Genomic DNA, 57,671 nt, shown 5'->3' with positions numbered 1-57,671 from the left:
GAGACCGGCCATCTGGCCCAGGGGCAGCCAGGCGTTGTCGGCACCGTGGCCGAAGGGCAGGCCCATGACGGCCGGTTTGCCCCACTTGCGGGCATAAGCCTGGAGGACTTCTTTCACCGTCCATTCATAACGGGCGCCTTCGTCAGGGCCGCAGTGGTGGAATTCGCCGAAGGCGATGGCCCGGACGCGGTCGATGAGGCCCGATTCCTCGAACTGGCAGAGCATGCGGTCCAGGGCATAGGCCTCTTCCCCGACTTCTTCCAGGCAGAGGATGGCGCCGTCTGGCGGATCGATGGCATAAGGCGTGCCCATGAGGACCGACAGGAGCATCATATTGCCCCCGGCCAGCGGGCCCGTGACGGCACCGGGGACGAGGGTTTCCGGCTGGCAGCCCGGCGGCAGCGGCAGTTCCCGCGCTTCATAGGGATGCTGCAGGCCGTAGGCGAACTGCTCTTTCGTATATTCCGAGGCATTGCGGCCCAGGGACATGACCATAGTCCCGTGGATGGGACAGAAGCCGCAGCGCTGGAGGAAGGCCGTATGCAGGGCCGTAATATCGCTGAAGCCGACGAACAATTTGGGATGGGCCGCAATGAGCTCATAGTCCAAGAGCGGCAGGATGCGCGTCGCCCCATAGCCGCCACGCAGGCAGACGATGGCCTTGACGGCGTCGTCGGCAAAGGCTTCGTTGATATCCCTTGCCCGCAGCCGGTCGGGGCCGGCCAGATAGCCATCAAAGGCAGATACGGATTTCCCGATTTTCACTTCATAGCCGAGGGACCGCAAGAAGGTGAGGCCCTTGATCACGTCGTCACCGGCCAGGGCTGACGACGGGGCGACGACGGCGATGGTGTCGCCAGCTTGCAACGGTTCTGCATAGGTATACTCCATAAGGCTACTTCCTTTCTGATTCATCGATATAGGCTTTCTTGAAATCGACCAGTCCCAGCGGCGACCAGTGGTAGCCCTTGATATAGGGCTGGGCCACGTAGGGCTGGGTCGTGTAGTACAAGGGGATGATGACGCAGTCGTCGAAGAGTATCTGTTCCGCTTCGTGGAGATAGGCCATGCGCTGTCTTTCGTCGTTGCTGGCCTTGGCTTTGGCAATCAATGCATTATACGCCGGGTTGTGGTACTGGGCGTCATTTTCGTCATCGGCAAAGACGTCGAGGAAGGTCATGGGGTCGATGTAATCGGCGATCCACGACGCCCGGGCCAGCTGGTAGTCGCCTTGGGCGCGGGTGGCCATGAAGACTTTCGATTCCTGGTTGGTAATATTGACGTCGACGCCGAGGTTTTCTTTCCACATGGCCTGCAGGGCTTCGGCTACAGCCTTGTGCATTTCATTGGTATTGAAGAGGAGCGTCACTTCCGGCAGCGGGTGCTGGTCATCGTAACCGGCTTCCTTCAGGAGCTGGCGGGCTTTGGCCGGGTCTTCGGCGATGAGGTTACCCCCTTCCTTACGGAAATCACGGCCTGTGGCCTTGTCCTTCAGTCCCGGCGGGACCCAGGCGTAGGCCGCTTCCTTTTCACCGCGGACGATGTACTTCATCAGTCCCTGGCGCTGGACGGCCAGGGCAAAGGCCTTGCGGACGCGGACGTCGTCAAAGGGCTTCTTCTGGACGTTGAAGACGTAGTAATAGGCGCCGAGATAAGGAGCAATCTCGTAGAGGCCCATCTGTTCCAGCCGTTCCTGGTCGGCCGGCGGCGGTTCGACGGTCATGTTGGCCTGATTGCTTTCGACCAGGGTCAGGCGCGTCGCCTGGGAATCGCTGATGGGGAAATCGAGGTGGTCCAGGATGACCGAACCGGCATCCCAGTAGCGGTCGTTCTTGACGACTTCGATTTCACTGGAATGGTTCCAGGAAACGATTTTATAGGGGCCGCTGCAGACCATGCCGTCCGCATCGGCAGCCCACGTATCGGGCTTGGCTTCGACGAGCTTCCTGGGGACGGGATAATAGCAGTGGAACGCCGTCAGGTTGAGGAAATACGGTGTCGGTTCCTTCAGGCGGACGACCAGGGTCCGGTCATCGACGGCTTTGACGCCGACGGCATCGGCCGAGGCCTTCTTATTGAAATAGTCTTCGGCCTTGTCGATGCAAAAGAGCATATAGGCATTTTCCGAAGCTACGTCGGGATCGACGACGCGCTTCCAGGAATATTCGATGTCGTCTGCCGTAATCGGCGTGCCGTCGCTCCATTCGATGCCCGGCCGCAGGTGGAAGGTATACGTCTTGCCATCCGGTGAGATATCCCAGCTTTCGGCCAGGGCCGGCTGGGGTACATCGTCATCGTCGAGGCGGGTCAGGCCTTCAAATATCTGCAGTTCCACATTGCTTTCGACGAGGGCCGTCGTCATGGCCGGGTCCAGCCGCGACGGTTCCGCTTCCAGGACGTAGCTGACCGTATCGGGGTGCTGAATGCCGCAGCCGCTGAAGAGGACGGCCGTCAGCAGGCAGCTCAGGAGTAAGAGTAATTTCTTCATCGTCTGCCTCCTCTCGCATGATGGCAGGCGACGAAGCGGTCGTCTGCGACCTGCCGGAAATGAGGCACGTCGATGCGGCAGACTTCATCGGCGTAGGGACAGCGGGGATGGAAGACGCAGCCCTTGGGCAAGTCGAGGGGGCTCGGCACTTCGCCGCAGACGATGGTCCGGCGCCGGTAGTGCGGGTCCGGCCGGGGCACGGAGGCGATGAGCATCTGCGTATAGGGGTGGAGCGGGTCGTGGAAGACGGCGTCTCCCGGCCCCAATTCGACGAGGCGGCCTAAATACATGACGCCCATGCGGCGGCTCATGTGATGGACCATGGCCAGGTCATGGGCGATGAACAGATAGGACAGGCCCCGTTCCTGCTGCTGGCGCTGCATCATGTTGACAATCTGGACCTGGACGGACACGTCGAGGGCCGAAATAGGTTCATCGCAGAAGACACATTCCGGGTCGACGGCCAGGGCCCGGGCGATGCCGATGCGCTGGCGCTGGCCGCCACTGAATTCATGGGGATAGCGCTGGGCCGCTTCAGGCCGCATGTCGACCTGTTCCAATAAGGACGCCACGCGCTGGCGCCGCTGGCTGTCATCCTGACAGAGATGGTAGTTGCGTAAGGGCTCGCTGATGATGTCTTCGACGGTCATGCGCGGGTCCAGCGAGGCATAAGGGTCCTGGAAAATCATCTGGACGTGGCGGCGATAGTCGCGGCCTACAGCGCGGTCGGCAATGTCCCTGCCCTTATAGGTAATGGACCCGCCGGTCTTGGCATATAAGCCCAGCAGGGTCCGGGCAAAAGTCGATTTGCCGCAGCCCGATTCGCCGACGAGGCCGACCGTCTCGCCCTGGCCGATGGTCAGGGACAAGTCGTCGACGGCGGTCAGGGTCTTCTTGGGCCGTCCCAGCCAGTCCCGCTGGACGACGAATTGTTTACTGATATGTTTGGCTTCGATGAGGTTCATGGCAATGCCTCCTTGGCCGCGGCGGCCTGGGCCAGCCAGCACGTGTAATGATGGCCCGGTCCGGCTTCTTCCCGCGGCGGCGCCGCCGTCATGCAGGCCTTCATGGCCTGGGGGCAGCGCGGATAGAAACGGCAGCCCTCGGGCATGTGGAAGAGGTCCGGCGCCTGGCCGGGGATCCCGGTCAGGGCTTTATCCTTCTGGGCCGGGTCCGGCAGTGAGGCCAGGAGGCCCTGGGTATAGGGATGGGCCGGGCGGTAGAAAATATCATCGGCCGTCCCCTCTTCGACGATGGCGCCGGCATACATGACGTAAATGCGGCGGCACATCTGGGCGATGACGCCGAGATTATGGGAAATGAGGACGACGGCCATGCCCAATTCCGCCTGGAGGCGCTTGAGGACATCCAGGACCTGGGCTTCTGTCGTCACGTCGAGGGCCGTCGTCGGTTCGTCGGCAAAGAGGAGCCGCGGCGAACAGGACAGGGCCATGGCGATGAGACAGCGCTGGCGCATGCCGCCCGATAATTCATGGGGATATTGATGGAGCCGCTTTTCCGGCGACGTCAGTCCGACGGCTCTGAGCAGTTCCAGGGCCTTGGCTTCACAGGCTTTACGGCCCAGGTGCTGGTGCAGGGCGATGCCCTCGCAGAGCTGGTTGCCGATGGTCAGGACGGGATTGAGCGACGTCATGGGGTCCTGGAAAATCATGGCCATGTCGCGGCCGCGCAGGCGGTTCATCTGCGTTTCCGACAAGGGGATGACATCGCGGCCGTCCCAGAGGATCTGGCCGCCAGTATATTCCGTCGCTTCGGCCGGCAGCAGCTTCATGGCCGCCTGGGACGTGACGGATTTACCGCAGCCCGATTCGCCGACGATGCCGACGGTTTCGCCGGGATTGACGGTCAGCGATACGTCGTGGACGGCTTCCAGCAGTCCCCGGTAAGTATGGAAAGAAATGGTCAGATGGCGTACATCTAATAAGGCTTGCATCAGCGTCCCTCCTTCTGGTTCTGCGGGTCCAGGGCGTCGCGCAGGCCGTCGCCGAGGAACATGAAGCCCAGCATGGTGATGCACAGGGCCAGGGCCGGGAAGACGAGCTGGAACGGGAAGGAGCGCATACTATTGATACCTTCTGAAGCCAGGACACCCCAGCTGGCCATGGGCGCCGATACGCCGAGGCCGATGAAACTCAGGAAGGCTTCTGTAAAAATCGCGTCGGGAATGGACAAGGTCAGGGTGACGATAATCGGCCCGACGCAGTTGGGAATCATATGACGGCAGAGGATATGCCACGTCGACGTCCCGCAGGAGCGGGCGGCCATGACGTATTCCTGCTGCTTCAGGCTGAGGATCTGGCCGCGGACGATGCGGGCCATGTTGAGCCAGTAGGCAATGCCCAGGGCCAGGTAGATGTTGAGCAGGCCCGGCTTGAAGACGACCATGAGCAAAATGACGTAGAGCAGCATGGGAATGGAATAGAGGATGTCGACGATATGCATCATGATCTGGTCCGTCCGGCCGCCGACGAGGCCGGCAATGCCGCCGTAGATGACGCCGATGAAGACGTTGATCAGGCTGGCGACGAGGCCGATGGACAGGGAAATGCGGGCGCCGTAGAGGACGCGGACGAAGAGGTCACGGCCCAGGGAATCCGTACCGAACCAGTGCGCAGCCGACGGCCAGGCATTGGCTGCCGTCAAATCCTGGTCGGCATAAGTATAGGGCGCCAGCCAGGGGCCGGCAATGGCCAGGAGGCTCATGACGACGACGATGGCCAGGCCCCATAAGGCCAGGCGGTTCTTCTTCATCTGCCGCCAGCCCCGGTCGCGCAGGGTCTGGGGCGGTACATAGGGTTCCGTCCGGTCAGCAGCCGTAAGCGGTGTAAAATCCATCATCAGCCCTCCTTCTTTCCATCCATGGTGATCCGCGGGTCCAAGAGCGGATAAATGACATCGATGAGTAAATTCATCATCATGATGAGGAAACTGTAAAAAATCGTAATGCCCAAGATGACCGTATAGTCGCGGTTATAAATGCTGGTGACGAAGTGGCGTCCCAGGCCGGGGATGGCAAAAATCGTCTCGACGATGAAGCTCCCCGTCATGAGGGCCGCCGCCAAAGGGCCGATATAACTGACGACAGGCAGCAGGGCGTTGCGCAGGGCATGGTGGCAGATGAGGGACCGCGTGCCGATGCCCCGCGACCGGACCGTGCGGATATAGTCCTGCCCCAGGGCATCGAGCAGGCTCGACCGGGTCAGGCGCATGATGAAGGCCGTCGGCTGGGCCGCCAGGGCCAGGGCCGGCAGGACAACGTAAGCCGGCCCCTTCCACAGGGCCGCCGGCAGGATGGGCCAGGTAAAGGCGAAGAGCTGGATGAGGACCGCTGCCAGGATGAAACTGGGCACGGAGACGCCCAGGGTGGCGCCGACCATCATGGTGTAGTCGATCCAGGTATTCTTATACCAGGCCGCGGCCATGCCGGCCAGGACGCCGGCACCGATGGCCAAAAAGAGGCTGATGAGCCCCAGCTGGGCCGATACGGGAAAGGTTTCGGCAATGATATCGTTGACGGTCTTGCCGGGATACTTATAAGAAGGCCCCAAGTCGAGGACCGCTGCATGGCGGACGTAATCGACGTACTGGGACCATAAGGGTTCGTCGAGGTGATATCGGGCTTCGACGGTTGCCATGACGGCCGGCGGCAGTTTCTTTTCCTGCGTAAACGGGCCGCCTGGGATGGCATGCATGAGGCCAAAAGTAATGGTGATGATCGCCCATAAGACGACACAAGCGCCGGCCAGGCGCTTTGCAAGGTACATGGCCAATTCAGGTTCCTTCCTTTCCAACATAGATATTATTCATTATAAGGCTGTGTTCCCATCGTGACAAGTTGTAATCCCCGAAAAGGCGGCGTATAATAAGAAGTTAGTACGTTAACAATCCATACGAGAAAGGTGATCGCCGTGAACTGGAAATTCTGTCTGGCCATTCTGACCTGCAACGTCGTCTTCATGTCTTCAAGCTATACCATGCTCATCCCCTTCCTGCCCATGTACCTGACGCGGGAACTGGGCGTCGATGCGGCCTCGGTCAACATCTGGTCCGGTGTCGTCTTTTCGTCGACCTTCCTCATCAGCGCCATCATGGCGCCTATCTGGGGACGCATGGCCGACCGGCGGGGCAAGCGGCTCATGGCCATCCGCGCCAGCCTGCTCTTATCGATCAGCTATTTTCTCGGCGGCATCGTCACGTCGCCGCTGCAGCTGACGTTCATGCGCATGTTCCAGGGCTTCGCATCGGGCCTGTGGCCGATGGAACTGGCCATCATGACCATCTATGCACCGCCGAAGAAACTGGGCATCTGCCTGGGCATCATGCAGGGCGCCCTGACGGCAGGCGGCATCATCGGCCCCCTCTTCGGCGGCATCCTGGCCGAAGCCTTCGGCATGCGCATGTCCTTCTTCCTGGCAGCCGGCGCCCTGTTCCTCAACTTCGTCGTCCTGGTCTTCTTCATCAAAGAACCGCCGACGGATACAGCCGCAGCGGATACGGCCGCAGCCGGGGCAGAAGGCGAAAAGGTCAGCCTCTGGAAGATTCCCGTCATCCGCCTGATGCTGGTCAGTGCCGCCCTGGTCCAGGTCGTCATCCTCATCGTCCAGCCCATATTGACGACATACATCTCCCACCTGGCCGGCGAGCTGGACAACCTGGTCTTCATTTCAGGCCTCATCTTCTCCATGAGCGGCTTTTCCAGCGCCATTACGGCTCCGCTCTGGGGACGCTTCGGCCAGCATCACGGCTTCGTCAAGGCCCTGCGCCTGTCCCTGGTCCTGGCGGGGATTTTCTTCTTCATCCAGGCCATCCCGGACACGCTGTATACCTTTGCGGCCAGTCAGTTCGCCATCGGCCTCTTCTTCTCCGGCATCTATCCGTCGATCAACGCCATCCTGGCCGAAAAGACCAGTGCCAGCATCAAAGGGCGCGTCTTCGGCCTGATGTTCTCAGCCCAGCAGGTCGGGGCCATGGGCGGCCCCATCCTGGGCGGCGTCATCGCCACCTTCCTGGGCATGAAATACGTCTTCCTGGCAGCCGGCGCCCTGCTGCTGTTCATCAGTATCGCTGTCCAGCGCAAAGCCCGCCAGCTCCACGAAGCCTAGCCCCGCGTGCCGCGGTTATGGGTGTAATTGGGCAGGAGCTTCGGCGACAGGATGTCGTCATCGACGCGGGCTTCTGCCCGTTCTTCGTCGAAACGGCGGACGTGGTCCAGCGTCCCTTTCCCAGGATGGGCCGTCTGGCTGTAGCCAGCCGCTTCCGTCCCGGCAATGCGGCCGAAGACGATGATATCCAGGAGGCTGTTGCCCATGAGGCGGTTCGTCCCGTGGATACCGCCGACGTCTTCACCGGCGGCATAGAGGCCGGGTATCTTCGTTTTACTCTTGGCGCCGATACAGATGCCGCCATTCTGGTAATGCAGGGTCGGATAGACCAGGATGGGCTGCTTGCGGATATTGATGCCAAATTTTTCATACATGTGGATCATGGCCGGCAGGCGCTTTTCCATGGTCCCTTCGCCGTTGATGAGGTCGACCATGGGCGTGTCGAGCCAGACAGCCGGTCCGTGGAGGGCATAGACCCCTTTGTCCCGTTCCTGACATTCGCGGATGATGGCCGCTGCGACGACGTCACGCGTTTCCAGGGGATGGAGGAAGGCTTCGCCGTTCTTATTGACCAGCATGGCCCCGAGAGAGCGGACCTTTTCCGTCACCAGGGCGCCGTAGATCTGCGGCGGATAGGCAGCGCCCGTCGGATGGTACTGGATGGCGTCGGCATAGATGAGGGGCACGCCGGCGCGGTAGGCCATGACCAGGCCGTCGGCCGTCGAGCCGTAGTGATTGGACGTTGGGAAGCCCTGGTAGTGGAGGCGGCCGGCACCGCCTGTGGCGATGATGACGCTCTTGGCCCGGACGACGTGGTATTCCCGGGTATCGAAGTCATAGAGGACGGCACCGGCCGCCTTCCCTTCGCCATCGAGGAGGAGTTCCACAGCCGGTGAATATTCGACGACGTCGACGCCGGCATTGCGCACTTCGTCGCGGAGGACGCGCATGATTTCCGCCCCTGTATAGTCGCCGCAGGCGTGCATACGCTTGCGCGACGTGCCGCCGCCATGGGTCGTGACCATGGAGCCGTCGCTGTTCTTGTCGAAGAGGACGCCCAGCGAGCTGAGCCACTGGATGGCTTCCGGCCCGTGGAGGACGAGTTCGGCCAGCAGTTCAGGCTTGTTCTTATAATGGCCGCCGCCGATGGCGTCGAGATAGTGGGCCTCCGGCGAATCGCTTTCCTTGTCGGCTGCCTGGATGCCGCCTTCGGCCATGCCCGTATTGGCATCGCCCATGCGCAGTTTCGTCGCCATGAGGACCTTGGCGCCGTGCCGTGCCGCTTCGATGGCAGCCGCCGCACCGGCGCCGCCACCGCCGATGACCAGGACATCCGTTTCGAACTGGATGTGGTCCAAGTCGACGTCGGCCGTATCCATGCGGCTCTTGCCCTGCAGCAGGGCGGCCAGTTCCTTCGGCACTTTATCGCCTTTATTGGGGCCGACGGACAGGACGGCAAAGCCTTCTTCATGGTAATCCGGATGGTACTGGCGCAGGAGTTCCCCCTTCTCTTCTGCCGTAAAGCGCGGCAGTTCTTCAGACAAACGGATATTCCGCGTAGCTTCGACCCGCGCCTGGGAAGCCCGCATTTCTTCTGTATAAATCATGATGTCCCCCTATTTCTCGATATCCCGCGATTCATATAAGCGGCGTAATTCATCGTCACCGGCTGCCATCAGATGCTGGACGTCGGCCACGAACTGGCCTTCCCGGATGGCCTGGACGCGCTGGTCCAGGTGCCTGCTCTTCTTGGCGATGTACTTGCCCATGAGGCGCCGTGCCAGGAGGCCGACGGCACCGTGACTGATCTTGGCCGGGCAGCTGGCAGCGCAGATGTTGCAGCAGACACAGCGGAAGGATTCCTTGGCACAGCCGGCATAATCACCGCGCTGGGCCAGGGCGATGTACTTCATGACCTGGATGCCCTGGGGACAGTTCCGCGTACAGGCGTTGCAGTGGATGCAGTTGTAGATTTCCGGATAGAGCTGGCCGACGACGTTGCCGGCTACGGGCAGGTCGTCCATATCGTAAGTCTGTTTCTTGATGGGAAATGATTCCAGGCGGCCGACGCACATGCCGTCTTCGACTTTCGTCTGGCAGGCCAGGGCCGAATGGGTCTCCGTCTGGCCCTGCAGGCGGTAGACGACGGCACAGGCCCCGCAGAAACCGCTGCGGCAGCCGCAGCCGCGGACCAAGCGGAAACCGGAATATTCCATGGCCCGCATGATCGTCAAATCTTCAGGGACCGAAAATTTCTTGCCCAGTAAATAGACCGTTACCATTTTCATAATGATAAAAACTCCTTTGTGAATGAATGGCAAAAGAGGCTGTCGTACTAAGACAGCCTCTTTTTAGTTGATAGTTTGTAGTTTTTAGTTTGTAGTGAATGGCTAAAAATTTAACCCTCAACTACTACAAACTACAAACTTTATACTACATAACGATTATTCCAGTACTTCCAACAGGCAGTCACCGCTGATGATGGCCTGGTCTTTGGTGGCGTAGATTTCGCCGACTGTACCGTCGATAGGCGACGTGATGGTCGTTTCCATCTTCATGGCTTCGGTAACGACCAAGGGTTCGCCTTTCTTGACTTTCTGGCCTTTCGTGACCAGGACTTTGACGACGGAGCCGGACAGGGTTGCACCGATGTCGCCGGCTTTGTCGGGATCGGCCTTGCGGCTGGTGACGGACTTCATATCGACGCTCTTATCCTGGACCTGGATTTCGCGTTCCGCACCGTTGAACATGAAGGTAATCGTGCGGACACCACTGTCATCGGGATCACTGATGTTGATGAGAGTGATGATGAGGTCCTTCCCTTCTTCGATTTCAACGTGGACTTCTTCGTTCTTCTTCATGCCGAAGAAGAAGGTCGGTGTATCGAGGACGCTGACATCGCCGTATTTCTTGACCATTTCGTTGAAGTCCTTGAAGACTTTCGGATACTGGCAGTAAGCGTTGATGTCTTCGTCTTCGTGTTTGTAACCGGCATCGGTCAATTTCTTGCGGATCGCTTCGAAATCGACAGGGGCCAGGCTCTTGCCCGGGCGTTCCGTAAGGGGTTTCTTGCCTTTCAGGACGATCTTCTGGAGTTTTTCCGGGAAGCCCTGATAAGGGATACCGATGCGGCCTTCAAAGAATTCGACGACAGACTGCGGGAAGTCGAGGACGTCGCCTTTATCGTAGACATCCTGTTCCGTCAGGTTGTTCTGGACCATGAACAAGGTCATGTCGCCGACTACTTTCGACGACGGCGTAACTTTGATGATGTCGCCGAACATCATGCTGACCGTGTGGTACATCTTCTTGATTTCGTTCCAGCGGTCGCCGAGGCCGACGGCTTTGGCCTGCTGGCGCAGGTTGGAGAACTGGCCGCCCGGCATTTCATGCTGGTAGACTTCCGTGTTCGGATACGCATCGGCTTTGTCGACGCCCTTATAGTACGGACGGACAGTAGCCCAGTAACGGGACATTTCTTCCATGGCATCGACGTCGAGGTCGGGCTGGCGGTCCTTGCCGCTCAAAGCGTAGTACAAGGTGCTCATGCTCGGCTGGCTCGTGCCGCCGGCAAAGGCGGAATAAGCGACGTCGACGATGTCGACACCGGCGTCGATGGCGCGGTCATACGTGCAGATGGCGTTGCCCGAACCGTCGTGCGTATGGAGATGGATAGGCAGGTCGACGGCATCTTTCAGGGCCGATACCAGGCGGTAAGCGGCTTCCGGTTTCAAGAGGCCGGCCATATCCTTGATGGCGATGATATTGGCGCCGGCATTCTGCAATTCCTTGGCCATGTTGACATAGTATTTCAGATCGTATTTATCGCGGGCCGGGTCGAGGATATCGCCAGTGTAGCAGAGGGCGACTTCGGCGAGCTTGTTGTTTTCGCGGACGGCCTGGATCGTGCCATACATGTTGTCCAGGCTGTTGAGGCTGTCGAAGACGCGGAAGACGTCGATGCCGTTCTTGGCCGACAGGTCGATGAAGTTCTTGACGACGTTGTCGGGATAGCTTGTATAGCCGACGGCATTGGCACCGCGGACGAGCATCTGCAAGAGGATGTTCGGCGCTTTCTTGCGCATCTGGTGCAGGCGGACCCACGGGTCTTCATAGAGGAAGCGGTAGGCTACGTCGAAGGTTGCGCCGCCCCAGCATTCATAGGAGAAGAGGTTCGGCAATTTCTTGGAAGCCGCTTCCAGGACGCGGAGCATATCGATGGAGCGGACGCGCGTCGCGAACAGGGACTGATGGGCGTCACGCATGGTCGTATCGGTAAAGAAGACTTTCTTCTGGTCTTTGATCCACTGGGAGAATTTTTCCGGTCCCATGGCATCGAATTTCTGCTTCGTCCCATCCGGATACGGGCCGGCAACAGGCGTCGGCAGTTCCAGGGCTTCAAATTCCGGTTTGTCCTGATGGCCGGCGTCGGCATAACCGTTGATGGTCGTATTGCCAATGTATTTGAGGAGCTTCGTGCCGCGGTCCTGGACGACGGGCAGGTTGAACAGTTCCGGATGGTCGTCGATGAAGTTGACGTTATACGTACCGGCGATGAATTCCGGACTCTTGAGGACGTTGATCAAGAAGCCGATGTTGGTCTTGACGCCGCGGATACGGAATTCCTTGAGGACGCGGAGCATCTTTTCAGCTGCTTCCTTATGGGTCCGGCCATAAGTCGTCGTCTTGACCAGCAGCGAATCGTAGTACGGCGTGATGATGGCGCCGGTGTAGGCATTGCCGCTGTCGAGGCGGACGCCAAAGCCGCCGCCGCTGCGGTATACCATGATCTTGCCCGAATCAGGCATGAAGTTGTTCATCGGGTCTTCCGTCGTGATACGGCACTGGATGGCGTCGCCCAGGCAGCGGACGTCGTCCTGGGACTTGATGCCGATTTCGTCGCTGTCGAGGGCGTAGCCTTCGGCGACTTTGATCTGGGTCTGGACGATGTCAATGCCCGTGATCATTTCCGTAACGGTATGTTCGACCTGTACGCGCGGGTTGACTTCGATGAAGTAGAATTCGCCGTCCGGCGTAACCAGGAATTCGACCGTCCCGGCGTTGACGTAATGGACGTTCTTCATCAATTTCAGGGCAGCGTTGCAGATTTTCTGACGCAGTTCGACAGGCAGGGCCGAAGCCGGAGCCGTTTCGACGACTTTCTGATGACGGCGCTGGATGGAGCAGTCCCGTTCAAAGAGATGGATGACATTGCCGTGTTCGTCGCCCATGATCTGGACTTCGACGTGTTTCGGATTGACAATGCATTTTTCCAAATAAATTTCATCGTTGCCAAAAGCCAGTTTCGCTTCCGATTTCGCGCGGTCGTAGGCATCGCGGAGATCAGCCATGCGGTCGACCATACGCATACCGCGGCCGCCGCCGCCGTTGACAGCTTTCAGCATGATCGGGAAGCCGACCTGTTTAGCGAATTTTTCGACTTCTGCATAATTCATGACCGGGCCGTCGCTGCCAGGGATGTACTGGATACCGGCCTTCTTCGCCTGGATACGGGCATTGATCTTATCGCCGAACATGATGAGGTGTTCAACTTTAGGACCGATGAAGATAATGCCTTCTTCTTCACAGCGTTTGGCCAGGTCCGCATTTTCAGACAAGAAGCCGTAGCCCGGATGGATGGCATCGACGTCATGTTCATGAGCAATGCGGATAATATCTTCAATGTCTAAATATGCATCTACCGGTTTTTTGCCTTCACCGACGAGATACGATTCATCTGCACGGAAACGGTGCAGGGATAACGAATCTTCTTTGGAATAAATAGCTACAGTACGGATTCCCAGTTCATTACAAGCCCGGAAAACACGAATAGCGATTTCCCCGCGGTTGGCAACTAAAACCGAACGAATTTTTTTCATGAAAATACCCTCCTGCTTAGAAAAATTAAGTCAAGACCGGTAAACGCACAGATGTCCACTCCCATACATTCACCGCTTTCTTCATTATAACAAAATAAGAAAACATTACAAGGGACGGCGCACTTTGTCTTTATAAAAATACTGTATACAAGTCATGTTTCTCCGCCCTTTTCCCCGTTTCCCCGGCTTCTGCCGTTTATCGCCCTCATGATGATGATTGTTCCTTCATATAAGACAATCATGGGAACGGCAATACAGGTCTGCGTAAACATATCCGTCGTCGGCGACACGACACCGGCAAAGATGAAGGCCAGGATAACGAAGACGCGGCGCTTGCCCTTCAGCATGGCCACCGTCACCAGGCCCAGGCGGGACAGGACCAGCAGGACCAAAGGCAGTTCAAAGCCCAGGGCAAAGGGCAGGAGGAAAGCGATAAAAAAGGATAAATATGCCGACAAAGAAAACATAGGCTGCAACGACACCGTGGCAAAGTCCATGAAGAACTGGACCGCTGCCGGCAGGACAAAGAAAAAGGCAAAGGCCGATCCGCCATAGAAGAGAAGCAGCGCCGACGGGATGAACCACAAGGCCGTCTTCACTTCCCCGCCGCGCAGGGCAGGCCGCAGGAAGCGCCAGAACTCGAAGCAGTGGATGGGCAGGGTCCCGATGAAACCGGCAAAGGCGGCGATCTCTATATAAGAAAAAAAGACTTCTGCCGGATTGAGGAAATACAATTTCCCGGCAGGAGCCGAAATGACGGCGATAATATCTTCAGCATATATATAGGAAATAATACTGCCCACCAGCCAGGCCACGAGGCAGACGATGATGCGCCGCCGCAATTCCTCCAGATGGAAAGTAATAGGAGCTCGTTCTTCAGACATGGGATTTTCCTTTCAGGTGTATAAAAGGGCTTGTCGTATGACGACAAGCCCTTTTAAGTTGGTAGTAGTTAGTTGTTAGTGGTTAGCGGATGGCTTTAAATTTAAACCTTTCTCTGCAAACCACAAACTCTGTACTACAAACTAATCATACATAATGTACGCGCGACGGGTCGTAGCGGTCTTCGCGGGGTTTTTCTTCGGCCGTAGCCTGAGGATAGCCCATGGCGACGATGGCGAACGGGGTCAGGCCCTGGGGAACGCCGAGGGACCGGCGGACGAGGACTTCGCGGGCCTTATACGGGGCGACGCCGAGCCATACGGCACCGAGGTCGAGGTGTACTGCTTCGAGCAGGATGTTTTCGACAGCTGCGCTGAGGTCGAGGTTGATGAAAGCCGGAAAACGCATGTTTTCATCGCGGGAACAGACGACGATGGCCAAGGAAGCACCGGCAGCACAGCCGGCATAAGGACTGCAGTGGGACAGGTCCTGGATGACCCGTTTGTCGCGGACGACGTAGAATTCCCAGGGCTGCTGGTTCCCAGCCGAAGGAGCGGCCATAGCGGCACGCAGTAACTGTTCTATCTTTTCATCTTCTACCATGGTCGGTAAAAATTTACGGATACTCCGTCTGGCAAAGATTTCGTTCATGTGAATCGACTCCCTCCTATAATCATATATCTATCTCATTATAACATATATAGATAGAAAGAAAAAGAAGTTGTATAGGCTTCCATCACGAATGATGAAAAAGAGGCTTGCCGCTATGCGACAAGCCTCTTTGCTTGGTGCCGAGGGAGGGACTTGAACCCTCACGGTGTTACCCGCCTGATTTTGAGTCAGGTGCGTCTGCCATTCCGCCACCCCGGCATATCTCTTGTGCCCGGCACATGGTGTTTCAGTGCTTGGCACAAGAAGAATTATACCATAACTAACGGAATCGTCAAGTATTTTTTTTTGAAAATTTTTACGACTTAATGGCCAGCCGGTACTTTTTCTTCCGAATCTTTGGCTACGACCATTTCTTCTTCTTTCAAATGAGCGAAGTATTTCTTCGTTTCGGCTACAACGACGCCAGACAGGCCGATGAGGGCGATGAGGTTCGGGATAGCCATGAGGCCGTTGACGATATCAGCCAGGACCCAGATGACGTCGAGTTTGATGAAAGCGCCGCAGGCGACGAGGGCGATGAAGATGATGCGGTACGGCATGATACCTTTGACGCCGACGAGGTATTCGACGCAGCGTTCACCGTAGTAGTTCCAGCCGAGGATGGTCGTGAAGGCGAACAAGGTCAGGCCGACGCAGAGGATGATGCTGCCGTAGGTCGGGAAAGCCATGGTGAAAGCCGCATTGGTCAGGGCTGCGCCGTTGACATCGCCCATCCAGGCACCGCTGACGACCAGGACCAAACCGGTCAAAGTGCAGATGATGATGGTGTCGATGAAGGTACCGGTCATGGAAATGAGGCCCTGTTCAGCCGGCCATTTCGTTTTGGCAGCAGCAGCTACGATAGGTGCACTGCCCAGGCCCGATTCATTGGAGAAGACGCCGCGGGCAACGCCGTTGCGCATAGCAACCAATACCGTGGCACCGAGGAAGCCGCCAGCTGCAGCCGTCGGTGTGAAGGCGCTGACGATGATCTGTTCAACAGCAGCCGGGATCTGGTCGGCAAAGACGACGAGGAAAGCGACCGTAGAAACGACATAGATGACAGCCATGGCCGGGACGATTTTGGAAGCGACGCGGGCGATGGACTGGAGGCCGCCGATGGTGATGGCAGCGACGAGGATAGTCAATACGATGGCCGTGTATTCGACGGGGATGCTCGTCGTCAGGCGCGTGATTTCAACGATGGAATTGACCTGCGCGAAAGTCCCGATGCCGAAGAAGGCGACGAGGACGCCGAAGAAGGCGAACAAGAAAGCCAAGGGCTTATATTTCTTGCCCAGGCCGTTTTCGATGTAGTACATCGGGCCGCCGGCAATATCGCCGTTCTTGTCGACCGTGCGATATTTGACGGCCAGACAGCCTTCGGCGTATTTCGTGGCCATGCCGACGAAAGCGGCCATCCACATCCAGAAGATAGCGCCCGGGCCGCCGGCATGGACGGCCGTAGCGACACCGACGATGTTGCCTGTCCCGACCGTAGCGGCCAGGGCCGTGCACAGGGCCTTGAAGCTGTCTACGTCGCCTTCGCCCTGGTTCTTGGCCGTGAAGATGAGCTTCAGCGCTCTCGGCAGGCGGAAGACCTGGAGCAAATGGAGGCGGACAGTCAGCATCAGGCCGGTGCCGATGAGCAGCACCAGCAAGGGCGGACCCCAGACAAAACTATCAATGGCATTCAACGTTTCTAACATCTTTCATACTCCCCTTTTGTTATGGTAATTATAACGACATGAAAAAAGACCTATCATCATCACTCTGAAGATAGGTCCTAAGGGTCGCAGAAAAAGAAAGGTCGTTCTGCCAGCTCTGTCCTTTTGCCTGAGAGATTAGGAATCGCTTCCTTGCACCTTCGGCGCCCAAACGGGACTCTCCAGAGTTGTGTCCACACACGGTCCCACCCCTTTGCGGGGGCACCTGAGAGTTTGACTCCGTCGGTAGGCATTGCCTTCTCCCGTGTGTTTCGTTCACGCAATATGTATGATGTGATTGTTATTATAAACCGGCTTCTTAAAAAATGCAAGCCCTTTACGGAAATTTGTCCGTATTCAGCGAACTTTCTTTATAAATCTGTGTCAGAAAAGGCGTACGGCAGGAGCTGATCCATCGTGACGACGCACCATTCCCCTTTCAGGTTGGCCATGATGACCTTGGGGATATGGAATTCGGCCATGACCTGCCGGCAGGCGCCGCAGGGCGAACAGGGGCCGGGCGTATCGGCGACGATGGCAATAGCCGTAAAGTCCCGCTCCCCTTCGGATACGGCCTTGAAGATAGCCGTCCGTTCGGCACAGTTGCCCAGGGGATAACTGGAATTCTCGATATTGCAGCCGCCATAGACCTTCCCCGACGCGGCCAGGACGGCGGCGCCGACGGGAAAATGAGAATACGGGCTGTACGAATGAGCGCGGTAGGCTTTCGCTTTTTCTATGAGTTCTTCATCAGTCATAGTGACAGACATCCTTTTAAGTGGTCCATGACCCGGTCGGCCGTCTGCTGCCATTTGAGCGGCGTCAGGGCGATATGACCCTGGCGGATGCAGGCGACATCGCTGTCGTCGGGAGCCGTCGTCATGTCGATATCGCCGACGATACGATAGCAGACGCTGCCGTCGAGGTCGCGTTTCTCAGCGATGACATTGTGGTAAATCTGGACCGTCTGGGGCACGACGCGGACGTTGTCCAGGCTGACAGCCCCTTCTGGCGGCACGTTGATGTTGGCGATGCCCGGGAAGCGGCCTTTGACGACGAGCTTCTGGACCAGGTCCCAGACGAGGTGGGCCGTCTGAGCGCAGCGTTCATCGGTCATGCCCAGCATGGATACGGCAAAGGCCGGCAGGCCGTAATACGGCCCTTCCATGGCCGCCGACACGGTCCCGGAATAGAGGACGTCGCTGCCCAGGTTATAGCCGTCGTTGATGCCGGAAATGATGAGGTCCGGTTTATCTTCTTTGAGGAAATATTCCATAGCCATCTTGACGCAGTCCACAGGCGTACCGGATACGGCGATTTCCCGGATTCCCTGTACCGTCGATTCGTCGCGGCAGTAGAGGGCCTTGTTGATGGTCATGGAATGAGACGCCGCACTGCGCTGGCCATTGGGCGCAACGACAGTCAGGCGGCAGTCATGAGATGCCAGTTCCCGTTTTAGCGTCTGAAGACCCGGCGCTTTCAATCCGTCATCATTGGTCAACAAAATATGCATAGTCTATCTCCTTACTTCTTATTTTCTTTACGCAATAAGGCCGCGCTTTCATAAGACAGGGCCCGCGTGTGCAGGGTGTGGCTCCATTTCATCTTGTGCCGGTCTTTGAAACCGAGGAAGTTGACAGGGATCCAGCTGTACATGAAAATCGGATAAATAATGAGGTATGCCCATGATTTCGGCGGCACCTTGATCTGCAAGAGGACGATGACCGGAATGAGGTACTGGCCGACGCCGATGATGGTCCAAATCTGGACGGGCACGATGGCATTGAGGATATTCGTATAGAAGGGCAGGTACGAATTAATCGAAGCCAGGACGGCGTAAATGGTCGAAGCCATCATGAAAAATGGCTGGGACAAGGTGACGATGCCGTCGAGCATGCGGATGTTGCCGGTCTTGATACCCCGGGCGAAGAGCTTGGGAATGAAGCGTTCGCCGCAGTCACACTGGCCCTGGGCCCAACGCTTGCGCTGGCGGCAGGACTGCATGAAGCCGACGACCTTTTCGTCGTAAATGATGGCATCATGGGCCCAGCAGGTGCGGACGCCTTCGAGGAGGACTTTCATGGAAAATTCCATGTCTTCCGTCAGGCAGTCACAGCCCCAGCCGTACTTGCGGACGATTTCCGTGGCGATGCACATGCCCGTGCCGCCCAGGGCCGTAGACAAGCCGATGTTGTACTTGGCCAGGTGCCACATGTGGTTGATGAGCCAGAAGGCGATGGAAAAGGTGCCGGCAATCCACGAGTCCGTCGGATTCTTGGAATCCATATAGCCCTGGATGACCTTTTCCCCCTTGCAGAGGTGGTTGTTCATTTCCCGCAGGAATTCCGGATGGACCAGGTTGTCCGCATCGAAGACGACGAAGGCGTCATACTGCTTCTCCTGGGCCAGCATCTGCGAGAACATCCAGTCCAGGGCATAGCCCTTGCCGACCTGTTCCTTGTTGGTCCGCACCTTGACGATGGCCCCGTGCTCGCGGCAGATGTCGGCCGTATGGTCCGTGCAGTTGTCGGCGACGACGTAGATGTCGTACATATCCTTCGGATAGTGGAGCTGTTTCAGATTGTCGATGAGCTGCCAGACGACTTTTTCTTCATTATGCGCGCAAATAACGGCAGCGAAGGTATTCTTAGGCGCTACCGTAATGCGTTCCCGCCGCTTCATGAGGCCGAAGCAGGCGAGGATGAAATAATAGAGGGAATAAAAAACGATGATGACCTGTATGGGTATCATGATGATATCCAAGATGTGTTCCATATGCGACTCTCCCTAAAGACTTAGCGAGCAGCTGCGACGTTCATGGCCGTATTGACTAACCCGAAGACGATATACAGTAAGAAAGGCATGGTGATGATCAGATGGAAGTCGACGAAGACCAGGACCAGAACGCCGAAGATGAGGGAAATGGCCAGGGCCGATTTGTGGAGCACGTCCGGGCTGGCCCCTTTGAAATCGGGGTTATGGACCTTGCTGACCAGATGGTAGCCCAGGAGGACGACGAAGATGGCCAGCAGCCATGCCGGCAGGACGGCGCCGGAAATGACGTACGTCGCAATGAGGCAGCCGCCATTAGGAATCGGCATCCCCTGGAAATAGCCGTGGATGACGCCGGTGTTGAGGTTGAACCGGGCCAGGCGGATACCGCCGAGAGCGGCGTAGATGATGGCCGGGATGGCGCCGATCCAGCCCAGGGACTGGAGTGAATAAGAATAGATCAGGAAAGCCGAAGCGGCCCCAAAGGATACGACGTCGGATAAGGAGTCGAGTTCCTTGCCGAAATCACCGGCGACACCAAGGGCGCGGGCCGAGCGGCCGTCGCAGGCGTCGCAGACCATGGCCAGCAGGATGCAGACACCGGCCCAGGTATAGAGCCCGTGGAGGGTCATAATCATACTCAGGACCCCGAAGCTGAGGTTTCCTGACGTAAACAAACATGGTATTACATTTTTCATTAAACTATCCTCCCTATGACGGATTTACCAGCACGGACCTTCTGGCCCTTCTTGACGGTGATTTCCACATTGTCGCGGACATAGATTTCTGCACACGACCCGAATTTGATCATGCCGTAGAGCTGGCCGTGCTGCAGTTCATCGCCCAAGGTGACCCAGGAGACGATGCGCCGCGCCAGGATGCCGGCAATGATGGTGACCAGGATATCCGTATGGGCTGAATGGATGCCGATGGAATAGCGTTCATTTTCATAGCCGACGCCTTCTTTATAAGCCGGACGGAAGCGGCCGCACGTATACTGCTGGAAATCAATGGTCCCCGGCAGCGGTGCCCGGTTGACATGGGCATCGAAGATGGACAGGAAAATGATGATTTTCCAGCACTTCTGGTTGAGATAGGCATCTTCTTCCACTTCTTCGACGCCGACGACAGTCCCGTCAGCCGGCGACACCAGGAGATGGTCGTCTGTCGGCATGGTCCGGCTGGGGTTGCGGAAGAAATAGGTGAAATACGCAGCCAGCAGCAGCAGCGGAACCACGGCGTAGGCATTGATGAAATAGCCTGCTGCCACAGCCAGTAACAGAGGCACGATAATGAAGGGGTATCCGTCTTCTACGATATAAGGTTTGTTCAAGACATCACTTTTCAACTCATCACCTCATCACTTAGGCCGGCCGCCCAGCTTGACAGCCGCGACGAATTTCGGCAGCGCCAGCATGCGTTTGAACCGCGTCGGCTCCTTCAACAGGCGATAGAGCCATTCCAGGCGGTTGTCCTGCATCCATTTCGGAGCCCGGCCGGCTTTGCCAGCCAGGACGTCGAAGGTCCCGCCGACGCCCATACAGACGCAGGGGCCGAGTTCGTAGAGATGCTCAGATATCCATTTTTCCTGTTTCGGCACGCCGAGGGCGACCAAGAGGATGCGCGTCCCCTTGCTGCGGATATCTTCAATGATACCCTGTTCTTCGTCAGCCGAAAAGAATCCCGAATGAGTCCCGACGATGTTCAGGGACCCCAGTTGCTGCTGCACATTGGCCGCAGCCTGTTCGGCAATGCCCGGGGCACCGCCAAAGAGGTAGACAGCCGTTTGGCGTGCGGCTGCTTCTTGGAGCAGACTGCACGCCAAATCGACACCTGTCACGCGTTCTTTAAATTTCTTGCCCTGCTGTTCTGCAGCCCACAGGACGCCGGCCCCATCGGGAACTACCAGGTCGGCATGCTGGAGGATATGGGCCAGTTCGCGGTCCGTCTGGGCCCGCATGACCATTTCTGCATTGGCCGTCGCAATGGAAGCGGCCCGGCCTTCGTCGATGCACTTAAAGGCCAGGTTCCGGGCTTCTTCCATAGTGACGTTCCATATGGGGATGGACAAGATATCGATTGTACTAATCAACGTATCCCTCCGCCCTGCTTAGTTTACGCTGTAGTTCGGAGCTTCTTTCGTGATGTTGACATCGTGAGGATGGCTTTCACGAAGACCGGCTGCGGTGATCTGGATGAACTGCGTATTTTCAATCATTTCTTTAATGTTGTGGCAGCCACAGTAGCCCATGGATGCGCGGAGACCGCCGACCATCTGGTAAATCGTGTCAGCTGCCGGTCCTTTGTACGGTACACGGCCTTCGATGCCTTCGGGGACGAGCTTCTTGGCATCTTCCTGGAAGTAACGGTCCTTACTGCCACATTCCATAGCGGCCAGGGAACCCATGCCGCGGTATTCTTTGTAGCTGCGGCCCTGATAGATGACCGTTTCGCCCGGGCTTTCTTCCGTGCCGGCCAGGAGGTTGCCCATCATGACGACGTTGCCGCCGGCAGCGATGGCTTTGGCCATATCACCGGAATATTTGATGCCGCCGTCGGCGATGATGGGGATACCATAGCGCTGAGCGACTTTAGCACATTCATAGACGGCCGTGATCTGCGGTACGCCGATACCAGCGACGATACGGGTCGTGCAGATGGAGCCAGGGCCGATGCCGACTTTGACGGCGTCGACGCCGCATTCGATGAGGGCTTCCGTAGCGGCACCCGTAGCGACGTTGCCGGCGATGACCGGGAGATGCGGGTACATCTTCTTGATTTCTTTCAGCGTATTGAGGACGCCCAGGGAATGGCCGTGAGCCGTATCGATGACGACGACGTCGACTTTGGCAGCGACGAGAGCGTCGAGACGGTCGGTCATGTCATGGGTTACGCCGACAGCAGCAGCGACCAGGAGACGGCCGTTGCCATCTTTGGCAGAATTCGGGTATTTTGTAGCCTTTTCGATATCCTTGATGGTGATGAGGCCCTGGAGGTTGCCTTCTTTATCGACAAGGGGTAATTTTTCAATGCGGTGCTTGCGGAGAATTTCTTTGGCTTCTGCCAGGGACGTGCCGACAGGAGCAGTGATCAGGTTTTCTTTGGTCATGATGTCACCGATGCGGCGGCTCATGTCTTCTTCAAAGCGTATATCGCGGTTGGTGATGATGCCGACGAGTTTGCCGTCGACCGTGATAGGTACGCCGGAGATGCGGTATTTGCCCATTAATTCATTGGCATCGGCCAGGAGATTATCGGGATGAAGGAAAATCGGGTCGATGATGATGCCGTGTTCCGACCGCTTTACTTTGTCGACTTCCCGCGCCTGGGCGGCAATGGACATGTTCTTATGAATAACGCCGATGCCGCCTTCGCGGGCTACGGCAATAGCCATAGGAGCTTCTGTAACGGTATCCATACCAGAGCTCATAATAGGAATATTCAGTTTGATATCGCGCGTCAGGTTCGTCGAAACGTCGACTTCCTTCGGGAGTACGTCCGATTTTGCCGGAACCAGGAGAACGTCATCAAATGTCAAACCTCTCATACCAAATTTATCAGATCTCATATTTGCACCTCTGTTTTGAAAAATATAAGAAACTAAGGGGAAATACCCCTAAATAGCTTATCCCCTATTATAACTGAAATCAGCTCTTATGTACATATATTACAGCAAATTTCTATCAGTTATTTAAAAGGCCGGCAAAAGTATGGCCAAAGCGTCTCTTTAATGCCGCTTCTGCTTTCCCCAGGTCTTCGTGGCCCAGCCACCATTGCCGGGCCGCATCGCGGGCCGCCGCCAGGAGAGGTACGTCGTTTATAATATCGGCAGCTTTCAAATCGGGCAGGCCATGCTGCATATAGCCGAAGAGCTGTCCCGAACCGCGCAGGAGCAGGTCTTTTTCAGCCAGCGTGAAGCCGTCGTGTATCTGTTCCATCCATTTCAGGCGCTGCCGCGTCTCATCGCTGCCGCCTTTGGCCATGAGGATGCAATAGGCCTGCAGATCGCCGCGGCCGACGCGGCCCCGCAGCTGGTGGAGCTGGGCCAGGCCGAAGCGTTCGGCGCCGTCGATGAACATGACCGTCGCATTGGGGACGTTGACGCCGACTTCGATGACGCTCGTCGCGACCAGGAGCTGGATATCCCCTTTCTGAAAGGCCTCCATGACGGCTTCTTTCTCTTTGCCGGCCATACGGCCGTGGACGAGGCCGCACGTGCGCTTTTTGAAGACGCGGGACCGCAGTTCTTCGTAGAGGTCCGTCGCCGCCTGTAAATCGACGCTTTCCGAGGCCTCGACGAGGGGACAGACGACGTAGCACTGCTGGCCCTGGGCCATGAGCTTGTCCATGAAGATATAGACCCGCCGGCGCAGGGCTTCGCCGACGGCATAGGTCTTGACCCGTTTCCGCCCTGGCGGCAGCTCGCGGATGGACGACACGTCGAGGTCGCCGTAGAGGGACAAGGTCAGCGTCCGGGGAATGGGCGTGGCCGTCATGAACAGGGCATGTGGCTCCTTCCCCTTTTGTTCCAGCGCCGACCGCTGGCGGACGCCGAAGCGGTGCTGTTCGTCCGTGACGACCAGGCCCAGGCAGCGGAAGGCCACGTCGTCCTGTATCAGGGCGTGAGTCCCGATGAGGATGTCGATGCGCCCCTGGGCCAGTTCTTCCAGGAGCTGCTGCCGTTCCTTAGCCGTCGTCCTGCCCGTCAGCAAGGCGATGCGGACGTCCAGGCCCTGAAAGAGGCGGCAGAATTCTTCATAGTGCTGAGCCGCCAGGATGCCCGTCGGCGCCATGAGGGCCCCTTGATAGCCGTTCTCTACGATCTTGGCCAGGGCCAGGGCGGCGACGACGGTCTTGCCGGAGCCGACATCGCCCTGGACCAGACGCTGCATGGGCACTTCGCTCTCCATATCGGCCTGGATATCGAGGAAGGCCTGGGTCTGGCCTTTCGTCAGGGTAAAGGGCAGGTGGTCATAGAAGGCCTTGAGCAGATGGCCGTTAGGGCCGCATTTGATGCCCTGGCGCTTGCCTTCATGGCGCCGGCGCAGGAGCAGGCCGAGCTGCATGTCGAAGAGCTCTTCAAAGGCCAGCTGGCGCCGGGCCTGTTCCCGTTTCTCCATAGAATCAGGGAAATGTATCTGCTCATAGGCTTCGAGCGTCGACATGGCGGCAAAAGGCGACTGACGGCAGCCGTCCCAGCCGGGCAGGATGTCCGGATGTTCCCTGGCCAGGTCCAGGGCCTGGCGCACGGCCTTGCGGATATCCTGCTGGCGCAGGCCGTCGGTCAGGCCGTAGACGGGGACGAAGCCATCGCCGCCAGCCCGCCCTTCTTCCGTATCGGGCGTATTCATCTGGCGGCGGCCGTAAGCCCATTCCATCTTGCCGAAAGCCGTCAGGGTCAGGCCGACATGGAACTGGCGTTTCTTGAAGGCCTGATTGAACCAGACCAGTTCGGCCGCCCCCGTGCCGTCGCTGACCATGACCTTCAAGATGGAGAGGCCCCGGCGGGGCCGCATTTCCTGGACAGAGGCCACGGTCCCGCAGACCAGGACGGCTTTCCCCGTCCCGCACGGCGCCTGGCCGATGGGCCAGATGTGGCTGCGGTCTTCATAATCGCGGGGCATATATTGTAATAAATCGGACACCGTCGTCAGATGGAGCCGGGCAAACAGGGCTTCTTTGCGCGGTCCGATGCCTTTTAAATCGCGAATGGAAAAATTCATACCAAAAACTCCTTGTCAAATATTCGTTTTTATTGTATCATATTTCGTAGGCTTTTTTAAAAAATAAAACTTGCTTTGCCTAATAATCTGTGATAAGATTTATATGTTGTACTGTGATGGTGCAGGGAGGTGTAACCAATGGCAAACTTTTGCGAAATCTGTGGTAAAGGAACAATGAGCGGCATGAATGTCAGCCATTCCCACTTGAAAACGAAAAAAACCTGGAAACCGAATATCCAGCGTGTCCGCGCTGTCGTCGACGGCGAAGTAAAACGAGTTAATGTTTGCACTCGTTGCCTTCGTTCCGGTAAAGTCCAGCGTGATGTTTAAGGATGATAAAAAAGAGGCTGTCACATTAAGACAGCCTCTTTTTTAGTTTAAAGTTTGTAGTTTTTAGTTTGCAGTGAATGTTTAAAAATTTAAAGCTGTCATCTGCAAACTACAAACTCCGTACTACAAACTACAAAGAGAAAGGGACCTCGCATGATAGAATAAACCTTCATGCGACAGTCCCTTTTTTCGTGGTTCGTAGCTCGTAGGGGGCGCCACGTGGGCGACCCGTTGGGAATTTGTGTGATTTCCCCAACGAAATGAACGGGGAATCGCACATATCCTGGAGCGGGCTCGCCACGTGCGAGCCCCTACATGCATATGTATTTTGCCAGGCGGGCCGCCCGGTCTTCGATGCCGGCGTTCCGGAGGATGCTCTTGGGGTCGTTGGCCGTTTCGATGAGGGCGAAGTACGGCGGCAGGATGAAGTTCTTGTTGCAGTTCATGGCGTCCAGTATCTGTTCGGCCACGATGTCGCCGCCGCTGTAGCCGGAGACGACCAGGGCGTAAACTTCCTTATTGGCAAAGGCCGCCTCTTCCTTGCGGAACAGGGCCGTCAGCCTGTTGAAGAAGGCCGTGATGTTGGCGCTGACGGCGTCGTTGTAGTTCGGGCAGACCAGGACGATGACGTCGCCCTGGCGCACAGCGGGATAGACTTTTTCGACCATGACGCCGCCGTAGAAGCAGTCCCCTTTTTCGCCGAAGTGGAGGCACGTTTCGTAGCTGCAGCCCCGGCAGTCGACGACGCTGCCGTTGCGCAGGGAAATCTCCGTGACCTTCGCCTTCCCCTGCAGATGGCAGCGGACCATCTCCCAGAGGAGGAGCGTATTCGACGTGCGGCGGCTGCTGGCGTGGATGACGACGATATCTTTGACCTTCCCTGACCCGGACGGGCGAACGAAGGACAGCAGCTTGTTGACCAGGTGGCCGGCACTGACGGCATAGGCCTCTTCATTAGAGAGGCCCTGGATCTTGGCCTGGGTATTAAAATTATAGAGAGAGCCCGTAGCCTCGACGAGAGGCTTCCCGGGAAAGATACAGCCGGCCTGATTGGCAAAGAAAATCAGCTCCCGGCCTATTTTTTTTGTAAAAAATTCCCCCTGCCCGTCGACGAGGACGGCACCGCGGCAGCCGGCCAGGCAGTGACGGTGGCGGACCAGGCAGGATACGAGGTGGACATAGGACAGGCTGACGCCGGCCCTGGGCAGGGCGACGGCAAAGAGGACGGCTGTCCCCTCTTTTTCCGCCGGCGTGCGGACGCACCAGCGCAAAAAGGCCTTTTCCCGTTCGATGACGGTATACGTCCACCCGGCCAGGGCCCGGTCGAGGACGCGCCGGATTCGTTCCGTGTGGCCCGCTTCCTCCCAGCCGACCTTGACGACCAACAACATGGCAAGGCCCCCTTCCTATACGAGGCGGCTCAGTGCCGTATAAGCCCGTTTCCAGCGCGCATAGAGGGCCGGGCAGGCACAGACGTCTTCATAGGTCACGCAGCCGCCGGCGACGCGGTTCTTGACGCCGAAGAAAGCGCCTTTCGATGTATCGCCGAGGTAGACCGACCCGTAATGCCACTGGCCGCGCAGGGTCAGGATGATCGACAAGGCCGCCGACGACAGGGCCGGGGCGATGTAGGGCTTGTAGCCCAGGTCGCGGACGGCGACGTTGGCATGGACGACGAGGTCCGTCAGTTCCCTGGACAGCGCGTCGTCATAGCCGTCGAGGCGGTCGGCGATGACCAGGTCTACCCCGTGGGGTCCAAAGGCGCGGCCTTCTTGCAGATAATGGGCGAAGCGCGGATCCTTTTTCGCATAGTAGCAGGCCCGGGCATGCATGACGCCCAGGCCGTAGCCCTGGATCTGCGACGGATGGAGACCGGAAGCGGTCAAAAAGGCGCGGCACAAGGGGTCGACCGGATCCGATACGATGCAGACCTGGCCGCCGAAGCCGGCCTGGCGGGCCAGGGCCGCATAATGGGCGACGAGACTGCGGTTGGCTTCGAGCTGGGCCATGCGCACGTCGCCGCCGGCGCCGACAGGCGGTACGCCCTTGCTGGCACAGAAAATGAAGACATCGCAGTCGAAGACGTCTTTTTCCGGGACGATGGTCACGGCCGGCAGGACCGGGTCGTCACAGCCATCCAGTCCGGCAAAGGGGTAGCGTATCTGGTTCATCTCCATTTCCAGGCGGGCCAGGTTCTTCTCGTTGATATCGCACATGCCGACAGAACCGATGACGTCCTGGCCGGCCAGGAGCAGGCCGATGAGCATGGTCGTGCCCACATCGCCCAAGGCGACGATATGGACGCGGGCCTTCCCGGCCAGCTGCGGTGCCCTGTCGAGGGGCATGGCAGAGGCTCCGATTTCTCCGGGCAGATCATGTATCCATTTATTCAAGTTCTCCATCTCCTTCCCCCCAGCGCAGGCGGATGAGCCGTTCGATATCGTTCTTGATGAAGCGCGTCGGGTCCATGTTCTCATCGAACTTGACGCCGACGTCGATATCGGGGATGCGCGGGTAGGTAATGACTTCGCCGAGCCGCTTCAGGGTCAGGCGTTTTTCAAAGGTTTCCTGGTAGACGTCCTGCAATGTCTCCATGATAGATGCGGCATTTTGCAGACACGTCAGGGAGTATAAGTAGTCGGCGTCGCTGTTGCCCTTGCCGATGAAAGCCGGCTTGACATAGGGCAGGACCAGGTTGATCGACGGATTGCGGCCGTAGCCGCTGTAGTTATGGGCATTGTCCAGGCTGTCGCCGCCGATGAAGGGATAGCAGTCCCTTTCGTTGAGCCAGACTTCCAGGCTGGGCAGGAAATAAGCGCTCTCGGCGCGGATGTCCTTTTCTTCCATCATGTCCATGGCCTGACCGGTCATGACGCCGACCAGGACTTCCTTGATTTCGACGCCGTTCTGTTCCAGGTAGGGCGTCAGCATGCGCATGCGGTGGCCTTTGTGCAGGAGGTCGTCGATGAGGATGACCGGCCTGTCGAAGGACTTGATGGTCTTGACCTGATTGTCGACGGACGAATAGTGCTGACATTCGGCGATGGTAAAAGACTTGACCGTGCGGTCGAAATACTTGTCGATGTGCAGGCCCTTGGTCACCGTGTTGGGTACGAGGACATCGCTCAGGGCCTTGCCAAAGGGAACGGTCATGTACGGGCCGCGGCGCTTCTTCTTGTCTTCGACGATGGAAACGCCGTTGATTTCAGCGACTTTCTTGATGATCTTATTATAAAAGGCACTCATGTTGAAAGACAGGATGAGCTGGCCCGGATAAATGTGGTTCATGACCGACAACAGATTGTTGTGGGCCTCGTAGATGGCCCGGCGGACGCGGGGATTCTTGTTGAAGGGGTTCTTGATGGTCGTTTCGACGTCGCGGAAAATGACGATGGGCGATTTCATGTTGACTGCATAAATCGGCGTCTCTTCCGGCGGCGCAATGTTGACGAACCCCTGGCGGCGCAATGCGTCGATGACGGGCTGCTCGCAGCCGGCCGGATCGACGGGATGGTAGACGGCGTAGGCGTAGTCGCGGGCAATGAGCTCTGTCAGGATTTCCGTAATGATGATCTGGCTGACATTGGCAATGCCGGCCATGTCGTCGGCATAGAGAAAGCCGATGCAGGCAATGCCTCCGTCAGCGGCATCGCGGATGTGCGAGGCAATGGCCGAGTCGTGGAACTCGCGCAGCAAATCGCGGGAGCCCACGCGGTGGACGGCGGCGTAAGCGATCATCTTGCGCTCCTGGCTGGCGTCGTCGATGTACAGCGTCCAGACATAGTCCTTTTCGACGTAGCTGTCGACGGTCTCCGTATGGTAGCCTTTATCCCAGAGGGCGCTGCAGATGGGCCACAGGCTTTCGGCGCCGCGCGGCTTGAAAGAGCCGATGCCGATTTCCCGAGCTTCCAGGACGTGCTTGTACGCCGGTTCGCGCAGGTAAAGGTTGTTATCGTAAATGAAGTTCTGTGCCACGGCGTCGATGAGGTTGGAAATATCCCGGTTAAGGTCGATGTTCTCGCGTATCTTCGTCGAGCTGATGTCTTCGTAGAACTTGTCCAGCGTCAGGCGGATGACCTTGGCCTGGATGCCGTAGGTCTTTTCATGCTGGTCCGGTTCGGCATTTTCCCGCGTCTCCCTGGCGAAGGCGATATGGTTGACCGTATGGATCGAATCCGGCGTCGGTACGGCCCGGTAAGCCGACGCATTTTCGATGACGTCCGTGCCGACGGCGATGTACAGGTCCCGGCCGGCAAAGATGTCCTTGAGCTTCTTGATGTCCGCCGGATTGGCGATGTTGATGGGGATATCGTCCGGGAAGGGATACATGTTCTCTTCATCGGCGACGGATATGTTCATGATCTTGCGGCGCATGAGCCGCGGCTGGGTGTGCTTGGACCAGGAAAATTCATCGAGGGCCAGGTAAATGTCGAAGCCCAGGTCGCGTATCTTGCAGGCCACGGCCTTGTGGCCCAGGCTGAAGGGGTCGAAGGTCCCCGGATAGAAGCAGGGCTTGCGGCCTGTTTCAAAGGTAAAGGGCCCTCTGGCGAATTCGTGCTGGCTGATGTAGCGGTAAATATGGTTGAGCACGGCCGAATTACTGTAGAAATCCAGGTTTTCTTCGCTGTTCTCATCGAGGAGGACCAGGAGTTTCTTATAGCAGTGGCTGAAGAGGAAATCTTTCCGTTCGTCCGGCATGAGCGGGCTGTGGAAGATGAATTTCCCTAAATCGCGAAAGGCGTCGCGGCTCAGTTCCTTATTGTAATGGGCATAGGCCTTGATCATGATGTACAGCAGGCGGCGCTGGCGCTTTTCGTTGACCGCCGGGTCTTCTGAGAACTCTTTGGCAAATTCGTCGAATTGTTCCAAAATGATGCCCACTGTCTGGACCATGGACGCTGCCAAGGGGATGTTGACCGTCAGCAGCTGGCCTTCGATGGTCTTGACGAATTCGTCGAACTCCCGCGGCGGCAGCTTGAGGATCATCTTGCCCAAAAATTCCGGCACGTATTTAGAAATCTGCGGGTCGCCGATTTCCAGGCCGTTGAACAGTTCGACCGTCAGTTCGTTGCGCTGGGCATAAGTCATGTTCGAGGCAATCTTGAGCAGGCTGTTGCCGGCGGCGCGGCGGACGAAGATGGATTCGCTGACCTTGAGCAGATTGGTCAGATGGGTCCCGAGATGCATGACGCTGCCGGCATCGCTCTGGCCGTCGATGTAGCGCAGCATGAGTTCCAGGTTGGCCACTTTGACGACCCAATGGGTCCCCATCTTGAGGTCGGCCAGGAAGAGGTTGCCTTCCCGTTCAAAGAAGGCGTCCCGCCCTTCAGGCAGGTTCATGACCTTGAGCAGGTCCTTATAGTACAAGTCATCCGTATAGTCGGCAAAGACGTGGCGGGCGCAGTTCAGGGCGGCCACGCGCAGGTTGAAGGATTCACTCTGCTTGGCCCTTTCTATGAAGGGGCCGGCGGCGGCCATAAAGGCTTCGTCCAGATAGTCCCGGTCCATGTCGGCCAGGACCTTCAAGAGGATGATATACTCTTCTTCACTGTAATTGCGCCGTTCATAATACGGCCCCATGACGGCCGTATAGCGGGGACGCTGGGACCGGGCACAGCGGTGCAGGACGGCCGATACAAAGGTGCTCAGGCAGTAGCCGATCCACAGCTTATGCTGCTCGGTGAAGCGGATATCCGGGCAGATGATGCGGTCCAGGTAGGTCGTGAACAGGGACAGGTTGGTCACGGCCTTGGCCGGCAGGGAGACGCCTTCGGGCAGTTCCTTGGTATACGTATCGTTGAAATTGGCGATGATGCGTCCCATGAGGGCTGCCGCCTGCAGGCGGATGTCGCCTTCGCGGTGGGACAAGAGCTCGTAGAGGAACTTCAGGGTCATGAGCTTCTGATGCTCCGTCATGTACGTCGAATATTCCTCGAAGATGCCGATATACGTGCGGACATTCTTCCACTGCCGCTCGCTGCGGGCCGCTTCGATGAGGTTGCCAAAATCGCTTTCATCACGGAAGATGCTCATGAGGCGGATGTTGTGGTCGATGGCGGCATATTTGAGCTGGGCAATGACGTCATTGCCTTCGAGGAGGACTTTTTCCCGATGGATGGGCTGCGGCGGGTCGGCCGGTTCCCAGGCGAAGTCGGCAGGCAGTTCGGTGACGGCGCCGTGTTCTTTCATGAAATCTTCAAAGTCCGCCAATTTAGCATAGACTTTCTGATAGCGCTGGCGCTTGGCGTCGTCGACATTATCCAGCTTCCCCAGGATGACGTCGAAGGCCTGGGCCAGGGAATAGAAATGGACGATTTCCCTTCCCTGGGCATCGCGGCTGCTCTTGACGCGGAAATCGGCATAAATGAGCAACAGCGATTCGACGGACAGGTTTTCCAGTTCCAGGTCCCAGACGGAATGGTTAGCCGCGATGTGGCCGATACCCGGCAGGCCCAGGCGGCGGCAGCACATGCCCGTATAATAATAATGTAAATAAGGGACCCGCTTCTCTTCATTCTTCTTGCAGCCGTACTTGCCGATATCATGGCAGGCAGCGGCGCCGGAAATGAGGGCGACGTCGACGGGGATGCCGTTCCGCGCCAGCTGGCGAGCTGCGTAAACGGCGACGTAGTGGACGCCGCCGACGTGGCCCAGCGTATTGAAAGGCGTAATGTCGACGCCGATGCGCATGAATTCATAAATATAATCGTCGGCAGCCAGTGTACGCAGGCGCAGGTATTCCTTGGTGTAGCCGTGGGCCATGATTTCCTGGACCGATACCAGGGGCATGTCCCGCTTGGGGTCGAAGGGCAGGACCTGGCGTTCATAGCGGTAGAGGCCGCACAGGACCTGCATGAGGATCAGGCAGCCCCGCCGGTAGATGTCGCCATGACTGCCGCGCCCTGTCAGGGCCATGGCCTCCGGGCCCTGGCAGGAACCGGGAAAGAGGCGGGCCAGGACGCGCTGATGGCAGCAGCGCAGCCAGCCGCCGGCCGGTTCGTCCCGGAGGCAGTCCAGATAGGGTTTGGCCGCCGCGACGACAGCAGGCGAAGAAAAGCGCCCTTCCCCGTCGCGGCAGTGCTGTAATTCATCGGCCAGGGACCGCAGGCGGCTGCGGCGTATCCAGGCCGTCATTTCATCTTTTTCCATTCCCAGCGTCGCCAAAAAATGCCGGCTCTCCAGGGCCGCCGACAGGGACGTGAAAATGGCTGTCGTCGAATCTTTCATAGTGCTCCTTCCGAAGTTTGATGTCGTAATGTCAAACCTCACGCAGTGACGCAAAAAGGGCCCTTGCATAATGGTAAGAACCATGATGCAACAAGCCCCCCTCGCCGCCATTGGCTGATTTTATTCTGGATACAGTTCTTTATTGCGTTTGACGATTTCCATGACCAGGTTCGCCGTTTCTTCGATAGCCTTGGACGACACATCGATGATGGGACAATGGAGGCGGCGCATGACACCGCGGGCATATTCCAGTTCTTCATTGATGCGTTCGATATTGGCGTAGCTGGCGTTGGCATCGAGCCCCATGCTGCGCAGCCGTTCCGAACGGATGAAATTCAGCTTGAACGGGTCGATGATGAGGCCGACGATCTTGCGGGCCGGGATCTGGAACAGTTCCGGCGGCAGGCTGACTTCCGGCACCAGCGGCAGGTTGGCCGCTTTGATGCGCTTATGGGCCAGGTACATGGAAAGGGGCGTCTTCGACGTGCGCGAGACGCCGACGATGACGATATCGGCCTTCAAGAAGCCCATGGGGTTCTTGCCGTCGTCGTATTTGACGGCGAATTCGATAGCTTCGACGCGTTTGAAATATTCTTCGTCGAGCTGATGGATCATGCCGGCCTTCAAAGTCGGTTCCGTATCCGTCAGGGTGCCGACGCCGGCCAGCATGGGGCCGATGATATCGACGACGGTGACGTTGGCCGACTTAGTCAGTTCCCACAGTTTCCGGCGCAGGGTCGGCGAAATGATGGTGTAGCAGATCATGGCATTGTGAGCTTCGGCCTTGCAGACCAGCTCCTCGATTTGCTGTTCCGACCGGATGTACGGTACGCGGATGATGTTGAATTCTTGCTTGTCGTACTGGCTGGCTGCTGCCCGGGCGACGCGTTCAGCCGTTTCACCAAGCGAGTCTGAGCAGGCATAAATAATCGGTTTTTCCACAGTTATCTCCTCCCTAACCCACATTCTACAAAGAGACGGGTTATGTTCGTTTTTGATATCCTGCCAAGGATCTTCAATTCCTTCTTGTCGTCTTCATCGGTACTTTCGACCTCGACGACAGGCAGGCAGTCGATTTCATATTCGATCAGGCGCTGAGCGGCGACGATAGCCTTTTCCTCAGGCTGGGCATAGATCACTTTGCTCACTGGCGTCATGACCATGCGCACCGGCAGGGCCCGCAGGTCATTGCTGCCCATAGCCGTTTTCAATAAATCCTTTCGCGATACGACGCCGGCCAGGATATTGTCCGTCCCGACAAAGACGGTCCCCGCATCTTCCGTAAACATGGCGATGATCGCATCGTAAGCACTCGTATGCTCACCGACGATCACAGGCTGCGACAGGCAGGAATCAATGGTGATATCCGTGATGGCCCGCGAGAGCAGGTCTTTTTCTTTATTGCCCGTAAAAAAGTAGCCTAATTTCGGCCGCGCATCGATGAGCCCTAACATGGTCAGGATGGCCAGGTCCGAGCGCAGGGCTGCCCGCGTCACGTGGAGCCGGTTGGCAATATGCTGGCCCGTAATCGGACTGTTTTCCTTTACAATCTGTAAAATCGTTTCCTGACGTTCCGATAACATAGCGTCTTTTCACCCCCTACATAGCAAGCGTTCTCTTATTCACTTATTATCATAACATATATAAAAACATCCCGCGATATAAGATGTATAATATGCAAATAGTGTATAATACAAGGTCCTAGTATGAGAAAAAGGCGGCCCAAAAGTCTGTTTTTCTTTTGGGACCGCCTTTCTATTACTCATAAATCGGATATGCTATTACCACGTATAATCTTCTGTATCAGCACGGCCCTTGCCTGTCAGCGAATCGAGGAGGATACGCTGTTCGACTTGTGCCACGTGTTTCCGTGTCGATACGACGGCATCGGGGTTGACCGAGATGGAATCGATGCCGCTCTTGACCAGGAATTCAGCGAAGTCCGGATAGACGCTCGGTGCCTGGCCGCAGATGGAAACGGTCTTGCCGTCCTTATGGGCTACGGCAATGAGATGGCGGATAGCCCGTTTGACTGCCAGGTTGCGTTCATCGAAGAGCGGTGCTATCGTATCGTTGTCGCGGTCGCAGCCCATGATGAGCATGGTCAGGTCGTTGGAGCCGATGGAATAGCCATCGACGAACTGGTTGAACTGGTCGGCCAGGATGATATTGGACGGGATTTCAGCCATGAGCCAGACCTTGAAGTCCGGACCGCGGTGGAGGCCTTCCTGAGCCATGAGGTCGACGACTTTCTGCATTTCATCGACGCGGCGGCAGAAGGGGATCATGACGTTGAGGTTCTTGTAGCCGTATTCTTCGCGGACTTTGCGGACAGCTTTCAGTTCCAGTTTGAAGGCTTCGACGTATTTCGGATCATAGTAACGGGAAGCACCGCGCCAGCCGAGGAGGGCGCTGCTTTCCTGGGGTTCGTATTTGTCACCGCCTGTCAGGTTGCGGTATTCACTCGATTTGAAGTCGCTCAGGCGCAGCGTGACCGGACGCGGAGCCAGTGCCTGGCAGACTTTGCGGATACCTTCGGACAACTGATCGACGACGCGGTCAGCCCGGCCCGTTTCGATGAGGTATAACGGGTGTTCATGAATGAATGTCGTCCAGATGAATTCTTCGCGCATGAGGCCGATGCCGTCGCAAGGCAGTTTGCCGTATTTTTCAGCCAAATCCGGGTTGCCCAGGTTCATGTAAATCTTCGTGCCCGTAATCGGAGCGGCTTCGGCAGCGACGACGGTCGTTGCAGTCTGGCCGGCCGGGGCTTCAGCAGCTTCCGGTTTGACGATGTCGGCGACGATGCCTTCATAGACGATGCCGTTCGTCGCATCGACTGTGATTTCTGCGCCATCCTGGATGGTTGTCGTCGCTTCGACGCTGCGGCTCTTCGTGCCGACGATGCAGGGGATGCCCAATTCACGGCTGACGATGGAAGCGTGGCAGGTCATGCCGCCGGCATCGGTGACGATGGCCTTGGCCTTCTTCATGGCCGGTACCCAGTCCGGAGCGGTCATGGTCGTAACCAGGATTTCACCGTCTTTGAATTCAGCGATCTTCGACGGGTCGAGGATGACATGGGCTTTGCCAGCAGCGCTGCCCGGGCTGGCCGGCAGGCCTTTGACGACGACTTTGCGGTCCGTCGTGACAGCGGCCTTTTCGGCAGCGGCTTCTTTCTTTTCTTTATTCTTCTTGGACCATACCGTTTCCGGACGGGCCTGGAGGAGCCATACCTTATTGGTCCGTTCGTCGACGCCCCATTCCATATCCATGTAGCAGCCGTAATGCTTTTCAATAGCTTTGGCGTACGTAGCCAGTTCCTTTACCTGTTCGTCCGTAATGACCTGCTGTTTCTGCAGTTCCGGCGGAACGAGTTTTTCTTCGCAATCGCCGCCCGGTTTGCGGACCAGTTCGATCGGTTTGGTATTGATCATCTTGGAGAGGATGGTCAGGTCGTCTTTGCGGACTTTGAAGTTATCCGGCGTAACCGTGCCCTGTACGACGTATTCGCCGAGGCCCCAGGCCCCTTCGATGGTAATCGTCGAATCATCGCCCGTGACCAGGTCGACGGTGAACATGACGCCGGCAGCTTTGGAGAAGACCATCATCTGGATAGCGGCGCTCAAAGCGACGGAGAGATGATCGAAGCCCTGTTTCGTGCGGTAGTACGTAGCGCGGTCGGTAAAGGTCGATGCGTAACATTCCTTGACCTTCTGGATGACCATGTCAGCCCCCTGGACGTTGAGGTACGTATCCTGCTGACCGGCAAAGCTGGCGTCCGGCAAGTCTTCAGCGGTTGCACTGGAGCGGACGGCGACGAAAGGATTGGCTTCGCCGACTTTCTTACCCAATTCTTCGTAACTCTTGCGGATATCGGCTGCCAAGTCGGCCGGCATTTCTGCATCACAGATGGCCTTGCGGATCTTTGCCGTCACATCGCGGAGCTGGACAGCGTCTTCGACGTCGGTCAGGCCTTTCAGTAATTCCGGGATCTTGACGTCCATGCCCGTTTCATGCATGAAATGGCGATAGCCTTCGGCTGTCGTCGCGAACCCATAGGGAACGGGAACATCCGTCTGAGACGTCAATTCACCGAGGGAAGACGATTTACCGCCTACGAGAGCTACATCGGCTCTGCGCAGTTCATCGAACCACAATACAAATGCTTTTTCTCTGTCCTTTGCCATAATCCTTACCTCCTGCTATTATAACCAAGCGTGTATGCTAAATTGTCTGCTTGTTACGTTTATAGTACGCTATTTTTCTGCGATTGTCAATGGCATTTCTAAAAAAGCTACACGATACTCTTTTAAAGAGTATACTACATATGAAATATTTTCGGATTCCGTGTAGCGTAAAACGATTTAATCGCCAAAAAGACTTTAAATTTTTTCAACCTGTCCCTCCTATGTCCCGCCTATATAGGATAATGATGTATGATGTGATATAATAAGAAATTAGTAATGTCTCATTACCTGCTCATCTTGAACGATTACGTCGTCACGTAGGAGGAAAAAATGTATACACCCAGACGCAGAGCAAAAAAAGCCAAAAAAGCCGGTCCCCTTCGCCGCATCCGCCTTTTCATCGCCTTATGCCTTGTCGTTTTCGCAGGCTTAGGGTTTGGCTATATTTTTGCTGCCTATCAAAGTTTGCCTGCTGTAGGCAATAACATGCGGCCTGCCGTTTCATCACAGGTCTTCGATTCCCACGGCCGGCTGATCACGACCCTTCATTCCGATCAGAACCGCTTGCCCATCGACATCAACAAAGTGCCGCAGAATCTGCAGAATGCCTTCATCGCTGCCGAAGACAACCGCTTCTATGAACACATCGGCATCGACCCTATCGGCATCTTCCGCGCCATCTTTGCCAACCTGACCAACCGCGGCATCGCCCAGGGCGGCAGTACCATCACCCAACAGCTGGCCAAGAACGCCTTCCTGTCCCAGGAACAGACATTGAAGCGTAAGATACAGGAAGCCATGCTGGCCCTGGAAATCGAACACAAATACAGTAAAAAAGAAATCCTGGAAATGTACATGAACCAGATTTACTTCGGCCAGGGTGCCTATGGCATCCAGACAGCGGCCAAGACGTATTTCAACAAAGACGTCAACGAACTGACCCTGACGCAGTGCGCCATGCTGGCCGGCCTGCCTAAGAGCCCGAACTACTACTCGCCCTTCAACAACTTGAACGAAGCCAAGAAGCGCAAGAACGTCGTCCTCGACCAGATGGTCAAATACGGCTACGTATCGGCTGCCGAAGCGGAAGACGCCAAGAACCAGGACCTGGGCCTCTCCAAGAGCCATCAGTCCAAAGAAGCCGACGAATATGCATCCTTCATCGACTACGTCTCCCAGCAGGTCGCCAAGAAATACGGCGACGATGCCCTCTATAAGGAAGGCCTCAAGATCTACACGACCATGGACGTCGACAAGCAGCACGCCGCCGTCCGGGCCATGCGCAACCTGCCCAACAACTACACTGACGAAAACGGCCTGACTCAGCCGCAGGCAGCCATCGTCTCCATCGACCCCAAGACGGGCCACATCCTGGCCATGGTCGGCGGCCGCGGACAGGATAGCTTCAACCGCGCCAGCATGGCTGTCCGCCAGCCTGGTTCGGCCTTCAAGCCTTTCGTCTACCTGACGGCGCTGCAGCACGACATGACGCCGGATACGACCATGGACGACCAGCCCGTCACCTACGGCAGCTGGAGCCCGAAGAACGCCGGCGGCTCCTACAGCGGTACCATGACCCTCAGCGATGCCCTGGCCCACTCGGTCAACACCATCGCCGTCCAGCTGGCTGACAAAGTCGGCACGAAGAACATCATCGCCAATGCCAAGAAGATGGGCATTACCACCCTCGACGCCAAAGACGACAACCTGGCCATGGCCCTGGGCGGCCTGACCAAAGGCGTCACGCCGCTGGAAATGGCCAGTGCTTATGGCACCTTTGCCAATAAGGGCGTCCACGTCAAACCGACGGCTATCGTCAAAATCCTCGACCGCGACGGTAACGTCCTGGAAGACGCATCGACGTTAGAAAAAGAAGAAACGAAGACCCGCGTCATGTCCGAACGGGAAGCCTATGAAATGACGACTATGCTCGAAGGCGTCATCGACCACGGCACAGGGACAGCCGCCGCCATCGGCCGTCCGGCCGCCGGCAAGACCGGTACGACAGACGACAACAAAGACGCCTGGTTCGTCGGCTACACGCCGGACATCGTCACAGCCGTATGGATTGGCGACGATACGGGTTCGCACAGCTTAGGCGAAATCTACGGCGGCACGATCCCGGCAGAAATCTGGAAGGATTACATGTCGTCGGCTACGTCCGATGAATCGGGTGGCGACTTCTCCGCCCCGTCAGGCATGGAACGCCGTAAAGAAACGACGTCGTCTTCATCTTCCAGTAACAGCGTCCGCAGCGACGACCGGGAAGAACCGAAGAAAAAATCGGCGACGACCGAAAAAACGACGACCAAAGAAAAATCCAAACAACAGACCCAGCAGCCGGCCAGACAACAAGCCGACCGCAATAATAAGGAATAGTGAAAAAGAGGCTGTCGCATGTGCGACAGCCTCTTTTTGAGTATTGAGTTTGCAGTATTCGTAGGGGCCGTCCCAAAGGGCGGCCCGCCTGAAATAATGATGCCCACATTATACATGACGGGTGATGTATAAAAACATCCCCTACAAGGTTAAACCTCTCCGACCCATTTGGGCCACCTCTCCTAGTAGGAGAGGCTTACGAAGCCTTCGTGCGACCTCCCCTCATCCGCCCATGACGGCGATGGTTTCGGGGACGATGAAGTCTGCTTCCGTGCAGGCCCGGATATCTTCTACGGTATAGCCCGGTGCCAGTTCCCGCAGGACCAGGCCCTGCGGTGTGACTTCAAAGTAGCCGCGTTCGGTTACGATATCGGTGACGCAATGGGCTCCCGTCAGGGGCAGCGTACATTTCTTCAGTATCTTGGAATGGCCGCTCTTTTCGCAATGGTCCGTGGCGACGATGATTTTCTTGACACCGGCACAGAGGTCCATGGCCCCGCCCATACCGGGAGCGAATTTCCCAGGAATGGTCCAGTTGGCGATATTCCCTTCCTGGTCGACTTGCAGCGTTCCCAGGACAGTCGCGTCGATATGACCGCCGCGGATGAAGGCAAAGGACGTTTCGTGGTCATAGACGCTGCCGCCGGTAATGACTGAGGCCGGCTGGCCGCCGGCGTCGATGACGTCGATGTCGACATGGTCCCAATCCGGCGACGGGCCGCTGCCGACCGTGCCTATTTCCGCTTCCAGCCAGAGGTCTACGCCTTCAGGCAGGTAGTTGACGCACATCAGGGGCAGGCCGATTCCTAAATTGACGAAATCCCCATTTTTGAAGAATTGGGCACACCGCCAGGCAATCAAAGCTCTTCCTTTCCGTTCGACCATGACCTCATCCCCTTTCCTGCCGTTCCCGCGCTTTAGCTTCGGCACGGGCCCTGGCCTTTTTCCACATCGGGCAGACATAGCGTTTTTCGCCCTGCCGTTCATAGACCATATCGACGACGGGCGCCGGAATGGCGATTTCTTCCGGCGAAAGCTGGCCGACAGGGACGATTTCTTCGACTTCGGCAGCGACGAAATCAGCAGCATAGGCAATGGTGCTGTTCGTCGCCCGTGAATTCATGCGGAAATAGAGATTGCCTGCCGTATCGGCTTTGGTCGCTTTGACCAGGGCCACGTCGGCATGGAGCGGCAATTCCAGGAGGTATTCTTTCCCGTCGATGACCAGCTTCTGTTTCCCTTCTTCGACACTCGTCCCGACGCCCGTCGGCGTGAGGACGCCGCCCAATCCGGCACCGCCGCAGCGCACCCGTTCGGCCCAGGTCCCTTGGGGAACGAATTCGACGGCCAGTTCACCTGCCAGCATCTGTTTCAGTGCTTCCGGGTTGAGGCCGATATGGGTCGTAATGATGGACGATACGCGATGGGCCACGATGAGTTTGCCTACGCCCTGGCCGGGATAGCCCGCCGATACGGCGATAGCTTTGATATCCTTGACGCCTTTTTCCAGCATGCCGTCGATGATCTCATCGGCTGCAAACTGGCCGTGCCAGTCGCCGAACATGATGGTCTGGCCATCGTGGATATGTTCCAGGATATCTTGGAGAGAAAATACTTTCGATAACACCGTACTCACTCCCTTCACAAAGCAGCCTTACTGGCCGGTAAAATGGGGACGCCGTTTTTCCATGAACGCGCAGACGCCTTCGGCGAAATCCTTGGTCCGGGCACATTCGCGCTGGCACGGGACTTCGATATTTTCCAGGTAGTGCTGGTATTCGGCAAAGGCGGCTGCATAGATCTGGCGCTTGATATTCTTGTAGGAAATGATCGGCCCTGACGCCAATTTCTTGGCAAACTTCATCGTTTCACCGTCGAGGTCCTCGTTGGGCACGATGCGGTAGACGATGCCCAGGTCCTTGGCTTCCTGAGCGCTCACCGGCCGGCCGGTCGCACAGATATCCATGGCCCGTTTCGGCCCCAGCTGTTTGACCAGCAAATACGAACCACCCGTATCGGGGACCAGGCCCAGGTTGACGAAGGCCATGATGAACTTGGCGTTTTCACTGCAAATGATAAAATCTGCCGTCAGTGCCAGGCTGGCACCGGCACCGGCTGCGGCACCGCTGACCGAGGCGATGACCATCTTGCTCATCTTCTTCAGGCCGTCCGTGACCTTGCCTACCTTGCCGATGAGGCCGTCCATATTGACGTCACCGCCGGCCTTGATGAGCTGGTAGAAGTAGCCGATGTCGCCACCAGCCGAAAAAGCACGGGGAGAACCTTTGAAGACGACGACTTTCACCGATTCATCGGCTTCAGCCGCCTGGACGACGTAGAGCAGTTCATCGGCCATTTCTTCATCGATGGCATTGAGATTCTTGGGATAATCGAGCTGAACGACAGCAATACCGTCCTCGACAGTATAGTGCAATTTTTTGAGCTTCATATGAATTCCTCCTCGCAACTATAACAAAACGGAAAGTTAAGCTTTCCTTATATTCATATTATAACATATATTTTAGTAAAAAACCTATACTTGAAAGGCATGAAAAAGGCGCTGTCTCGCGACAGCGCCTTTTTAGTGGCTCGTGGCTCGTGGCTCGTGGGGCTCGTGGTTCGTGGTTCGTAGCTCGTAGGGGCGACCACGTGGGGCGCCCGCTTCAGATAAATGGGTCACGGGATTCCTGCATATCCCCGCACGTGCGAGCCCCTACGAGGTTAAACCTCTCCGGCCCATTCGGGCCACCTCTCCTAGCAGGAGAGGCTAAATCCTTTCCATCCGCTAGCCCCTAACCGCTAGCTGCTAACAACGTAAAAGAGGCTGTCGCATGAAGACAGCCTCTTTTTGAGTTTTAAGTTTATAGTTTTTAGTTTGCAGCAAATCCCCTTAAATTTAAAACCATCCGCTAACAACTAGCCACTAGCCACTAACCACTAGCTTTTTATTAATCGATGCAATACTGGCAGAAGATGCCGCGGAGGTCGAATCCGCGGTTTTCTTTTTCCTGATGGGCCGTTTCTTTCGGCTGGTCCATGGAAGCGACGAGTTCCTGACCGCGGCAGTAGATGCCTTCGCCGTTGGCGTTGCCGCTGATGGGCAGGGGCATCATGGTATTGATCATATCATCGAAAGTAAAGTGTTTATTCATCTGAAAAGCCTCCTCTTAAGACTTCAATCATTATTATCTTGCTTGAGCATAAGTTTACGCTTTTCAATGCCTTTTTGTCAATGCTAATTACGAATCATTTTTGCATTTCATCAATTCAATATTAGAATCTCTTTATGCTTTATTCAATACCTTATGGACCAAAGCACTGATGACCATGAGGATGACGACGACAGGGACCGTAATGCCCACTGGCGTATCGACGTTGAGCAGAAAGCGGTACAAGATGACGCCCAGGACCCAGAGGACCAGGTTGAGCCAGTTGACGCTGTCTGCCGTGTGGTCCTGCTTGAGGATGAAGAAATCCGACAAGAGGATGGCCGTCATCGGCGCAAAGACCGAACCGATGAGGTAGAGGAAGTCCTGGAACTGGTCCGGCGCGGCGAAGATGGCCAGGATGACGCCCAGGACGGTGGCGATGAGAGCCAGGACCTTATCCGAAACCTTGGGAACCAGGCTCTGGCAGCTGACGCCGGCTGAAAAGGCATCGAGGAAGGTCGTCGTCACTGTCGACAAGAGGACGACGAGGATCCCGGCCACGCCCATGCCGGCCTGGACCATGATGGCCGCAATATCGTCCTGCCCGGTGAACAGGGCGGCGCCCATGCCGATGAGGAACATCCACGAGCTGGCGATGAAATAGGCACTACAGCTGGCCGCCGTAGCCAGGCCCGGCTTTTCAGCCGTCCGCGTGTAGTCCGAAATGATCGGCAGCCACGACAGCGGCATGGCGACGGCCAGTTCGACAGCGCCGCCAAAGGTCAGGTCGCCAGCCGGTACCTGGGGCGTACCGCCTTTGAAGACGACCAGGCTGAGGACGATGGTCAAGATGAACAGCGCCGCCATGACGACGACGTTGACCTTGCTCAGGTTCTTCAGGCCCATGACGATCCACAAGGCAATGAAGGCGCCGATGATGAGGCTCCACCAGGACACGCCAATGGCGGCGATGGTATTGGCTGCCAAGGCGGCACTGGCGACCATGACGGCCGTCCAGCCGACGAGCTGGATGACATTCAGCCCGGCAAAGAGCTTGGCACCCTGAGTGCCGAAAGAAATGCGCACCGTTTCCATGGCGCTGCCGCCGGTCCGCCCGCCGATAAGGCCGGCCAGATACATGACTGTCCCGCCGATGAGGTGGCCCAGGATGATGGCCGCAAAGGCCTTGGCAAAGCCCAGCGGTGCCAGAAGCATGCCCGTCAGGATTTCAGCGATGGAAATGCCGGCGCCGAACCATAACAGGCCGTTAGAAAAGACAGATGTCTTACGTTCATTCACAATATGATACCAACCTTTCTGCATATAAATCATTAGCTCTATTAGTATAGCACATCTGCCGGGAAAACCCTATGCAGGACAGTCACTTTGTCACAATTTCAACTCACTTTACTAAGAAAAAGGGTATTTAGCTTTATTCCTTTTTAGGCTCATGCTATACTTAGCTAACAACAACAATAATAACTATAATAATCTTATAATCTTTTTTTATTTATACGTTTGGAGTGATACCATGAAAATTGACAAGCGCCTGAAAATCGTCATTGCCGCTGTCATCCTGGCTGCCTGTGCCTTTGGCGGCTATACATATTACCAGTCCCAACAAACGGCGAAGCAGGCCAAGGCCATCGAAACGGCCGACGTCGTCCGCAAAGACCTGCGCTCGACGGTTTCGGCGACGGGGACCATCAGCCCTGTCGATTCCGTAGAAGTCTCACCGAAAATCACGGCCCGCATCAGCCAGGTCCTGGTCAAAGAAAATGACCGGGTCACAGCCGGCCAGACCGTGGCTATCCTCGACGGCAAGGACTATGAAGCCAAGCGCGACCAGGCTCAATATAAAGTCACGAATACCAAAGTCGAATACGACCGGGCCCAGCAGCTTTATGATCTCGGTGCCGGCACGAAACAGGCTTTGGATACAGCCAAGTTCAATTATGATACGGCCGTCAGCACCTTGACAGAAGCCGAATCAGATGTCGCTGAAACGGTCATCACAGCACCTATGGACGGCGTCGTCGTCGGCGAACCGAAGACGGTCGGCACCATGGCCGTCCAGGGCAACAGCAACCCGACAGTCATCATGCGCATTGCCGACACGTCGACCAAGCAGATTCTGGCCAAAGTCGATGAAACGGATATCGGCAAGATTCAAGTCGGTCAGGATGCTACCTTCACGGTCGACGCCTTTACGGACCGGACTTTCACGGCCCACGTCTCGAAAATCGCCAAGACCGATACGAGCAACACGTGGGACACGAATGGCACGAGTTCGACATCGAGCTCCTCTTCAAGCTCCTCGGCCAGCGTCATCTACTATTACGTCACCCTCGACGTCGATGACCCGGACGACGTCCTGAAACTAGGCATGACAGCCCGCGTCGACATTACGACATCGCAAAAAGACGATGCCCTCGTCGTCCCCATCGCCGCCTTGAAGACCAACGATTCCGGTTCCTATGTCATCCGCGTCGATGCCAACGGCCAGACCGAACAGGTCCCGGTCACGACGGGCATCTACAGCGATGAATACGTGGAAATCCTTTCAGGCCTGACCCAGGGCGACAAGGTTTCCATCACCTATACGGCCTCCAGCAAATCTTCGTCATCGAACAACAACCGGCGCCAGGGACCGCCGCCCATGTAAAGGAAGCATCGCCATGAAGCATGTCATCGAATTGAAAGATATCAAAAAGATATACCACATCGGCGGTGAAGATTTCGCCGCCCTGGCCGGCATTACCTTGAACATAGAAGAAGGCGAATTCGCCGCCCTCATGGGGCCGTCGGGCTCCGGGAAATCGACGCTCATGAACATCCTGGGCTGCCTGGACCGGCCCACGTCGGGCTCGTACAAGCTCGGCGGCAAGGAAGTCGCCCACCTCAGCGACGATGAACTGGCCGTCGTCCGCAACCAGCACATCGGCTTCGTCTTCCAGAACTTCAACCTCTTATCCCGCATTTCCGCCCTGGACAACGTCGCCCTGCCCTTGGTCTACGCCGGCGTCGGCCGCAAGGAACGGGCAGAACGGGCCATGGAAAAGCTGAAATCCGTCGGTCTGGAAACGTGGGCCCACCACAAGCCCAACGAACTGTCCGGCGGTCAGCGCCAGCGCGTCGCCATCGCCCGGGCTCTGGTCAACAACCCGCATATCATCATGGCCGACGAACCGACAGGCAACTTGGACACGAAATCGACGAAAGATATCATGCGCCTCTTCGAGGCACTCCACGAAGAGCACAAGACGATCATCCTGGTCACGCACGAACCGGAAATCGCCGCCTGTGCCAACCGCCAGCTCCTGCTCTCGGACGGCAGGATCACCAAAGACGCCGGAAAGGGGGTCGTCATGGATGTTATTTAGTGAAAGCGTACAGATTGCCGTCACGGCCCTGTTGTCCAACAAACTGCGCTCTATCCTGACCATGCTGGGCATCATCATCGGCGTCGGTGCCGTCATCGCCATGATTTCCATCGGCATGGGCGTCAAGCAGAACGTCACCAACTCCATCGCCAGCCTGGGCAGCAACATGCTCATCGTCATGCCCGGCTCGACCAATCAGGGCGGTGTCCGCTCGGCAGCCGGGTCGAACCAGAAATTAAAATACGACGACGCGACGGCCATCAAGAACAAGATAAAGAACATCGACTACGTATCGCCGACAGTCAACAGTTCCTATCAGATCGTCAACGGCAACCAGAACTGGAATACATCGGTCTACGGCGTCACGCCGGAATACCTGCACATCCGCTCCCTCGTCGTCCAGTCGGGCTCCTTCATCACACAGAGCGACCTCAACTCGCGCAACCGCGTCGCCGTCATCGGACCGACGGTCGCGTCCAACCTCTTCGACGAAGCCAACCCGGTCGGCAAGAACATCCGCATCAACAACCAGCCGTACAAGATCATCGGCGTCCTGGAAAGCAAGGGCCAGTCCTCCATGGGCCAGGACCAGGACGATATCGTCATCGTCCCCTTGACGACGGCCCAGGAACGCCTCATGGGCATTACCTACGTCCGCTCCATCAACATCCAGGTCTCCAGCGCCGATAAAATCGAACAGGTCCAGTCCGAAGTCGAAACGCTGCTGCGCCAGCGCCATCACATCATGAACGGCAAGGAAGACGACTTCAACGTCCGCAACCTGACGAGCCTCATGGAAACCATGACCAGCACGACGACCATGCTGACCCTCTTCCTGGGCAGTATCGCCGCCATTTCGCTCATCGTCGGCGGCATCGGCATCATGAACATCATGATGGTCTCCGTCACTGAACGGACGCGGGAAATCGGCATCCGTAAAGCCCTGGGCGCGACCTTCCAGAACATCATGATGCAGTTCCTCATCGAATCCGTCGTCATCGGCGTCATCGGCGGCCTCCTGGGCATCGCCTGCGGCGTCGGCATCGCCCTGGCTATCGCCAAGTCGGGCCTCTTCCAGACAGTCATCACGGCAGCACCGATCATCATCTCCTTCAGCTTCTCCGTCGGCATCGGCCTCTTCTTCGGCATCTACCCGGCCCGGAAAGCAGCCAAACTCGACCCCATCGAAGCCTTGCGGTATGAATAAAAAAAATGCGCTGTCGCATGAAGACAGCGCATTTTGAGTATTAAGTTTGCAGTTTTTAGTTTGCAGCAAATGGTAAAAAATTTAAACCCACTTCTACAAACTCCGTACTACAAACTATAAAGTAAAAGGTGCCTTGCACGATGGCAAAAATCTTCGTGCGACAGCCCCTTTTTAGTTGTTCGTGATTCGCAGGGGATGTGCCCAAAGCTTTTTTGGCCCGTCAGGTGCCGACCCTCGGAAGGCACAGGACGGTTGACAGAACGGACAGCTGTAGCGGGCGTCCCGGCTCTCCTGCCAGGAGAGCTGTCAGCGCAGCTGACTGAGAGGTTGCTTTTGAATCGTCGTACGGTTCATGGGATTCTTATAGGAGAGTCTGGAAATTCAACCTCTCCGGCCCGTTGGGCCACCTCCCCTATCATGGGAGGCTTGGCGCCCTGCAATCGGCGGGCCGCCCCTACGAACCCCTAGCCACGAGCCACGAACCACTAGCCACTAACCACGAACCCCTAATCTCTCAGCCAGCGGCGGATGTCGTCTTCGGCATCTTCGATGGTCGTACCCAGGAGGGCCAGGCTCTTGCCGAGTTTGGCATCCGGGCAGAGGGCGTGGATGTCTTCCAGGCTGTGGCCGACGCCGCTGCCTTCGTGGGTGCAGAAGGGATAAATCGTCTTGCCGGAAAAGTCATGGTTTTCCAGGAACGTCCACAAGGCCATGGGCATGGTGCCGCACCAGTTGGGGTAGCCCAAAAAGATGACGTCGTAGTCGTCGATGCTGGGGATATCCTTTTCCAGGGCCGGCCGGGCATTGTCGGCCTTTTCTTTCCTGGCGATCTTGACGACTTCCTGATAGTCATTGGGATAGACCGAAGCCGTGCGGATATGGAAGAGGTCGCCGCCCGTGAACAGGCGCAGCATCTGGGCTGCCCGTTCCGTATTGCCCACGGGCAGGTCGACGATCTTGCCGCTGACATAGTTCATGCCGGCGTGAGAAAAATATGCAATGAGGCATTTCTTACCTTGATAATCCATAAGTCAATCAAACCTCCCTGATATGTTTGACCTAAAAAGTCCCGATACAGTTTTCATTATACGGCAAAAATCGCCGCCATTCAATCACTATCATGAATGACGGCGATTTTATTTTATCATGCCTGCCAGCTGCCCTGTATCTTTCCAAGGCCCATATAATGTAGTAAAATAGAGTTTGTCAAAAGATTACTATGCTAAGTAATACAAGGAGGTCCCTTTATGGCTCATGTAAATGAAAACTACTTAAAACTCCCCGGCAACTATCTTTTTGCAACGATTGCAAAAAAAGTTGATGCTTATTCCAAAGCACATCCGGAAGCCAATATCATCCGCCTCGGCATCGGCGACGTCACCCGTCCCCTGGCCCCGGCTATCATCAACGCCATGCACAAAGCCGTCGACGAAATGGGCAAAGCTGAAACCTTCCGCGGCTACGGTCCGGAACAGGGCTATGATTTCCTTCGCCAGGCCATCATCGATGGCGACTACAAGACGCGCGGCATCGACCTCGAATTAGACGAAGTCTTCGTCGGTGACGGCGCCAAGACCGATGTCGCCTGCATCCAGGAAATCTTCGGCGACGACCTCAAATTCGCCGTAGCCGATCCGGTCTACCCGGTCTACCTCGACTCGAACGTCATGTTCGGCCACACAGGCGACTGGAATGCCGAAAAAGGCATCTACGACGGCGTCGTCTATCTCCCGTGCACCCCGGAAAACGGCTTCAAAGCCGAACCGCCGAAGGAAAAAGTCGACATCGTCTACCTCTGCAACCCGTCCAACCCGACTGGCACGGCCATGAGCAAAGAAGAATTGACCAACTGGGTCAAAGCTGCCAAAGAAAACAACTTCATCATCATCTATGATTCGGCTTATGAAACGTACATCACCGAACCGGACGTTCCCCACAGCATCTTTGAAATCGAAGGCGCTAAAGAAGTAGCCATCGAACTCCGCTCCTACTCCAAGTGCGCCGGCTTCACGGGTACGCGCTGCTCCTATGTCGTCGTCCCCCATGCCTGCGTCGCTTACAAGAAAGACGGCACGGCTGTCGAACTCAATCCCTTGTGGAACCGCCGTCAGTGCACCTTCTTCAACGGCACGCCGTACATCGTCCAGCGCGCAGCTGAAGCTTACTACAGCCCGGAAGGCCAGAAACAGTGCCTGGCTGACGTCGAATACTACATGGAAAACGCCCACATCATCCGCGACGGCCTGACCGAAGCCGGCTTCACCGTCTACGGCGCTACCAACTCGCCGTACGCCTGGGTACAGACGCCGAACGGCATGAAGAGCTGGGATTTCTTCGACCTGCTCCTGGAAAAAGCCCACGTCGTCACGACACCGGGTTCGGGCTTTGGCCCCCACGGCGAAGGCTATCTCCGCCTGACCGCTTTCGGCACCAAAGAAAACACCGTCGAAGCTGTCAAACGCATTGCTGATTTAAAATTATTCAAATAAAGGTGGTTTAACCATTGAGTACCAATCTGGAAGTAGGCATCGTCGGCCTGCCGAATGTCGGTAAGAGCACGCTGTTCAACGCGATTACCAAGGCCGGCGCAGAAGCGGCAAACTATCCCTTCTGCACGATTGAACCGAATGTCGGTGTCGTAGAAATCCCGGATAAACGCATCCAGGTCCTGACCGACATGTACAAACCGAAAAAAACAATTCCCGCTGTCATGCGCTTCGTCGATATCGCCGGCCTCGTCGCCGGTGCCTCCAAGGGCGAAGGCCTGGGCAACAAGTTCCTCAGCCACATCCGTGAAACCGATGCCATCGCTGAAGTCGTCCGCTGCTTTGAAGACTCGAACATCACCCACGTCGACGGCTCCATCGACCCGATCCGCGACATCGAAACGATCAATACGGAACTGTGCCTGGCCGACCTGGAATCGGCCCAGAAACGGGCGGACCGCATCGCCAAAGTCGCTCAGTGTGGCGACAAGGACGCCAAAGTCGAATACGCCGTCCTGAAAAAAGTCCTGGCCTGCCTGGAAAACGGCGACCCGGCCCGCAAAGCCGGCCTGACAAAAGATGAACTGCCGCAGGTCAAAGAACTCAACCTCCTGACCTTGAAGCCGATCATCTACATCGCCAACGTCGCAGAAGACGAAGCAGGCAATCCCGATGCCAACCCCAACGTCAAACGCGTCGAAGAATACGCCGCCAAGGAAGGCGCTCAGGTCGTCGCCGTCTCGGCCAAGATTGAAGCCGAAATCGCCGAACTGCCGGACGACGAAGCCGAAGTCTTCCTGGAAGAACTGGGCCTGCCCGAATCGGGCCTGGACAAGCTGATCAAAGCCAGCTATTCCCTGTTGGGTCTGATCAACTTCTTCACGGCCGGATCTGACGAAGTCCGCGCCTGGACCATCGTCAACGGCACGAAAGCCCAGAAAGCAGCCGGTAAGATCCACACCGACATCGAACGCGGCTTCATCCGCGCCGAAATCGTTTCCTACGACGACCTCATCGCCTGCGGCAGCGAACAAGCTGCCAAAGAAAAAGGCCTTGTTCGTCTGGAAGGGAAAGATTACGTCATGCAAGACGGAGATGTCACATACTTCCGCTTTAATGTATAGGAAAAAAAGGCTTGTCGCATATGCGACAAGCCTTTTTAAGTGGTTAGTGGCTAGCAGTTAGGGGTTAGCGGATGGGTTTTAAATTTAAAAACCATCTGCTACAAACTATAAACTCCGTACTACAAACTAGTATCGTCCTCCCGATGTTTTGGGCGTGGTTCCCGTTCATCTGTCAATCCGGCAATGTAATCGAGTGAGGTGTGGTACAGCCTTGCCAGCTGGATCAACTTTTCTACGGGGATCTTCCGTTTCCCCAATTCATACATGCCGTATCCAACTTGTGAACACTTCAAGATTTTTGCCACGTCGGCCTGAGAAAGCCTTGCTTCCAACCGAAGCGTCTTTAAGCGGCTGTAGTATTTCATGTCATCACCTGTTTTCATAGATCTAGGACTATAATAAGTACATTAGTAAATTCCTTGATTCTATTATAGTAAATATATAAAAAGACGGCAACGATTATTATGAATATAATCGTTGCCGTCTTTGCAATTTGACTTCCCCTCTATGAAATAATTAGCCGATTTCTACTAATTTTCCAGGATTCATGATGTTATTCGGGTCCAAAGCCTTCTTGATGGCTTTAATGACGTTAAGTTCCGCCTGCGGTGTGCAAAGGGCAAATTCTTCCAATTTCTTATAGCCAATGCCGTGTTCACCGGACATCTTGCCGCCCAGGGCATAGACGCGCGGGAAGAGGTCGCGATGGAAGGCCTTGATCTTCTGGAACCATTCTTCCGGCGACAAGCCTTTGGCATTCAGAGGCAGGACGTGGATGTTACCATCGCCGATGTGAGCAACCGTGACGCAGTAGAGGTCGTATTTTTCGCGCAGTTCCGGAATTTGTTTGGTGATTTCCGGAATCTTGTCCAAGGGGACGACGAAGTCTTCCGTCTGGAACATCTTGTCAACGTCGCGGGCGGCTTCGGCGAACTGCTTGCGCAGAGTCCAAATCCGTTTATCCGCTTCAAATTCGTCGATCGAGCCGTTGGCTTCCGCCAAGTCGCAGAGCTGTTCCATCTTGCGGTCCGAGTCGTCTTCGCTGAACGATTCGACCGTGACGATGACGTAATCACAGCCTTCGTCGACATGAGGCATTTTCATGTCCAGGAATTTGCAGGTCATGCGCAGGGCTTCATTGTCCATGAATTCGATGCTCGTCGGGTCGATGCCGGCTTTGAGGATCTTATTGGGCAGGGCAAAGGCTTCTTCATCGGTCTTGAAAACGCAGACCATATTGAAGGCATACGGCGGCATGGGACGGAGTTTGACCGTGACTTCCGTAATGATGCCCAGCGTGCCTTCGGAACCGGCAAAGAGCTGTTCCAGGCAGAGGCCGGTAGAACTCTTCTTGAGGCGGGCACCGGCGTCGAGGATGTCCCCTGTCGGCGTAACGACTTTCAGGCTGTAGATCTGATGGCGCGTCGTGCCGTATTTAACGGCTTTATTGCCGCCGGCATTGTTGGCGACGTTGCCGCCGATCATGCTGCTGTCGGCACTGGACGGGTCCCCGGCATAGAGGAGGCCGTGTTTGGCAGCTTCACGCTGCAAGTCCCCAGTGATGACGCCAGTCTGGCAGACGGCATACATATTGTCGGCATCGAATTTGAGGATCTGATTCATCCGTTCCAATTCGACGACCATGCCGTGATAAACAGGAATAGCACCACAGGCAACACCGGAACCAGCCGAGCGCGGCGTAATCGGAACGAGGTACTTATTGGCCAATTTGACGATAGCGGCCACTTCTTCCGTCGAGCCCGGGAAGACGACGACTTCCGGTTTATGGAAATAATGGGAGTTCCCTTCTTCGTCTGTCTGGTATCTTTCCAAATAATCTTCGTCCGTCTTGACGTATTTATCACCGACGACCTGACGTAATTCTGCTAATAATTCCGGCGTAACCGGGTTAAACTGTGCTGCCATATATAAACGCTTCCTTTCTATCGGAATCTTTCCGTATGCTTTAAAGATATAATAAGTTTATCCTCCGAATGGGAGTTGAGCATAGTATACCACGTAGCAGAAACTTGTAAAGCCCGTTTTCTTGACATTTTTAAAAAACGCATCAAGAAAACGAGCTTTTTGAAACCAAACATTGGGATGGATACGTAAAGTTTTACGTTTTACGCTATTTCCAATCCTAAAGTTTATATTTATTTTTCATATCTTCCATGCACGGACAGTTTTAAGACTCCGAAAGGGCTTCCCACTTTTCATAAGCCTCATCGAGCTGGGCCTGGGCCACTTCGTATTCCTTCGTCAATTCCATCATGGCGTCGGCATCGGTCTGGTTCTGGGGCATATTCATCTGCACTTCATACATCTTGATAGTCGCTTCCAGTTCGGCAATCTTCATCTCGATTTTTTCCAGCTTGGCCGCCTGGCCATAAGCCGGGGCCTTGGCCGGCGCTTTCACGGCCGGTGCCGGTTCCGCCTTCTTCACTGCCGGAGCTGCTGCCTTTTCCTGAGCCTGTGAGGAGCCTTGCGCTTCAGCTGCCGCCTTTTCTGCCGCTTCCTGGGCTTCACGGACCTTTTCCCGGTAATAACTGTAATTGCCGACGTATTCCGTGAGCTGCTTATGTTCCAGGACCAGCGTCCGCTGGGTGATTTTGTCGAGGAAATAGCGGTCATGGGATACGACGAGGTACGTCCCGCCGAATTCCAGCAAGGCCTGTTCCAGGACTTCCCGCGTCGGGATGTCGAGATGGTTCGTCGGTTCGTCGAGGATGAGGAAATTCGGCCCCTGCAGGAAGAGCTTCAACAGGGCCAGCCGGGCCTGTTCGCCGCCGCTGAGGCTGTCGATGACCTTGAAGACATCGTCGCCGCGGAACATGAAGCGCCCCAGGACGGACCGGGCTTCTTCTTCGCCATAACTGAAATCGTTCATGATTTCATCGAGGACCGTCCAAGCTCCGTGCAGGTCCGTGTGTTCCTGGGCAAAATAGCCGATATGGACGCGGCTGCCCAAGGTGATATGACCGTCTGTCGGTTCCTTTTCGCCCATGATCATGCGGATGAGCGTCGTCTTCCCCGTCCCGTTAGGGCCGATGAGGGACGCTGCTTCGCCGCGGCGCAGGAGGAGCGACAGATGGTCGAACAACTGGCGGTCGGCAAAACCGCCGCTGACCTTGTCCAGGACCAGGACTTTCTGGCCGCACTCTTCGACAGGCTTGAAATTGAAATGCAGCGATTCATCTTCCGGCTGCCATTCGATGCGTTCCAGCCGGTCCAGCTGGGACTGACGGCCGCGGGCCTGCTTGGCCTTGATGCCGGCCTTGTACTTGCGGATATATTCTTCTGTTTCGTGGATGTGCTCCTGCTGCTTCTTATAGGCTTTTTCCAGGGCTTTCTGCTGCTGGGCATGCTGCTCGACGTAGCGCGAATAATTTCCCTTGTACTTAGTCACCTTGCCGTGGGACAGTTCGAGGATGCCCGTCGCCACGCGGTCGAGGAAATAGCGGTCATGGGATACGATGAGGATGCCGCCGCCATAAGACAAGAGATAGCTTTCCAGCCATTCCAGCATGTCCACGTCGAGATGGTTCGTCGGTTCGTCGAGGAACAAATAGTCCGGCCGGCGGACGAGAGCCTTGGCCAGGTTGATGCGCGTCTTCTGACCGCCGGAAAAGCTCTGGACCGGCCGATCCATATCGGCTTCTGAAAAGCCCAGGCCCTGGACGATTTTCCGCGACATCGACTCGTATTCATAGCCGCCGAGCCACTCGAACCGTTCCTGCATGCGGGCATAGCGGTTCATCAAGCCTTCATCGTCGGGATGGGCCTGCATGTCCTTTTCGACAGCCTTCAAATCCTTTTCCAGCTTCATGACATCCTGCCAGGCCTCGGTAATCGTCTGGCGCAACGTTACGTCGTCGGCGTAAGTGATATCCTGCTGCAAATAGCCGATAGATTCGCCTTCGGAAACGACAAACGCCCCGTTATCATACTCCTCTTCGCCCATGAGGCACTTGAGCAGCGTCGACTTCCCGGCCCCATTGGCCCCGATGAGGCCGATCCGTTCGCCCCGGCGGATTTCAAAACTGACATCATGGAATACCGTATGTACCCCAAAAGACTTACTCAATTTCTGTACTTTAATACTACCCATCTATATGATACCTGCCCTCCCTGGCATACTGACGACAAAACAAAAAAAGAGCCGCCCCGGATCCCCATCTTGGGCGGCTGCCTATTTTCACATATCTATTATACCGTCAATCCTCAAGCATCGTCAAGACGGCGATGATAATAAGACGCCGGTCGCAGGCGGCAGGCCGCAGGCCGCAAAAAAATACACGGCCTGCGGCCTTGTGCGTAGGGGCCGGCCAAAGGGCGGCCCGCTGTGATATTTCGCCACAGCCTAACCGAGTATGATGGCGGAGCTTTACGAACAACCATCTACGGCCTTTTCTCGGATTCAGATGCGGCTTTGCCGCGTCAAATTCATCCCATTTGTCATAAATTCCGGCTATGTACAGGATTCACACGGGACGCCTTAACAGGACGTCCCCTACGGTATCGCATAGAGGCGATGAAAATAATAAGCAGGCCGCAAAAAAATCCACGGCCTGCGGCCGTTTCGTAGGGGCTTCCACGTGGGAAGCCCGCTAGAGAGATTTCGCCACAGCCTAGCCGAGTATGATGGCGGGTCTTTACGAACAACGAGCTACGGCCTTTTCTCGGATTCAGATACGGCTTCGCCGCTATAAACTCAAACTGACAACGACGCTTCGGGAAACTCTCTGCGCGTAGCGGGCCGCCCGCCGCTGTCATCTATCCAGGAAATCGTCTCCTGCATCTGACGGGCCAGAATAGCTCTGGGCGGCCCCTACGGCATCGCATACAGACGATAAAAAACAAAAATAGCCGCCCAGGACTCCCCATCGTAAGCGACTATTTTTGTGGTTCTTATTCTGTTAGTACTAGTCACTCAAAGGTAGACGATAAGGTATGCCTATGATATACTAGCTTCGAAGTTCTGCCTAAAACGGTAGGCGGTTGGTCCCTTGCTTCCTAAGGAGGGATTTTGTGTGAACCCTCCAATCCATGGGAAAGGAGGGGATTTGTATGCTTCTGACTGTAGATACTTTTATTGGTATTCTCGGCCTCTGCTTAGGTGCTTTCGCGCTTGGGTATGCCATCGGATGCGCTTCAAATAGAACACAAAAATAGCCGCCCTCGATCCCACTCGTAAGCGGCTACTTTTGTAGTCATTATTTGGGGACCAACCGTCTATCGGCAGGACCTCTTTCACGTTTATTATACCGTTATCAGTTAATCTTCGTCAAGGACGAGGCTGCAATCATTCCTTTATTTCCCAGCGATTCCCTTAAAGCCCATATCAAAATAAGGGAATCGTCAATGGATTAAGGGAATCCATCTGCCATAAATTCCGGCTATCGCATAGAAGCGATGAAAACAATACACCTGTCGTAAAAAAATACGGCTTGAAGCCGTTGCGTAGGGGCTGTCCCGAAAGCCTTTTTGACCCGTCAGGTGCCGACCAGCGGGAGGTGCAGGACGGTTGCCAAAACGGACAGCCGTGGCTGGGCGGCCCGCTTTGATATTTCACCACAGCCCATTCTATTCTAATGGCAGGCTTTTACGAACTCCGATTCAGATGCGGCTTCGCCGCTATAAACTCAAACTAACAATGACGCTTCGGGAAATCCTCAGCGCGTAGCGGGACGTCTTAACAGGCGTCCCCTACGAAATCGCATAGAGGCGAAAAAAAATAACCACGCGGCTCATAAACCGCGTGGTTATCGTATTCTTTATGGTGGAGATAAGGAGGATCGAACTCCTGACCTCTTGCATGCCATCTCCAAATTCCCGGAAAATAAGCTCAATCAGCTCCATATGTATTATTTAAATAGTACAAACAGCCCAATGTATCCAATGAACAAAATACTTCTGGTAGCAACTGCTATACAAAAGCTAACCTTCATCGGCTAATATCAATCATCAAAAAAAATTATAAATACCTATTTTAACGATTAAGCAATCTCCTAACATCATAAAATTTAAACGTAATATTTCTTCCTGAAATTCAAAAATGCACAATATATACTTACTATACATGGATAATGTTGTGATTTCTTAAAAACTTTTTTATTTGCTCTTTTATGGACTTCTTTTTCCGGATAGAAAGCTCTTTTTGCATATCCTCAAAACGTAACTCTTTCACCGGATTCTGAGGAAGAACTTTGACATGAAACTTAACAGCATGTTCCCAGTCATAGCCCTTTGGTATAATCTGAAAACTTGCATCACCTACGGCTTGTGCTACATATTCGTGACGGGAAATAGACTGCAAACATTGTCCTCCGCCAAGAATACGTTCATAAGGGCCACGGTGAATGCGCTGCAACTGTAATTTTTGTCCAATCTGCAGCTCAATAGGTTTCATTGAAGGATATCCTTCTCCATTCATATAAAGCTCTATTTTTTCATCGTTAGAAATCGCGTATTGTAGCCGTATTGTATTGGCATCAGTTTCAGGAACCAATTCTTGTTCACAATCAAAGCATAAAAAGCCTTTTTCCTTCGACCACGTATAAATACTGTCTAAATGGCCTGAGCTTACAATAAGCCGATTACCTTCAATCCGGACATTTCCTTGCGGAATCAAGTCTCCTGCGAGGATGGGATGCACCTGATTATGTACATATGCCAATACCCGGTACGATAAAACATGACCGCTGCCATTATGGATATAGATAAGCAATTCTCGGTGCCGATGATGCGTAAAATTCCCTTCTATGACGTTCAGCCATGCTGAATCCATTTGAAAACGATATAAACAGGTCCATTGGCGTTCTTTAGAAATATATTTAACAATTAAAAAGTCCGCTTTTCCTCTTTCCCTAGGAATTCGCAAGACATAGTCATATATAATGGGCCCCTTGTCAAGACCACGTTCTAAAATTTTAAGAGTGGCAGTAAGCAGAATTATTCTAAGCAGCGAAG

General features: G+C 55.9%; 43 protein-coding genes, 1 tRNA gene, 1 pseudogene and 1 riboswitch (1 of these 46 running past the window's edge). Of the genes and pseudogenes, 8 read left to right on the top strand and 37 right to left on the bottom strand.

Annotated elements, in window-relative coordinates:
* The 6 genes in view from WMO23_RS01800 to WMO23_RS01775 are tightly spaced (at most 4 nt apart) and all read right to left on the bottom strand, a layout consistent with a single transcriptional unit that may run on beyond the window.
* Positions 1-891: the 5' portion of a S66 peptidase family protein gene (locus WMO23_RS01800; protein WP_020310694.1), read on the bottom strand. It extends 39 nt beyond the left edge of the window; 891 of the gene's 930 nt are visible here — the first part of the coding sequence; the start codon lies at positions 889-891; its stop codon lies off the left edge, out of view.
* Between the two features lie 4 nt (positions 892-895).
* Entirely contained in the window at positions 896-2,488 is a 1,593-nt protein-coding gene (locus WMO23_RS01795) for a peptide ABC transporter substrate-binding protein (RefSeq protein WP_292281746.1), read from the bottom strand.
* Entirely contained in the window at positions 2,485-3,453 is a 969-nt protein-coding gene (locus WMO23_RS01790) for an ABC transporter ATP-binding protein (protein WP_292105847.1), read from the bottom strand. Before WMO23_RS01790 ends, WMO23_RS01795 begins: the two co-directional genes overlap by 4 nt.
* Positions 3,450-4,442, bottom strand: a complete 993-nt coding sequence (locus WMO23_RS01785; protein WP_020310691.1) for an ABC transporter ATP-binding protein — start codon at positions 4,440-4,442, stop codon at positions 3,450-3,452. The genes WMO23_RS01790 and WMO23_RS01785 overlap by 4 nt, the downstream gene beginning before the upstream one ends.
* Complete coding sequence (locus tag WMO23_RS01780; protein ID WP_036200954.1) at positions 4,442-5,344, bottom strand: ABC transporter permease; 903 nt, start codon at positions 5,342-5,344, stop codon at positions 4,442-4,444. Before WMO23_RS01780 ends, WMO23_RS01785 begins: the two co-directional genes overlap by 1 nt.
* Positions 5,345-5,346: 2 nt before the next feature.
* Positions 5,347-6,279, bottom strand: a complete 933-nt coding sequence (locus WMO23_RS01775) for an ABC transporter permease (protein ID WP_292281770.1) — start codon at positions 6,277-6,279, stop codon at positions 5,347-5,349.
* A 138-nt stretch (positions 6,280-6,417) separates the two neighbouring features.
* On the opposite strand from WMO23_RS01775, the gene WMO23_RS01770 reads away from it, so the two are divergent.
* Positions 6,418-7,611, top strand: coding sequence for an MFS transporter (locus WMO23_RS01770; protein WP_292281750.1), 1,194 nt, complete (start codon positions 6,418-6,420; stop codon positions 7,609-7,611).
* Here the strand turns inward: WMO23_RS01770 and WMO23_RS01765 are convergent.
* The 15 genes from WMO23_RS01765 to recG form a co-directional block, all read right to left on the bottom strand.
* On the bottom strand, positions 7,608-9,218 hold the full coding sequence (locus tag WMO23_RS01765; RefSeq protein ID WP_292281752.1) for an FAD-dependent oxidoreductase: 1,611 nt from the start codon (positions 9,216-9,218) through the stop codon (positions 7,608-7,610). The genes WMO23_RS01770 and WMO23_RS01765 overlap by 4 nt on opposite strands.
* Positions 9,219-9,227: 9 nt before the next feature.
* Entirely contained in the window at positions 9,228-9,899 is a 672-nt protein-coding gene (locus tag WMO23_RS01760) for a 2Fe-2S iron-sulfur cluster-binding protein (protein ID WP_020310686.1), read from the bottom strand.
* A 156-nt stretch (positions 9,900-10,055) separates the two neighbouring features.
* Positions 10,056-13,490, bottom strand: a complete 3,435-nt coding sequence (locus tag WMO23_RS01755; RefSeq protein ID WP_292281754.1) for a pyruvate carboxylase — start codon at positions 13,488-13,490, stop codon at positions 10,056-10,058.
* 152 nt (positions 13,491-13,642) lie between these two features.
* Positions 13,643-14,374, bottom strand: a complete 732-nt coding sequence (gene tatC, locus WMO23_RS01750; RefSeq protein ID WP_051132441.1) for a twin-arginine translocase subunit TatC — start codon at positions 14,372-14,374, stop codon at positions 13,643-13,645.
* 145 nt (positions 14,375-14,519) lie between these two features.
* On the bottom strand, positions 14,520-15,023 hold the full coding sequence (locus WMO23_RS01745; RefSeq protein WP_020310683.1) for a nitroreductase family protein: 504 nt from the start codon (positions 15,021-15,023) through the stop codon (positions 14,520-14,522).
* Between the two features lie 135 nt (positions 15,024-15,158).
* Positions 15,159-15,242 (bottom strand) — tRNA-Leu (locus tag WMO23_RS01740).
* 104 nt (positions 15,243-15,346) lie between these two features.
* Positions 15,347-16,732: an alanine/glycine:cation symporter family protein gene (locus WMO23_RS01735; RefSeq protein ID WP_020310682.1), complete on the bottom strand. Its 1,386-nt coding sequence runs from the start codon at positions 16,730-16,732 to the stop codon at positions 15,347-15,349.
* 105 nt (positions 16,733-16,837) lie between these two features.
* A riboswitch (glycine riboswitch) is annotated at positions 16,838-16,925 on the bottom strand.
* Between the two features lie 175 nt (positions 16,926-17,100).
* Positions 17,101-17,487: a cytidine deaminase gene (locus WMO23_RS01730; RefSeq protein ID WP_020310681.1), complete on the bottom strand. Its 387-nt coding sequence runs from the start codon at positions 17,485-17,487 to the stop codon at positions 17,101-17,103.
* Positions 17,484-18,242, bottom strand: a complete 759-nt coding sequence (gene surE / locus WMO23_RS01725) for a 5'/3'-nucleotidase SurE (RefSeq protein ID WP_020310680.1) — start codon at positions 18,240-18,242, stop codon at positions 17,484-17,486. The genes WMO23_RS01730 and surE overlap by 4 nt, the downstream gene beginning before the upstream one ends.
* Positions 18,243-18,253: 11 nt before the next feature.
* Entirely contained in the window at positions 18,254-19,504 is a 1,251-nt protein-coding gene (locus WMO23_RS01720; RefSeq protein WP_020310679.1) for a glycosyltransferase family 2 protein, read from the bottom strand.
* A 20-nt stretch (positions 19,505-19,524) separates the two neighbouring features.
* On the bottom strand, positions 19,525-20,199 hold the full coding sequence (locus WMO23_RS01715) for a CDP-alcohol phosphatidyltransferase family protein (protein ID WP_020310678.1): 675 nt from the start codon (positions 20,197-20,199) through the stop codon (positions 19,525-19,527).
* Complete coding sequence (locus WMO23_RS01710; RefSeq protein WP_349173116.1) at positions 20,199-20,849, bottom strand: phosphatidylserine decarboxylase; 651 nt, start codon at positions 20,847-20,849, stop codon at positions 20,199-20,201. The genes WMO23_RS01715 and WMO23_RS01710 overlap by 1 nt, the downstream gene beginning before the upstream one ends.
* A 12-nt stretch (positions 20,850-20,861) precedes the next feature.
* Positions 20,862-21,593, bottom strand: a complete 732-nt coding sequence (locus WMO23_RS01705; protein ID WP_036200951.1) for a WecB/TagA/CpsF family glycosyltransferase — start codon at positions 21,591-21,593, stop codon at positions 20,862-20,864.
* An 18-nt stretch (positions 21,594-21,611) separates the two neighbouring features.
* Positions 21,612-23,069 carry an IMP dehydrogenase gene (guaB, locus tag WMO23_RS01700; RefSeq protein WP_296820842.1) on the bottom strand — a complete coding sequence of 486 codons (1,458 nt, stop codon included), beginning with the start codon at positions 23,067-23,069 and terminating at the stop codon, positions 21,612-21,614.
* Between the two features lie 115 nt (positions 23,070-23,184).
* Positions 23,185-25,224, bottom strand: coding sequence for an ATP-dependent DNA helicase RecG (gene recG / locus WMO23_RS01695; RefSeq protein WP_292105818.1), 2,040 nt, complete (start codon positions 25,222-25,224; stop codon positions 23,185-23,187).
* A 138-nt stretch (positions 25,225-25,362) separates the two neighbouring features.
* Here recG and rpmB point away from each other — a divergent pair, with 138 nt between their 5' ends.
* Positions 25,363-25,554, top strand: a complete 192-nt coding sequence (gene rpmB / locus WMO23_RS01690) for a 50S ribosomal protein L28 (protein WP_014014995.1) — start codon at positions 25,363-25,365, stop codon at positions 25,552-25,554.
* A 311-nt stretch (positions 25,555-25,865) separates the two neighbouring features.
* On the opposite strand, the gene WMO23_RS01685 is transcribed toward rpmB, so the two are convergent.
* The 6 genes from WMO23_RS01685 to ppsA all read right to left on the bottom strand — a co-directional run bounded on the left by WMO23_RS01685 (position 25,866) and on the right by ppsA (position 36,971).
* A complete protein-coding gene (locus tag WMO23_RS01685) occupies positions 25,866-26,945 on the bottom strand; it encodes a flavodoxin family protein (protein ID WP_302681006.1) in 1,080 nt (359 codons plus the stop codon).
* Between the two features lie 15 nt (positions 26,946-26,960).
* Positions 26,961-27,956, bottom strand: coding sequence for a Rossmann-fold NAD(P)-binding domain-containing protein (locus WMO23_RS01680; RefSeq protein ID WP_292105802.1), 996 nt, complete (start codon positions 27,954-27,956; stop codon positions 26,961-26,963).
* Positions 27,940-32,781, bottom strand: coding sequence for a nucleotidyl transferase family protein (locus WMO23_RS01675; RefSeq protein ID WP_020310669.1), 4,842 nt, complete (start codon positions 32,779-32,781; stop codon positions 27,940-27,942). The genes WMO23_RS01680 and WMO23_RS01675 overlap by 17 nt, the downstream gene beginning before the upstream one ends.
* A 120-nt stretch (positions 32,782-32,901) precedes the next feature.
* The gene (locus WMO23_RS01670; protein WP_020310668.1) at positions 32,902-33,723 is read right to left on the bottom strand and encodes a pyruvate, water dikinase regulatory protein; all 822 of its coding nucleotides are present in this window, start codon (positions 33,721-33,723) and stop codon (positions 32,902-32,904) included.
* A gap of 2 nt (positions 33,724-33,725) precedes the next feature.
* Positions 33,726-34,364, bottom strand: a complete 639-nt coding sequence (gene ccpN / locus WMO23_RS01665) for a transcriptional regulator CcpN (protein ID WP_020310667.1) — start codon at positions 34,362-34,364, stop codon at positions 33,726-33,728.
* 198 nt (positions 34,365-34,562) lie between these two features.
* On the bottom strand, positions 34,563-36,971 hold the full coding sequence (ppsA, locus tag WMO23_RS01660; protein ID WP_292105796.1) for a phosphoenolpyruvate synthase: 2,409 nt from the start codon (positions 36,969-36,971) through the stop codon (positions 34,563-34,565).
* Between the two features lie 330 nt (positions 36,972-37,301).
* Between ppsA and WMO23_RS01655 the strand changes: the two genes are divergently transcribed.
* Positions 37,302-39,350: a transglycosylase domain-containing protein gene (locus tag WMO23_RS01655; RefSeq protein ID WP_020310665.1), complete on the top strand. Its 2,049-nt coding sequence runs from the start codon at positions 37,302-37,304 to the stop codon at positions 39,348-39,350.
* 222 nt (positions 39,351-39,572) lie between these two features.
* Here WMO23_RS01655 and WMO23_RS01650 read toward each other — a convergent pair whose 3' ends face one another.
* The 5 genes from WMO23_RS01650 to cytX form a co-directional block, all read right to left on the bottom strand.
* Entirely contained in the window at positions 39,573-40,235 is a 663-nt protein-coding gene (locus WMO23_RS01650; RefSeq protein ID WP_020310664.1) for a 3-oxoacid CoA-transferase subunit B, read from the bottom strand.
* A gap of 4 nt (positions 40,236-40,239) precedes the next feature.
* A complete protein-coding gene (locus tag WMO23_RS01645) occupies positions 40,240-40,977 on the bottom strand; it encodes a CoA transferase subunit A (protein WP_020310663.1) in 738 nt (245 codons plus the stop codon).
* Between the two features lie 27 nt (positions 40,978-41,004).
* Entirely contained in the window at positions 41,005-41,799 is a 795-nt protein-coding gene (locus WMO23_RS01640) for an enoyl-CoA hydratase/isomerase family protein (RefSeq protein ID WP_020310662.1), read from the bottom strand.
* A gap of 499 nt (positions 41,800-42,298) precedes the next feature.
* Positions 42,299-42,502: a hypothetical protein gene (locus WMO23_RS01635; RefSeq protein WP_020310661.1), complete on the bottom strand. Its 204-nt coding sequence runs from the start codon at positions 42,500-42,502 to the stop codon at positions 42,299-42,301.
* A gap of 132 nt (positions 42,503-42,634) precedes the next feature.
* A complete protein-coding gene (gene cytX / locus WMO23_RS01630) occupies positions 42,635-43,831 on the bottom strand; it encodes a putative hydroxymethylpyrimidine transporter CytX (protein WP_020310660.1) in 1,197 nt (398 codons plus the stop codon).
* A gap of 199 nt (positions 43,832-44,030) precedes the next feature.
* Between cytX and WMO23_RS01625 the strand changes: the two genes are divergently transcribed.
* From WMO23_RS01625 to WMO23_RS01615, 3 genes are read left to right on the top strand one after another with little or no spacing between them, the layout of a single operon-like run.
* Positions 44,031-45,164 (top strand): efflux RND transporter periplasmic adaptor subunit, encoded by a 1,134-nt coding sequence (locus WMO23_RS01625; RefSeq protein ID WP_292299247.1) that lies wholly within the window; start codon positions 44,031-44,033, stop codon positions 45,162-45,164.
* 13 nt (positions 45,165-45,177) lie between these two features.
* A complete protein-coding gene (locus WMO23_RS01620) occupies positions 45,178-45,882 on the top strand; it encodes an ABC transporter ATP-binding protein (RefSeq protein ID WP_292108167.1) in 705 nt (234 codons plus the stop codon).
* Complete coding sequence (locus WMO23_RS01615; protein WP_020723928.1) at positions 45,872-47,089, top strand: ABC transporter permease; 1,218 nt, start codon at positions 45,872-45,874, stop codon at positions 47,087-47,089. Before WMO23_RS01620 ends, WMO23_RS01615 begins: the two co-directional genes overlap by 11 nt.
* Positions 47,090-47,595: 506 nt before the next feature.
* Here the strand turns inward: WMO23_RS01615 and WMO23_RS01610 are convergent.
* On the bottom strand, positions 47,596-48,117 hold the full coding sequence (locus WMO23_RS01610; RefSeq protein ID WP_020310656.1) for a flavodoxin: 522 nt from the start codon (positions 48,115-48,117) through the stop codon (positions 47,596-47,598).
* 219 nt (positions 48,118-48,336) lie between these two features.
* Between WMO23_RS01610 and WMO23_RS01605 the strand changes: the two genes are divergently transcribed.
* Positions 48,337-49,578, top strand: a complete 1,242-nt coding sequence (locus WMO23_RS01605; protein ID WP_020310655.1) for an LL-diaminopimelate aminotransferase — start codon at positions 48,337-48,339, stop codon at positions 49,576-49,578.
* Positions 49,579-49,592: 14 nt separating this feature from the next.
* Entirely contained in the window at positions 49,593-50,699 is a 1,107-nt protein-coding gene (ychF, locus tag WMO23_RS01600; RefSeq protein WP_349173109.1) for a redox-regulated ATPase YchF, read from the top strand.
* A gap of 119 nt (positions 50,700-50,818) precedes the next feature.
* On the opposite strand, the gene WMO23_RS01595 is transcribed toward ychF, so the two are convergent.
* The 4 genes and pseudogenes from WMO23_RS01595 to WMO23_RS01580 all read right to left on the bottom strand — a co-directional run.
* Positions 50,819-51,082: a helix-turn-helix domain-containing protein gene (locus WMO23_RS01595; protein ID WP_232501472.1), complete on the bottom strand. Its 264-nt coding sequence runs from the start codon at positions 51,080-51,082 to the stop codon at positions 50,819-50,821.
* A gap of 133 nt (positions 51,083-51,215) precedes the next feature.
* A complete protein-coding gene (locus WMO23_RS01590) occupies positions 51,216-52,625 on the bottom strand; it encodes an FAD-binding oxidoreductase (protein WP_014015016.1) in 1,410 nt (469 codons plus the stop codon).
* Positions 52,626-52,887: 262 nt separating this feature from the next.
* A complete protein-coding gene (locus WMO23_RS01585) occupies positions 52,888-54,810 on the bottom strand; it encodes an ABC-F family ATP-binding cassette domain-containing protein (protein ID WP_349173105.1) in 1,923 nt (640 codons plus the stop codon).
* Positions 54,811-56,775: 1,965 nt separating this feature from the next.
* Positions 56,776-57,671: pseudogene (locus WMO23_RS01580) on the bottom strand (ImmA/IrrE family metallo-endopeptidase); the annotation flags it as partial.

Source organism: Megasphaera intestinihominis, from assembly GCF_040096415.1.
GTDB lineage: Bacteria > Bacillota > Negativicutes > Veillonellales > Megasphaeraceae > Megasphaera > Megasphaera intestinihominis.
The sequence above is the reverse complement of the archived record's forward strand: the minus strand, read 5'-3'. Positions and strand labels throughout refer to the sequence as shown.

What these genes read in the sequence shown, in the direction of transcription:
- surE (WP_020310680.1), bottom strand. Translation starts at nt 18,242, where the DNA reads ATGCATATTTTGTTGACCAATGATGACGGATTGAAAGCGCCGGGTCTT.
- tatC (WP_051132441.1), bottom strand. Translation starts at nt 14,374, where the DNA reads ATGTCTGAAGAACGAGCTCCTATTACTTTCCATCTGGAGGAATTGCGG.
- WMO23_RS01715 (WP_020310678.1), bottom strand. Translation starts at nt 20,199, where the DNA reads ATGAAAAATGTAATACCATGTTTGTTTACGTCAGGAAACCTCAGCTTC.
- ccpN (WP_020310667.1), bottom strand. Translation starts at nt 34,364, where the DNA reads ATGTTATCGGAACGTCAGGAAACGATTTTACAGATTGTAAAGGAAAAC.
- WMO23_RS01790 (WP_292105847.1), bottom strand. Translation starts at nt 3,453, where the DNA reads ATGAACCTCATCGAAGCCAAACATATCAGTAAACAATTCGTCGTCCAG.
- WMO23_RS01610 (WP_020310656.1), bottom strand. Translation starts at nt 48,117, where the DNA reads ATGGATTATCAAGGTAAGAAATGCCTCATTGCATATTTTTCTCACGCC.
- WMO23_RS01635 (WP_020310661.1), bottom strand. Translation starts at nt 42,502, where the DNA reads ATGAATAAACACTTTACTTTCGATGATATGATCAATACCATGATGCCC.
- WMO23_RS01605 (WP_020310655.1), top strand. Translation starts at nt 48,337, where the DNA reads ATGGCTCATGTAAATGAAAACTACTTAAAACTCCCCGGCAACTATCTT.
- WMO23_RS01795 (WP_292281746.1), bottom strand. Translation starts at nt 2,488, where the DNA reads ATGAAGAAATTACTCTTACTCCTGAGCTGCCTGCTGACGGCCGTCCTC.
- WMO23_RS01585 (WP_349173105.1), bottom strand. Translation starts at nt 54,810, where the DNA reads ATGGGTAGTATTAAAGTACAGAAATTGAGTAAGTCTTTTGGGGTACAT.
- cytX (WP_020310660.1), bottom strand. Translation starts at nt 43,831, where the DNA reads ATGATTTATATGCAGAAAGGTTGGTATCATATTGTGAATGAACGTAAG.
- WMO23_RS01655 (WP_020310665.1), top strand. Translation starts at nt 37,302, where the DNA reads ATGTATACACCCAGACGCAGAGCAAAAAAAGCCAAAAAAGCCGGTCCC.
- WMO23_RS01735 (WP_020310682.1), bottom strand. Translation starts at nt 16,732, where the DNA reads ATGTTAGAAACGTTGAATGCCATTGATAGTTTTGTCTGGGGTCCGCCC.
- WMO23_RS01745 (WP_020310683.1), bottom strand. Translation starts at nt 15,023, where the DNA reads ATGAACGAAATCTTTGCCAGACGGAGTATCCGTAAATTTTTACCGACC.
- WMO23_RS01780 (WP_036200954.1), bottom strand. Translation starts at nt 5,344, where the DNA reads ATGGATTTTACACCGCTTACGGCTGCTGACCGGACGGAACCCTATGTA.
- WMO23_RS01685 (WP_302681006.1), bottom strand. Translation starts at nt 26,945, where the DNA reads ATGTTGTTGGTCGTCAAGGTCGGCTGGGAGGAAGCGGGCCACACGGAA.
- WMO23_RS01650 (WP_020310664.1), bottom strand. Translation starts at nt 40,235, where the DNA reads ATGGTCGAACGGAAAGGAAGAGCTTTGATTGCCTGGCGGTGTGCCCAA.
- WMO23_RS01730 (WP_020310681.1), bottom strand. Translation starts at nt 17,487, where the DNA reads ATGACTGATGAAGAACTCATAGAAAAAGCGAAAGCCTACCGCGCTCAT.
- WMO23_RS01680 (WP_292105802.1), bottom strand. Translation starts at nt 27,956, where the DNA reads ATGGAGAACTTGAATAAATGGATACATGATCTGCCCGGAGAAATCGGA.
- WMO23_RS01675 (WP_020310669.1), bottom strand. Translation starts at nt 32,781, where the DNA reads ATGAAAGATTCGACGACAGCCATTTTCACGTCCCTGTCGGCGGCCCTG.
- WMO23_RS01720 (WP_020310679.1), bottom strand. Translation starts at nt 19,504, where the DNA reads ATGGAACACATCTTGGATATCATCATGATACCCATACAGGTCATCATC.
- WMO23_RS01760 (WP_020310686.1), bottom strand. Translation starts at nt 9,899, where the DNA reads ATGAAAATGGTAACGGTCTATTTACTGGGCAAGAAATTTTCGGTCCCT.
- WMO23_RS01625 (WP_292299247.1), top strand. Translation starts at nt 44,031, where the DNA reads ATGAAAATTGACAAGCGCCTGAAAATCGTCATTGCCGCTGTCATCCTG.
- WMO23_RS01620 (WP_292108167.1), top strand. Translation starts at nt 45,178, where the DNA reads ATGAAGCATGTCATCGAATTGAAAGATATCAAAAAGATATACCACATC.
- ppsA (WP_292105796.1), bottom strand. Translation starts at nt 36,971, where the DNA reads ATGGCAAAGGACAGAGAAAAAGCATTTGTATTGTGGTTCGATGAACTG.
- WMO23_RS01765 (WP_292281752.1), bottom strand. Translation starts at nt 9,218, where the DNA reads ATGATTTATACAGAAGAAATGCGGGCTTCCCAGGCGCGGGTCGAAGCT.
- WMO23_RS01755 (WP_292281754.1), bottom strand. Translation starts at nt 13,490, where the DNA reads ATGAAAAAAATTCGTTCGGTTTTAGTTGCCAACCGCGGGGAAATCGCT.
- WMO23_RS01785 (WP_020310691.1), bottom strand. Translation starts at nt 4,442, where the DNA reads ATGCAAGCCTTATTAGATGTACGCCATCTGACCATTTCTTTCCATACT.
- rpmB (WP_014014995.1), top strand. Translation starts at nt 25,363, where the DNA reads ATGGCAAACTTTTGCGAAATCTGTGGTAAAGGAACAATGAGCGGCATG.
- WMO23_RS01590 (WP_014015016.1), bottom strand. Translation starts at nt 52,625, where the DNA reads ATGGCAGCACAGTTTAACCCGGTTACGCCGGAATTATTAGCAGAATTA.
- WMO23_RS01595 (WP_232501472.1), bottom strand. Translation starts at nt 51,082, where the DNA reads ATGAAAACAGGTGATGACATGAAATACTACAGCCGCTTAAAGACGCTT.
- WMO23_RS01640 (WP_020310662.1), bottom strand. Translation starts at nt 41,799, where the DNA reads ATGAAGCTCAAAAAATTGCACTATACTGTCGAGGACGGTATTGCTGTC.
- guaB (WP_296820842.1), bottom strand. Translation starts at nt 23,069, where the DNA reads ATGAGATCTGATAAATTTGGTATGAGAGGTTTGACATTTGATGACGTT.
- WMO23_RS01615 (WP_020723928.1), top strand. Translation starts at nt 45,872, where the DNA reads ATGTTATTTAGTGAAAGCGTACAGATTGCCGTCACGGCCCTGTTGTCC.
- recG (WP_292105818.1), bottom strand. Translation starts at nt 25,224, where the DNA reads ATGAATTTTTCCATTCGCGATTTAAAAGGCATCGGACCGCGCAAAGAA.